This window comes from Alteromonas mediterranea DE, assembly GCF_000020585.3.
Taxonomy (GTDB): Bacteria; Pseudomonadota; Gammaproteobacteria; order Enterobacterales; family Alteromonadaceae; genus Alteromonas; species Alteromonas mediterranea.
On the sequence record NC_011138.3, the window covers coordinates 2,534,728 to 2,592,398 of the forward strand.

Here is a 57,671-nt window from a genome sequence, read left to right on the forward strand (position 1 = left end):
TTTAACAATGTCACTTTCTAAACACCCACCACTTAAAATACCAAGTTGATGGCCCGCATCGCTGAAAAGCATCATGGCGCCCGCTTTTCGATAGCAAGACCCCTCAGTCTTAAAAATGAAACCAAGCACCCACTTGTGCTTATCTTTTAGCGGTAGCCACTGCGACAGCAGATGATTAACGTGATTGCTCATAATTACCCTAGCGCTTGTTTAAACTGCTTATTACTGCGATGCTGCTTCTTTGATAAATGACGCAAGTGTGGCTGGCTCTTGTGCCCCCGCTACGCCCTGATTGCCAATCACAAAGGTAGGAACACTTTGAATTCCTCGCTGCATCCACAGTGTTTCTTCTTCACGCACAACAGACGCGTATTTACCGCTTTCTAGCACTTCGCTGGCCTGTGACTTATCAAGCCCTGCCCCTGCGGCAAGCTTTACTAGCACGGCATTATCATTTATGTCTTTGCCATCGGTAAAATAAGCGCTAAACAAACTTAGCTTCATCTGTTCTTCAAGCCCCTTCTCGGCTGCAAAGTGAATAAGTTGATGGGCTTTAAAGGTATTTTGCATGCGAGAGTCGTCGTCGAAATTAAACGCAAAGCCCACGTCTTTGCCTGCTTCTACAAGACGTGCTCTATTCTGCGCGCTTTGTTCTGCACCAATGCCATATTTCTCCATTATATGCTCACGTAAGTTCTGTCCTTCTTCAGGCATGTTTGGGTTTAGCTCGAAGGGGTGAAACTTAATGTCGACTTCAATATCGTCAAGCGTTTTAATGGCTTCTTGTAAACGCTGGTACCCTACGATACACCACGGACAAACCACATCGGACACCATATTTACGGTCACTTTCTGCATATTTGCTCTCTTTTATTGAAATCGTTATTACTTAGTTAAGGTTAGTAACTAGATAAGGTTGGTAACAAAATGAGGTTACTAAAAGAAACTTCAACCCCAAGGGATGCTTTATTTAGAGCTGCCGTAGAAAAATAAATTATCGTTTTAATCGCTCTAGCGCATGCTGTGCCCACAGTTGATATCCCTCTGCAGACGGGTGAAAGCCGTCTTCTGCCATTAGCCCACTTTGCTGAACACCTTGAACCGAACCCGTTACCTTAAGCGCTGGTACATAAAGCACTTCAGTGTTAGCCCAATTTACAACACACTGCTCAAGCACTTGATTTAGCAGAAGCGCCCTTAACCCAAGTAGCGCCCGCAAAGGCTGGGGTAGTGCGGGAAAACTGTGGATTGGTGGCAGCGCGGTAAACACGATTCGTTGGCAGTCGAATTTTTGGGTTAAGAGCTTATGCACAATTTCTATATTTTTTCGCCAGCGGGCTATCGAAACAAACTTAGTGACATCGTTTACACCAATAGAAACCAATGCTGATGCGAAGCTTTCAGCAGGTAGTCCATGTAGAAGCGCTATCACATCTTCACTTTTATAACCCGTTTTGGCATGTAGCGATACGTGGGTGGGGCTATGCTTAGACAAGCCAGCATACAGCAGCCCTGATAGCGCACGGTGCTGTGTATCAGCCCCAACGCCCGCGGCCGCTGAGTCGCCCACAACTAAAACACGATTTGATGTTGCCTTAATGTTTTTAAAAGCGGCAAATACCCGCTCCCCCCTAGGCTCAGGCAGCACTTGCGTTTTTTTTGCGAACCCAAAGCCCCTGTACCAGAATTAAGGGCATAAGCAAAACTGTAACTATATTTAACGCAAAAACCTTGAAGTAGATCAAAACAAGCCCCTGCCTTATTCATTATGCTAAATCTATATTGGTGAATAACCACCAAGATGGTTCAACATAAGTGTAGATAAAAAATGAACACCATTGCTATAAAACAACTTCGCGATAATTCCACTATAACCAAATATGCGCAACATGCACCTCGTTATACCTCGTACCCTACTGCACTTAAGTTCGAATCGCTAAAAGAAGATTTATCCCCTCACGCGCTAACCGTGTCTAAAGCGAAAGCCGTGAGTTTGTATGTGCACATTCCTTTTTGTAAAACGCTTTGCTATTACTGCGGCTGCAACAAACTTGTGACTCGGCACAACGAAAAGGCAGACGACTATTTAGACTACTTAGAAAAAGAGATAGTTTCTAAGCGTTATTTAGCAGACGATAAGCCTGTAGTTTCGCTGCATTTAGGCGGTGGGTCGCCCAGTTTTTTAAATAAAGTTCAGCACACTTTTTTAATGTACCTTTTGAAAAAACATTTCACGTTTGAAGTAGGCGCTGAATTATCTATTGAATTAGACCCAAGAAACGTTGATAAAACCTATTTACAAAATCTGAGGGGCTTGGGCTATACCCGTATCAGCTTTGGCCTTCAAGACACTGACTACAACGTGCAAAAAACAATAAACCGTGTTCAAAGTACTTCGCATATCGCAGATTTAGTGTCCGAAGCCCGTACTTTAGGTTTCGAATCGGTGAATTTGGATTTAATTTACGGCCTGCCTAACCAATCAGAAGAGACTTTTGCATCTACCATAGCTGCAACTAAAGCAATGATGCCAGACCGTATCTCGCTCTTTAGCTACGCTCATCTGCCAGAGCGCTTTGCCGCACAGCGAAAGTTTGCGCCAGGAACTCTTCCTAGTAGCGAAGAGAAAGCAGCCTTGTACAACCTTGCTGTAAATGGCTTTAAAAGAGTGGGGTATGAAATGATTGGGCTGGATCATTTTGCGTTACGCAGCGATTCACTCGCCATCGCTAAGCACAAAGGTAAGCTTCACCGAAACTTCCAAGGCTATACTTTGCGCGGAGATACCGACCTAATTGGCGTCGGCGTGTCTGCTATTAGCACAATAGGTAATGCTTTTACTCAAAACGCCAAAGATTTGAAAGAGTACTATAAACGTATAGACAGACAATTACCCTCAGCCAAAGTTGGGCTTTCGTTAACACCAGACGACCTCGTTCGTCGTGATGTAATATCAAGCTTGATGTGCAACCTGTCTGTAGATAAACAGAGTATTTCCAGCAAGCATCATATTATTTTTGACGAGTACTTTTCAGAAGCATTAAGTAATTTAGAGCGTCTTGCAGACGATGGAATCATTGAAATTTCGGCGCACCACATACGGGTACCAGAACATGCTCGGATATTTATTAGAGCGGTATGTGCCCGTTTTGATGCCTACCTAAATGCGACTGAAACGCTTAGTAATTACTCTAAGGCAATTTAAACCGGGCAATAACTTTATCGCCAACATTTAAGTTAAGGCGCGATAAAGAAATATGACTAATACTTGCGTAAAGTGCTTGGCTGTCATTCTCTAAAATAAGCTTCAAAAGCACTTTACCGCCCCATGTAACTTGCTGATGCGACTTTTTGTTTTGGCTAGAAGTGAGCCGTACAGGCTCAATACTTGTTATCGTGCAAGGTAGCGCATTTAAAATGCTAACCGTGCTCGCGCTGTTAAACCCTCCCACATTAATATCTATGCTCACATCGCAGGCTTTTACCGCAAAACGTACTGGCGCAGGCCCGTTATCCTGCTCTGGGTTACTCACCTCTGTAATGCTGTGTGCCCTGTAAGCGCTCTTAATATTTTCCGTGTATGATATTGCTTCTTCTGTAACAAATACCTCATGACCTGCAACCATAACTCGGGCTATGCCGTGCATATTTTCAACTTGCGTAACGCTTTCAGAGCACTTATGCCCCTCTAATACGGCTGAAGGTATTGCAACCCCTTCTTTTTCGAATACTTGAGAAAGCACATCTGTTGTCGCACCGCAAAGCGATACCTTACCTTGCTCTACATAAACCAGTTCATCACTAAAGAGTGCTAAATCATCTAAATCATGAGAGATAACAAAGCAAGTAAGCTGGCCAGACACACACAGAGTATTTAAGAACTGATAAATTTTGCGCCGGGTAAAAATATCGATGGCGCTTAGTGACTCATCTAGCAATAAAACGGAAGGGCCATTCACCAAAGCCCGCGCTATCGCCACACGCTGTGCCTCCCCCCCTGATAGTGAATCAATAGGCTTTTCTAAAAGGTGCTCGCAGTAACACCCTTTTACACACGCCTCTACTGATAAGGCGTTGGGGCTAGCATGACGCTGCGCCAAGGCTAAATTACCCCGCACGTTAGTATGCGGAAACAACATGGGCTGCTGAAACACGATGCCTATCTTTTCAAAAGACCATGATTTAGCCACCTTGGCGCGTTTTTCTACGCAGGCTAAAGCCCGAAAAAGGCTACTTTTACCCGCCCCGGAAGGGCCGGTAACGCCAATGAAACGGCTTGCGGGATGAAGCGTTATTTGGGCATCAATTCTGTTAGGCAAGAAAGCGTGAATTTCCATATCAACCCTCGCCCTTGCTTGGGGCGGAACGAGGTATTTGTGACCTGCTGCCGAAATGGCTCGCAATGCCATTAAAACGGTATAGGGCAGCTAGCAGCACAAACGAGAATACCAAAAGTGCTATGGCAAGATTATGCGCTTTTTCGTACTCCAACGCTTCGACTTGCTCGTAAAGGGCTATGGAGAGCACTTGAGTTTCGCCAGGAATATTTCCGCCTATCATAAGCACCACGCCAAACTCACCGATGGTGTGGGCAAAGCTTAACCCCAAGGCAACGATAATGGGCGCTTTGCTTAAGGGTAATACAATTCTCACAAATGCTTCGGTTGCCGAAAAGCCCAACGTTTTAGCCACATCTAAATAACGAGAGTCTAATTGAGAAAAGCCACCATAAAGGGGCTGAAGCGCAAACGGTAAAGAATAGAGAACCGAACCTAACACCAAACCTTCAAAGCTAAAGGCCAAATTACTTCCCGTTAAGGTATGCCACCCCTGACCCAAAGCACTTTGCGGTGAGAATGCAATGAGTAAGTAAAACCCCAGTACCGTAGGTGGAAGCACTAACGGCAGTGCCAACACCGACATAACAAACGGCTTGGCTTTACTATGCCAGTTCGCTAAAAACCATGCTAAAGGTAAGGTAACAAGCAACAGCAAGCCACTGGTGATTAGCGCCAGCTTAAGCGTAAGCCAAATGGCGTCAAAAGCATATACTCCAAAGAATTCGCTAAGCGCGTTCATCCATGCGCACCGTTAAGTTCAAAGCGATTACGCCCATGGGCATCTAAACTGCCGGCTTTACCAGTTAGGCTGCCTATTTCAGAAGCAGCCTTTACCGGTGTGTTAGCGCTATTTTTTATTTGCCTTTCTGCATGGGTTTGTATGTCGAGCAACGCAGGCTGGTAACCCCACTCGGCTAACCCGTGCTGTACCCTTTGCGACAGCAAATACTGCACGAACAAACTCGGCGATGATACGCCTTCGGCCTTCGTCATATCAAACCGAGTTAGCCCACTTGTTTTGGCTTGATTTGGGGTTCGGGTTTCAGTTTGCACATCAAACGCGTTTGGCGAAAGTGTTGCTGCCGTTTTAGCATTAATTACAAGCGACTGAACAATCGGTTGGTATAAGTTTTCTGGTACAGGAATAATAACCGTTGTAGCGCCCTTGCCGTCAGCGAAGCTTTTATCCGAGGTTGGCGAATTCAAATTCGGTAAATCAAGCGCCAGCGAATATGCCACAAACGCTCCTCTAACACTGCCGGTGGAATAGAACTGCAGGGTTTGCAGTACATTTTTACCCATCACTCTGTGCGGTAAAACGTGCTGCCATAGCGATAAGTTTTGTAGGGTTTGTTGCGCTGCTTCGCCGTAAGGCGCCAGTTTAGGGTTAGCAATGGCAATTTTGCTACCTGGGGTATCAGTTAACTGAATAAGCTGTTGACTAAGCTGTTTTGAAAGTTGTGCGTTTATCTTACCCTCAAGCGGCTTACTTTGCCCGCCAGCCTGCGTTTTCTGCTCTCCGCCTTGCTGATTTTCAGCCGTGCGCCGAGCTTCTCTGGGAACGCTTTCGTAGCCATTAGCGTTAGCGTTAGCGTTAGCGTTAGCTGGCAGCTTACCGGTATATACAAACGCCAGCTTGCCTTTAGCATAATCTACCACATTACTTTCGTGTACTAGATTATTGTTAACCAGTGCCTGTGGCCTGGCACGGTCTGCCGATAAAAACACATCGAACGCGGCTCCATGCTGAATTTGAGCGTACAGCGTACCGCTAGAGGACACGGTTACCGCCACGTCTATGCCCGTAAGCTGCGTAAACTGCTGGGCAATGCGTTTTAAAGGTTTAGCGAAGTTTGCCGCTACGGCAACGTTAATTTTATCGTGCCGTTTAACCGGTAATGAAGGGTTTTGCTTATCGGCACTAGTGAAGAGTTTCGCACTTTTTGTGTAGCTGGCCGTTTCTGTAGCGCTAGCAACGGCGCTAGCGCTTGTTAAAACTACCACGTTTATGAAAACAGACACGCTTATAAATCGCATAGAGCAAGCGCGGAATATACTACTCACGAAACTAAAAACGAAAGGATAGCGCCTTGTTAATAAGCGCTTAAAACCTACAGCCGCCATTATTTTTTAAGCATCCACTTAAGCGCCGCTTTATCGTCAGACGCTTTTGCAGCAACCCACTCAGAGTTATCGCCTTTAAACTCTTTTTTCCAAAGCGGGACAGACTGCTTAAGCATATCCATTAAAAAGCTGGCGGCATCAAACGCCGCTTGGCGATGTTGGGCAGCAGCACCTACCCATACAATTTGCTCGTTATTATAAATGCGCCCCACTCTGTGTAGCGCGCCAGCACTGTTCAGTGAAAAACGTACTACCGCTTGTTCAACCAGCTTCATCAGCGCTTTTTCTGTCATACCTGGGTAGTGCTCTAGCTCAATGCCGTCTATATCGCCTGCGTTATTGAAATCTCGCACTAGCCCAGTAAAGGTAACAATAGCGCCTGTATTGCCGCTTGCTCTTTCGTCTGCCGACTGCTTTAGACGAGCATACAATTCGCCATGATCGAAATCTGCATCTTGAACAAGTGCGAACATAACTACCCCCCAGTTACAGGTGGAAATAGCGCCAGCTCGTCACCATCGCTAAGTACGGTATCGGTATCGCAAAGCTCTTGATTACGGGCAGTCAGCACACTGCCTTCTAAGGCTAATGTCCACTTGTCGCTGCGAGTTTTAAGCTGCGATATCACGGCTTCAATGGTGCTACTATCACTTAGGTTAAGCGCAATATTATCTTCACCCGTGATCTCTCGGGTTTGCGCAAATGTTTTAACCGTTATCTGCATGGTTCGCCTTTTGGTATATTCCGTTAACGTCATTGTACACGTCTACGTGCAAGCGCTAGCTTTGTTCCAACGTTTTTACTGGGTAACTAAGCCTGTTGCCGATCAGATTGCCAGTGGCCGGTTTTACCGCCTTTTTTCTCTAGCACCCGGACCCCTTCCATGTGCATGCCAGGGTCGATGGCTTTGCACATATCAAACAAGGTTAACAGCGCCACATTTACGCCCGTGAGCGCTTCCATTTCAACACCGGTTTTACCGCTTAGTTTACAATAGCAAGTGGCTTTAATACGGTTTTTATCAGCTTGAACGTCAAAGTTAATATCCACTTTCGATAGCGCTAAAGGATGACAAAGTGGAATAAGATCTGCGCAACGTTTCGCCCCTTGAATACCCGCTACTCGAGCAACAGCGAATACATCACCTTTTGCGATTTTTGCTTCAGAGATTTGGCGAATAACGTCTTCGCTTACGTATAAAAAACCTTCTGCTGTAGCTTCGCGTTTAGTAACGTCTTTGTCGCTAACGTCTACCATGTTGGCCTCGCCACCAGCATTTAAATGACTAAAGGTACTCATGCTTCCACCAAGTGCTTTACAAAGTTACACGGCCTAAAGTCGGCATCTAGCTGGCTAGCAATGATTTTTTCCCACGCCGTGCGACACGCGCCGGTTGAACCTGGCAAGCAGAAAACAACGGTATTGTTTGCAAAGCCAGCTACCGCACGAGACTGAATCGTAGACGTGCCAATTTCTTCATAGCTAATTTGGCGGAATAGCTCACCAAAGCCGTCGACTTCTTTGTCGAACAATACGCTAATGGCTTCTGGCGTTGAGTCGCGGTGGGTAAAGCCTGTACCGCCGGTAATTAATACTGTGTGAATGTTTTTATCAGCAATCCACTTCGACACCACGGCGCGCTGCTGATAAATATCGTCCTTTACTAAGTCGCGGTCGTAAAGGTTATGGCCAACCGAGGTAAGCGCCTCTTTCAGGTAATCTCCTGACTTGTCGTTTTCGAGGGTGCGCGTATCTGAAATAGTAAGAACGGCAATGTTAAGGGGTTGGCTGACAGCTGACATATGAAATCCTAATTTGATATGCGACATTTTGGCGGTTTTTGATAAAGTACCAGCCAAAATACTATTTGGTAATCACTTTATAAGGGTGCATGCCATGAATTCAACAACTAAGTTGGCATAAACTATGTCTAAAAGCCTAACTAATCAGCAGGCTATGCGCTATAACCGCCATATTGTGCTTCCCAAAATAGACCTAGACGGTCAAGAAGCGTTACTAAACGCCAATATCTGTATCATTGGTATTGGCGGGCTTGGCACCGCGGCCGCCACTAGCCTTTGCGCAAGCGGCGTGGGCTCGCTTACGCTTATAGACCACGACACGGTTGAGGCCACCAACCTTCCAAGGCAAATCTTGTTCAGCGAACAAGATGTCGGGGTAAATAAAGTAGAAGCTGCAAAAGCACGACTTCACGCAATAAATAGCGACTGTGACATTACCGCAATAGCAGAACCGTTTTCAGCGCCTAACGCAGCTGAGCTATCCCCAACGTCAAAACAGGCTATAGAAGGTGCCGACGTGGTATTAGATTGCACCGACAATACCGACTCGCGAGATTTAATAAACGTATTGTGTTTTGAATTAAATACTCCGCTTGTATCGGGCGCAGCCATTCGCTTTGAAGGCCAGCTTTTCGTAGCTATACCCGGTGAAAGCCGTTGCTATGCATGCTTACGAACGCTATTTGCATCGCCCGATTTAAGCTGTGTTGAAGCAGGTATATTCTCGCCAGTAGTAAATATTATTGGTACTTACCAAGCAATGCTTGCCATGCAAGTACTGATGGATTTCGATAATATTCCTAAAAATACGTTAATGACGTTTGATGCTTTGTCGCACGAGTGGCGAAACTGGAAGCTACCTAAAGGCGTGAACTGCGAGCTATGTGCTTGCTAACTATACGTACTTCCGCAGCATTAATGATAAAAGCTGTGTTTAAAAGCAGCATCTTTAAACAAAGAATAAAACAGAAAATAGGTTGATTTAAATGACAACCCAAGTAGTAAAAAAACACATGGTAGTGGCGCAAAACGCGTCTGGCCGTAACATGAACGTGCCAATTTATCGAATGAAGGGCGCGCGCCCTGGCCCCACCGTGTACATTCAAAGTTCTATTCACGGTGCTGAAGTGCAAGGTAACGTGGTTATTTACCATCTTATTCAGCGCTTAAAAGACATGGATATTTGCGGTGAAATTATCCTAGTACCCAACTGTAATCCCATTGGTACTAACATTAAAGCCGGTGAGTACACGTTAGGCCGCTTCGACCCTGTAAACGGTACAAACTGGAACCGGGGTTACTTCTTCGACAAAGGTGCAGTAGAACATTTCGCCAAAACCGTCACACGCGAAGAGTCGATAGATGGTATTAAGCAGCGTTTTCGCGCGCACTTGTCGAACGCTATCGACAACAAATTGGCCGAGCCGTGGGGTTTGGGCCTAGCGCAGCAGCTAAACCTTAAGCTTCAGCAAATGGCGGTAAACGCCGATTTAGTGTTAGACCTTCACAACGGGCCGGTGTCTACCCGCCACGTTTATATACCTGAATACGCCAAAGACAGCGCCAAGCTGTTTAACATCCCCCATTGTATTTTTATACCTAACGTATTTGCAGGTGCATTAGACGAAGCCACCTTCTGCCCATGGTGGACACTGCAGGAAAGTATCAAGAGCAATTTAGAGCGTGAAGTTAGCTTTAACGTTGAAGCCTTTACCTTGGAAATGGGTAGCCAAGAGGTTATCGACTTTAACGAGGGTAATATAGATGCCACCAGTATTCTTAGCTACCTAAACGCCAAAGGTGTATTACACGAATGTGATATTAAACCCAAAGAGATGCAGCGTTTAAGCGTGTATTTAAAAGACTATAAAACCCTGTTCACCAACTGGGGTGGCATGGTGGAATACATGGCAAAACCCGGCCAAAGCGTTAAAAAAGGCGAACCGCTGGCGCAAATTTTAAATATAGATGACCTAGACAATGATAACGGCAGCAGGACGCTAGAAGCGCCTTGCGATTTGATCCCTATTCTGCACTTCCCGTCGGCTTCAGTATTGAGCGGAACGCAGCTTTACAAGGTGTTTACTAATTATAAGGAGTTGTAGGTTTTTATAGGCAAGTTGATGGAGTAAAACGTTAATTACAACATGGTTGATTAGAGTACGTAGAAACGTCTCGCGCAAGTTACTGGTTTATTTTTCGAATTCTGTCATGCCGTTCAATTTATTGTATTGAACGGCGGCGTTGTGCCTATCGATTGAACTCAAGGCGTAAAGCAGACATCTCATTTTCTTTCCTATGAACACGCCGAATATAGTTTTTAAGGGAAAGCGGGTGTTACTATGAAGTATAAGTAATAAGCTGTTAGCTGCCATGGCGCCGTAATGCACAACATCCTGTACATGTGCTCATTTCCGATCTAAACTTGTCCCATATAATGTACAAGTGAGATGCAAAATGAGGATAGTCTCTTTTACCGAAGCAAGAAATGGTCTAAAGGCCGTTTTGGACAATGTAATCAACGATGCAGATACAACAGTAATCACTCGTCGTGACTCTGAAGATGCTGTTGTAATGTCATTAGATTACTACAACAGCCTTATGGAAACCGTTCATCTACTTCGTTCTCCAGCGAACGCTGAACACTTAAATCGTTCAATAGCACAGTTTAAAGCGGCAAAAACGGCCCAGCGAGAACTTATTGATGAGTAACAGGTTGTTATCATGGACTGATGAAGCTTGGAATAGCTACGTTTATTGGCAGACTCAAGACAAGAAAACCTTGAAACGTATCAATAAGTTAATTTCCGATGTTAAGCGCTCTCCATTTGATGGAATAGGAAAGCCGGAACCTCTTAAAGAAAATCTTTCAGGTTTCTGGTCCCGCAGAATAGATGACACCAACCGTTTGGTATATACCGTGGACGATACCGCAATTACAGTTATCTCGTGTCGTTACCATTACTAATAGGTGGCGGCTGACAATCAATTAAAGTCGCTCGCGGTAATTGAGAGAGGGTAGCTCAGTAACCCAAACAGGCTCATTTAGTATCACTCAATGATTACCACACAAGGTTTCACTTACTCAACGTAAATTTACAAGGTAACTAGCCACACCCTACTCCACCTAAACTAACTCGATACCCAAACTCATCACGCTGGTTAAACACATCAAAGCCGTCATCAGAATCTTTAAGCTCTACATCCCCTACCCACTTTGCTTTATCGATAAGCTCCAGCTTATAGCGGTTTAAAGGAAGTGGACATTTTAAATAAAAATAATGGTAGGCCGTACCCATGGCACCTGGATCTGCGGTAAACACGTAAATAGTATTATTTTCTATTGCAAATTCTTTATGAAAGTAGTCTCGGTTAGTTCCTAGTGTTGCATCAATCAGTACACCTATTAAACCTATCGCAATCTGAATGAGTGCCACTATTGCTAAAACACTGCTCAAAACAATAGATAACCATTTACTTTTAACAAGAAGCCTAAATATACCGTGCTGCGTAAAAAGCAGGTACACACCTGCGCAAAGCGCTATGAGCTTGACTAAGGCTAACGCGTCGCCGACCTGTGACATGAACTTGGGGGAATGGTAGTTTAAGCCCCACAGCACACCGCCATGCAGACTTTCTACTAATGGAACAGTTACTAGAAGTAGCACAGCGAGTAAGGGAGTGATCAAAGCCGCAAAGGTTCTTTGCGGCACTTGCTTGTTACTCGGGCTATGGTTTTGCTCTAATTGCGTTGTCCCTAACATTAATTATCAGCTTTTCTAAATCGGCGAACCTGGCGGCAGCGGTTCTACTTCAAAGGTACTTGGCCATGTTTTGCTGGCCCAATAAGTATCAAACTGCTGTTTCAGTATTTCATACTGATTGTCGTCAGCCTTATCGTCTAGCCATTCGCTAAATTCAAGTAAAGCAAGTTCAGCTTCCATTCTTACTTCGGGCGCCAACTTATCGCTAGTTACCGCTTTCATCACTGCATTTAACGCTACTAGCTGTAAGCGTTTTGCTAATGGGCTTTGCGACTTATTTTTATACCAGTGTACGCTAAGTATCTGCTTCACAAGCATGGAAACACCTACTTTTTTGCGTCGGTCTTTAGTGCTTCTTGTTTGCCACTCTAAACGGTTTAAGCGTTCTGGGTGTAATAACAACTCAAAAGCAAAGTTGGATGCCGAAGCAGCGGCAGAAACAGGGTCCAACATTAAGCCCATTTTGCCCTTAAAATGCTCGCGAGTAATGTCGTCACCGTAGGCTGTAGGTGGAATAAGCGTGAGTACCGATTCAGGTATAGTGAGATAGTCTGCGGTAGTAGCGGTCAGTAACTGTTGCATTGCACGTTGCTGCACCGCGGGTGCTACAAACTGCTGGCCCTGCGCCTGGGTATAGTCGCCTTTGCGCTCGTACTCATAAACTAAACCGCCTACTTGCTTTGCTACGGCTTCTAACTGGTAACGGTGAAGTAAGTAAATAGGCACTAAAGCATTTTCAAGGGACGACAAACTGCTGCTTGGGCTTAAGGTGTCCAAACCTAAGTTGGCTAATGCCTGTTCGCGCACTTGTGAAATTTCATCGAAAGCATCTAGTGGGTTGCTGCCATTTTCCCACATATGGCCGTTTGCTGATGCATGTCGGCTGCTGCGGGTATCTGGGTCTGACTTAAAGCTTAAACCTTCGTTGCGACCTTTTACGATAATCTTTGCCAAGGCTTCGGCTTCTTCTACGTCGCTGGTAAAGTCTTGATAACCATATGCTACGGCGTGTATATCCCATGCGCCTATACCTTTGTCATAAGCGCTTTCCAGGCTTATTTTGCCATTTTTAATGCTAATTTTGGGGTGGGGATAATCCATCACAGACGCACGGTTGTTTTCACTTGCTGCAAAATTATGTGCTATGCCTAACGTATGCCCTACTTCATGAGCAGACAACTGCCTAATACGATCTAGCGCCATTTCTTGCTGCACAGTGGTGTCGGTATTACCCTCTTTAAACGGGCTGGTTAGGCCAAGGGCGATTAAATAGTCTTGTCTTACACGCAGCGAACCTAAAGTAACGTGACCTTTGATAATTTCGCCCGTACGTGGGTCGACAACCGACGAACCATAAGACCAGCCGCGGGTTGCGCGATGTACCCAGTTAATCACGTTGTAGCGCACGTCCATAGGGTCGGCACCTTCAGGCAGTACTTTGACCTGAAACGCATCTTTATAGCCTGCGGCTTCATAGGCTTGGTTCCACCAGCTTGCGCCTTCTTTAAGCGCGGTCATTACCGGCTCTGGAATACCTGGGTCAAGATAATACACAATAGGCTCAACTGCTTCGCTCTTCGCCGCATGAGGTGTTTTCTTGTGTAAACGGTGGCGGGTAATAAAACGCTGTTCAGTAGGCTCGTTGATAGGTGTTGAGTAATCGAAATAACTGAACTTCCAGTAGCCTGAGTATGGGTGATACTCTCTGGGTGTGTAGTTATCGTCTGGCAGTGCCACAAACGAGTGATGCAAGTGAACCGTCACACTTTCTGGATCGGGCGTAACTTGCTGCACGTATTCGCCCGGCTTTTTACCAGCAAAAGTGACTAAAGCCTCTAATTCAGTATTCTTTTCGAAGCCTTTGGTTTTAGGTAAGTATACGCCACTGCGCATTTTATCTACGCTGAAACTACCTTGGTTGGTGCGCGCCATACGGTTGCCAATGCCGTGAATATCACTTAACAAGAAAGGCGTATAATCAATAAGGCTGGCGCTGTCGTTTTTAGCCACCAGCGTAAAGCCAGCTATGACCGAGTCTGCAAAAGCCTCATCAATACTCTGCTTTTCAGCGTCGCTGCCGTGGGCCGCGCGGTATTTGGTGTTGTGCTGCTTTAATAAAACCTTATTGCCAAATTTTTCAAAGCTGACTAAGCGCGTATCACCCAACTGCCCGCGATCAAGGCCTATATCGTTTGAACCTACGCCATAAGGCAAACTGCTTTGGAACAAATATTCGGCATCGCTTGTAGGCACGGCCAAGTAAACTTTGTCGCTTTCATCGTCATAGTAAACGGGGATTAAACCATCTTTTTTGGTCATATCGCTGGTGAATTCACCAATGCTTGGTAACGCTGCCCAAGCTGAAGACGTAGACACGACAAACAATAGCGTAATCGCAATGGCAAATTTGCCAGAAGCTTTTACTTGTCGCGCCGCTTTATGAAAAATGTTCAATTGCAGCATGCAGTTAGTCCTTATTATTGTGAGTTTCTAGCCTACCCTATGTGGTGACGTTTGCCCATGGTAATTCATCGTTTTAACGCGCCTGGCATACTAAGCGAGTTTCTTTTTCTCTAAAGAATTTACTTGAATCACAACCAAGAGTAAGCCCTAATTGCGTTATCGATTTAACAGCTCAAACTATGAAGGGTTTAATTTTGAAGTTTACTTCTCGCGCTACCGCTATTTCTCCGTTTCTCGCCATGGCCTACGGTGAAAAAGCCACAGTACTTGAACAGCAAGGTAAAGACGTTATTCGACTAAATCTTGGTGAGCCTGATTTCGGCGCACCCGCACCCGTACTTGCGGCAATGAAAGAAAGCATGGACACCCCTGATTTTCCCTATACCTCTGCATTGGGTATTCCTGAACTACGCCAAGCAGTTGCTAGCTTTTACGAAACTAAACACGGCGTAAAGATAAGCCCTTCACGCGTGGTCGTAACCGCTGGCGCGTCTGGTGCGTTACTTTTGGCAAGCGCAGCATTGGTTGAGCCAGGCGACAACGTGATTTTGGGCGACCCGTCTTACCCGTGTAATCGACGCTTTTTAAACGCATTTGGCGCAGAGGTAACGCTAGTACCAACACGCAGTGAGGATAATTTTCAGCTAACCGCAGCAAGTGTTGCAGACAATTGGAAGCAGAACACCAAAGGTGTACTTATCGCCACACCAGCCAATCCAACAGGCACGGCGATAGATAAAGACGAACTGTATAAGATTGGACAATACTGCAAAGCCAAGGGTGGCTTTTTAATTGTTGATGAAATTTACTTAGATCTTTCGCTTTCTGCCGATGTTGATTCTACAGATTCCCAAGCAACCCACAACACCGACACTAAACTTCAAACCGTGCTTGCCAGCGCAGACTTGCAAGATACCGTGGTAGTCATTAACAGTTTCTCTAAGTACTTTGGTATGACGGGTTGGCGTCTTGGTTGGTGCGTAGTGCCTGAAGCAATGACACCCGTCATTGAAAAGCTCGCGCAGAATTTGTTTATCTGCCCCTCTACCCTTTCTCAAAAAGCCGCACTTGCGTGCTTTACCCCTGAAGCGTTGGCGCAGTGCGAGCAAAACCGCAATACGCTGATAGAGCGTGCAACTCTTGTTTTTGATGCACTTCAAAATATGGGGCTTAGTTTAGATGCAAAGCCTGACGGCGCGTTTTACGCTTACATCAATATCAAACATACAGGCATAAGTGCTATCGAATTCTGTGATGCCCTGCTCTCGCAATATTATGTGGCGCTTACGCCGGGTAATGATTTTGGCGAACACAATGCTGATCAGTACGTAAGGCTGTCTTTCGCTACCAGCATTGAACGTTTGAATGAAGGCCTGTCGCGGCTAGCAAAGTTCGTTGAATCATTAGGCTAATGGCTTTATGCCCCTCGTTTAATTTCGTGAATAGACAAATATTACCTAAAAAAATGATAGGTATCGGCACTAGTGCGTATATTGGGATAATAGATTGGCGAGAACTGCCGAAGCGAAATAAAACAGGATAAAACAATGAGTAACGAACGCGAATTTGATGTAGTTATTTTTGGTGCTACAGGTTTTACAGGCCAGTTAGTGGCGGAGTACTTTCAAGCTCAGTATGGTAGCGACAGCAGTGTGAAATGGGCAGTGGCAGGTCGTAACGAAGCCAAGCTTAACAAACTAAAACAAGAATTAGGCATTAGCGATAGCGTTGCTAGCATTGTAGCAGACGGCGACGACGCTGAAGCACTTGATGCCATGACCAAGCGCACAGCGGTGGTACTTACCACTGTAGGCCCGTATCAAATTTATGGCGAAAAATTGCTTTCTGCGTGTGTAGACAATGGCACAGGCTATACAGACTTATGCGGTGAGCCAGCGTGGATGCACCAAATGATCAAGAAGTACGAAGCGAAGGCCAAAGAAACTGGCGCAAACATTGTATTTTCTTGCGGCTTCGACTCAGTACCGTTTGACTTAGGTGTTCACTACTTACAAGCGCATGCTAAAAAGCAAACTGGCGACGTGATTGAATACGTTAAAGGTCGCGTTCGCAAGATGCAGGGAACCTTCTCTGGTGGCACGGCTGCCAGCTTAAAAGCGACCATGGCGGCAGCGCACAAAGATAAGTCGGTAATGGCGGCGCTTGTTAACCCGCATTCGTTAACCGACGGCGCTTCAAATCAGCCACAGCCAGACGGCAACAAGCCTTATTTCGATGAACAATTAGGTACATGGGTTGCGCCATTTATTATGGCGGCTATCAATACTAAGAACGTTCACCGCTCTAACTACCTAGCAGAATACGCTTACGGTAAAAACTTCCAGTACGATGAAATGATGATGACGGGGCCTGGCGAGAAAGGCGAAGCCATGGCGAATCACGTAGCAAAAGATAAGTCGCTTGCCAGCGATGATGGCCCTAAACCTGGTGAAGGTCCAAGCAAAGAAGAGCGTGAAAACGGATTTTACGATGTAATGTTTGTGGGCACAGCCACCAATGGCGATATGCTTGCGATATCGGTAAAAGGCGACAAAGACCCAGGCTATGGCTCTACCAGCAAGATGATTTCAGAATCGGCCCTTTGCTTGTGTAAAGACGTTAACCTGCAAGGCGGCTTTTTTACACCAGCGGCAGCCTTTGGCGATAAGCTAATTAGCCGCTTGGAGGAAAAAGCGGGCTTAACCTTTGCTATCGAGAAATGAGGTTTAAGAACGAAATTAAAAGCAGCGGCGGCCAGTTTAAGCGTGGATAAGCTTTTAACTAAAACCTGGGCTGCTGCATAACCGCTAGAGATAGCGCTTTGTTCGTGTGATAAGCGCGATGCTATAATTCGAAAAGCTGCGTTGGTTAGCGCTTTGGAGATTTTAAAAAAAGGCTGAACACAATTTGTGCTCAGCCTTTTTTCTGCGCTAGGTGTTATTATTTTTTTTAAGCAAGTACTGCTTTTAATGCTTTAACGCAAGCATCTGTTTCTGCGGGCGTGCCTACGCTGATGCGCGACCATGAGTCATAACCGGGCCATGTGCGCCCTACAACCTTTATGCCTTGGGCTTTCATTTTTTCCGCGAATTTATCGTGCGGCATGCCCGTATCCATGTAAATGAAATTACCTTGAGGGTTCGGCGCATAAGGCTGCTTCAATTCTTTAGCTACGTTTACTAATTTGTCACGCTCGGTTTTAATCCGTGAACGCATGGTATTTAGGTTTGCATGGTCGTCCATACTTGCCATACCTGCCACGAGTGCCAAGTAGTTCACACCGCCCATTCGCAACATACCGCCCATGGTTTTAGCTTGCTCAGACGGCATTATGGCATAACCTAAGCGCTGGCCTGCCATGGCGTGAATTTTCGAAAACGTACGGCAAATTACCACGTTGTGCCCCTCTGCGACTAGCTTCGATTGCACATTAGCCGGGTAAGCATCAGACATTTCAATGTAGGCTTCATCAATAAATACCTGTGCTTTTTTCGACACGCGTTTTGCAAAAGCGGTAAGTTTGGCTGCATCTACCACGCTACCCGTCGGGTTGTTCGGGTTGCACACGTAAACCGCAGTGGTATCTTCAGTTACCGCTGCTTCAATTGCATCTAAATCGAAAGTCATATCGGCAGCAAGGGGTACGTAAGTAACATCGGCGCCCATAAATTCAGCGCCTCGCGGTACACCTTCGTAAGTGGCCATAGACGTTACCAGCTTATTACCGTTTTTCGTGATCCAGTCGGCATAACCAAATAATATAGGTGAAGAACCGTTCGTGATAACGATTTGATCGGCAGAGACACCCTCTTGTTTGGCAATTTTCTGCGCTAACACTTCAACCGTAGCATCGGTATAGCGAGCAAGATTCAAAAGCTCACTTTGCATGGCTTTTGCCGCTTTTTTAGACGGGCCAAACGCATTTTCATTCGACGATAAACGAACAAGACCGTCATTTACATTAGGGGTTGCAGATGGAAAGTGTTCGGTTGGCATACCGGCCGCTCGTAGGTCGCCCATAATACTGTCGACACTCGTCGTTAGCGCTACCGCACCTGCTCCTAAGCCCACTGATTTTAACCAATTACGACGTGAAGAATTCACCGAGGTTTGTTGTACGTTTTTATTCATATTTCGCTCTGCCTTCCATCTAGATTCTCTTTAGACTAAAGGCTTAATTTTGGGTGCGCAATAGCGGAAAACACCTAACCCATTGAGCCAAATGCACTTTTTGCGTGCATGAAACGCACTAAAATTGACAACATAAGAAGTTTTAACGTGTTAAGCCGGTACATAACGGTGCAGTGTTCTCGGAACCAGTTTACTGTTTGCGATGAATGACATTTTTTACAGTCCCAGCTGCCGCCTCAAGCTACTCTCATTTGGTGGTATCTCCAATACTCAGTATTGGATAACTAAACGTAAACCATCTGCTCAAATACCGAGTAAGAATCACTACAACACATGATTTATTCACTTACTTTGTACAACAGGAGTTAAACATGGCTAAGGATCACGGTAATCAAATTAAGAACGATGACACGTATGAGGCACTTCGTGACGAGGGCTACAGTAAAGAAAAGTCTGCACGTATCGCTAATGCACAGGCAAATAGTCAGCAAACGCCGTCTAAAGATGGTGGTAAAGCCAATAAATACGAAGAACGCACCAAAGATGAGCTGTATCAAAAAGCCAAAGAAGTAGGTATCGAAGGTCGCTCTACGATGAGCAAAGACGAGTTAATCGATGCACTGCGCAATCATTGATGCGCTTAGCACAACATTTCCAGCGAAGGCCGCACGCAGGAATTATAGCTTCCTGATAGCTTAGCGAAGAACAACCTCTGCCTGGTGCATTATTGTTTAAATTGCTGAGCTTAGGGAAATGCCCCATCGCTTCAACAAACTCATGAAATTCGTTCATGCAAAAATGAAATTAAGTCATTTTTATTCATAAATAAAACAGCGTATAACGTACTCATTGCTTTTACAGCATTGACGATACTCAGTTTAACTTTAGGAATAGAAGCGCATTCTCATGAACAAAAACGTGAACACTGAATTTTCATTTACCATTAACAGCGTTAAGTTTAATGAAGATTATCGCCCTTCAGATAACACGCGTATTACCACTAACTTTGCAAACCTAGCCCGCGGAGAGCGCCGTAAGGAGAACCTACGGGACGCCCTAAGCATGATTAATAATCGCTTCAATGCATTAGCTAGCTGGGATAATTTAAGTGGCGATCGGTATTCTGTTGAACTGGAAATTATATCTGTAGATATTGATGTAGAAGGTAATGGCAACACCTTTCCTACTATCGAAATATTGCAAACCAACATTATTGACACCGAGACCGGCAAGCGCACACAAGGTATTGTCGGTAACAACTTTTCTTCCTATGTTCGTGACTATGACTTCAGCGTACGCCTGTCTAATCACAACCGCGGCCAGTCTTCGTTCAGTGTGCCTAACGATTTCGGCGACCTACACGGTAAGCTATTTAAATACTTCGTGAATTCTGACGCGTATAAAGCACACTTTTCTAAGCTGCCAGTTATTTGCTTAAGCGTTTCAGACAACAAAACCTACCGTAGAACCGAAAACCAGCACCCTGTATTGGGGTTTGAATATCAGCCTAATGAGTCGTCGCTAACGGAACAGTACTTTAAAAAAATGGGCTTAAATGTGCGTTACTTTATGCCGCCTAACAGTGCAGCTCCTTTTGCATTTTATTTCTTTGGTGACTTGTTAAACGATTACACCAACTTAGAGCTTATTAGCACTATCGCGACGATGGAAACGTTTCAGAAAATCTATCGCCCTGAGATTTACAACGCGAATGCGCAAGCAGGCCTTTACTATAAGCCTAACTTAAAAAACAGCGATCACTCGCTAACACGCATCGTCTACGACCGCGAAGAACGTTCTCATTTAGCTGTAGAACAGGGTAAATTTGTTGAAGAGAACTTTTTAAAGCCCTATCAGCACAAGCTGGAGCAATTTACGGCAAGTTACGCCAGATAAATTCTCTGACAATGGCAATTCGCAACTTACGAATTGCAATGTTCAACGCGTTCAGTTTGAACCATCAAATTTTGATGGGGCGGCACGGTTCGCCCCAGATGCACTAATACAAATTGTCGACTAAAAGAAAATAAATCACATGAAAAAGCTACTACCAACATCTATATCAGGCAGTCTTCCAAAGCCTTCATGGCTCGCACAGCCCGAGACCCTATGGTCGCCGTGGAAATTAGAAGGTGAAGCACTTGAAGAAGGCAAAAAAGACGCCTTACGCGTTACGCTACAAGAGCAAACTACGTCGGGCATTGATATTGTTTGTGACGGTGAGCAAACCCGTCAACACTTTGTGACCACCTTTATAGAGCATCTTGACGGTGTTGATTTTGAGAGCCGAAAAACGGTAAGAATTAGAAACCGCTATGATGCTAGCGTACCGGTTGTAACACAAGCGGTCACACGGCCAAAATCGGTGTTTGTAGAACATGCTAAGTTTCTTAGAAGCCAAACCGACCAGCCAATTAAGTGGGCGCTACCTGGCCCTATGACTATGGTTGATACCTTGTATGACAACCACTACAAAAGCCGCGAAAAGCTCGCGTGGGAATTTGCCAAAATTCTAAACCAAGAGGCGAAAGAGCTAGAGGCTGTGGGTGTAAATATAATCCAGTTCGACGAACCTTCGTTTAACGTGTTTTTCGACGAAGTAAATGAATGGGGTATAGCCGCCCTTGAGCGCGCCATTGAAGGGCTAAAATGTGAAACCGCAGTTCATATTTGCTATGGATATGGCATTAAGGCCAATACAGATTGGAAAAAGACGCTGGGCGCTGAGTGGCGTCAATACGAAGAAAGCTTCCCAAAACTTGCAAAGTCGAATATCGATATGGTGTCGTTAGAATGCCATAACTCCCACGTGCCTATTGAGCTTATTTCATTGCTCAAGGGCAAAAAGGTGATGGTTGGCGCTATTGATGTAGCCACCAACACAATAGAAACGCCAGAAGAAGTCGCCGCTACATTACGTGAAGCCCTTAAATACGTGGATGCCGATAAGCTTTACCCTTGTACTAACTGCGGTATGGCGCCACTGCCCCGTTCTGTCGCAAGAGGTAAGCTTGAAGCGCTTAGCGCTGGTGCTGAAATAGTAAGGCAAGAATTAGCGCAAAAGCTAAGTGCCTAATCTAATAGACGATAAATAGACGATAAATATGCCTAACACGCGTCTTGCTTAAGCTGCTTGCTGAGGCTCATTTATTATTTACGCAACTTGCCCACTTTACGTGGGCATTTATTTAGTTGTGACGCACAGCAGAATAAAGGTTTAAAAAATACACTAATTCTATTTTTCTTTATTTAATTTAGAGCGAAAATACAGCACCTCCCAACCGCAAAAACAAAATATTTTTAACAAACCGGTTAACAATTTAAAGCAAAGAGGTGAATGAACAAATAATTAAGTTAAACTGCGAAACAAATTACATGGTGCTTTATTATTAAGCTACTTGTACTAATGCTTTCTAAAAACATTGCAAAAACCCATTGACGATACTTTCTCAAAATGAATCAACCCTGCATAAAATAAGCGCAATAGAGATACAAATTGACCGCCTGGTCAACATTAAAACAATGCTCGTATAGTTTTAAAACAACGCCAAGAAATATAACTAAAAACTACTATTTATAAATACTTTAACAGTACGTTAAAAGGTAAGGCTTACTTCTTTTATTCATCGCAAAAAATTGATTTGGGCTAATTCAGCTCACTAAAATGCGCGCCCACCTAAACATAAGTAAAAAATTTACGTAATGCATTTTGGACAGCCCTTGCCTAAAAAAGGGGGGCATTTACCAAACAACAAGCATGTAAATAAAATTCACTAGGAACAAACCATGAAAAAAGTAGCAACTGCTGTTCAGTTAGCGCTGGCAGGAAGCGTGGCATTAACGTCTGCTAACGTTATCGCTCAAGACGCTGCGACAGAAAGCGCCGATGTTGAAAAAATTCAAGTTACCGGTTCACGTATTTCTCGTCAGGGCGCAATTGCACCTTCACCAGTAACCGCAATTTCTGGCGAGTCACTGCTCAACTCAGGCGCGATGAACATTGGTGAGGTTCTAAACGAACTGCCGTCATTAGCAAATACGTTCTCGCTAGGTAACTCAGGGCAATTCATTGGTACTGCAGGTCTAAACATCCTGGATCTTCGCGGCATGGGTACAGACCGCACACTTGTATTGGTTGACGGTAAGCGTCATGTGTCTTCATCAGCAGGCACAGCTGCCGTTGATACGAATACCATTCCAACTACATGGATTGAGCGTGTAGAAATCGTAACTGGCGGCGCATCTGCTGTATACGGTGCCGACGCGGTGACCGGTGTGGTTAACTTCATTCTTAAAAAGAATATTGAAGGGTTCGACATTAGCGCAACGCAAGGTTTCGCGCAGGAAAACGGCTACAAAAACGATAAGTACCAAGCGTCTTACGGTTTTAACTTTGACAACGACCGCGGTAACATCGCCTTCGCAGCTGAATATAGCTCACAAGAATCGCTAGATGCCTTAGACAACCCGTGGACTGCTACGGCGTACCGCAACATGAGCTTCGAAAGCATCATGGGTTATGAGCGCGAGGAAGACCAGCTTAATTCAACGGCGTTCCCTGACAACTTCTACACGCCTAATGCAGGTTACTACGTACTAAATAACGCAGGTGTATTTGGCGGCGGAACAAAAACCTTTAACGCTGACGGCTCAATTAAAGACATCTATATTGGCGATCAGGTAGATGGCGTTTTCTGCGCTAACTGTGACCTTTTCAACCTTCGTCAGTTCACGCAGTTACAGCCTGAGTTTGATCGTACTAACCTAAACGTTAAAGGTAACTACGAACTTAACGACGATACTACGGTTTACGCACAGGCAAAATACGCCCGCACGCGCGCTATCTCAATGGCGCAGCCAGCGTTTTTCTTCTATAGCGATGAAACAACTATAACACGCAACAACGCATTTTTAGACGACAGCGTTGCTGAGTACATGGACGCAAACGGCCTTGAAAGCATCGAGCTAAACCGCATGATGACCGACCTAGGTCGCCGAACTGAAGCTGATGAACGCGAAACTTATCGCTACGTTTTAGGTGTAGAAGGTTACATCAATGATGAGTGGAACTACGAGGCGTTCGTAAACTACGGTAAAACTGAGCTAGAGCGTGAGAACCGCAACAACCTTATTCTTCAGAACTTCTATAATGCAATAGACGCTATTGAAGATGACAATGGCAACATTGTTTGTGCATCAGGCAGCGAAGATGGCTGTGTGCCGCTTAACATCATGGGTTACGGACAGCCTTCACAAGACGCTATTGACTATGTGAATACCACCTCTGTGGGTACAAGCAAAATCGAGCAATACAATGCGGGCGCAACGATTGCTAACTCTGGTATTTACGAGTTGCCAGCGGGCTACGTAGGTTTTGCCGCAGGTGTAGAATACCGCAAAGAAAAAAGCGCAATTGAAGAGCCAGACAACGCAGCAGGTACGTTTTTCAATGCACTAGGCGAAGACAAGGGTGAGTACGATGTCTCTGAAGTATTTACCGAAGTAACGGTTCCGCTTCTTGAAGGCTTACCGGGCGTGGATATGCTAACCTTCGACACCGCTGCCCGTATTGCTAATTACTCATCTATTGGCAACGCGAAAAGCTGGAAACTTGGTCTAGATTGGCAAGTTTTCGAAGACTTGCGTGTTAGAGCGACTAAGTCATCGGCCCTTCGTGCACCGAACATCAGCGAACTTTACGGTGAAGCAAGCCAAACGTTCTTTAGCGTCAGCGACCCTTGTCGTACAGACGAGCTAGAAGACCTTGCTAATGCCGACCAGCGCATTGCAAACTGCGCAGCGTTAGGCGTTCCTGCAGATTTTAATTCTGACTATGACTCGGCAACGCTGGAAGGCGTAAACGGCGGTAACATCGACCTTCAGGCAGAACAGTCTATCTCTAAAACCCTAGGTTTGGTTTACACACCTGCTTGGTTTGAAGGCTTCACTGCAACAGTCGACTACTGGGAAATTGAACTTACCGACGCTATTACCAATATTGACGGTCAAACGATCCTTGATCGCTGCGTAGACTCTGAAACGGGCATCAATAACCCTTACTGCGGTCTTATCGACCGTGATTCAGAAACCGGCGAAATTACGCAAATTCGCAGCTACGCATTGAACATTGCGGGTCAAGAAGCGAAAGGTGTCGATTTCGAGCTAGGCTACGACTTCGATGCACTTGAAGGTGCATTCCGTACAAGCCTAATTGCAACTTACCTTAAAGACCGTAAAGAATTCCCATTCCAGGACAACCCAGAGCTATTTTATCAAAACGCCGGCACTGCTGGTGAGTCTGACTGGCAAGGTGTCTTCACGGTTAACTACAGCCGTGGCGATTGGGAAGCAAGCTGGAAAACGCGCTACATTGAGCGCGCGAGCCTTTACGACAACCAAGAGCTAGCACGTAACCCTAACCCAAGTAACCGTATGGAGCTTGCATCATACGCAGTAACCGATGTAACTGCGGGTTACAACTTTAAAAATGGTGTAAGCCTAACCGTGGGTATTGATAACCTGTTTAACCGTGCGCTACCTAAAGGTACAACGGGTACGGGTGAAATCGACGGCGCATACGACAACATTGGCCGCTTTGGCTATGTAACCGTAGCATACAAAATGTAATTTACGGTTTAGTACGTAACCTGAAAAAACCGGCGTTTTTACGCCGGTTTTTTGTTTGAATAAAGCGAAAACTGGCCGAACAATTCGACCGGGTTAACTGTTTTTATCGAGCATATCTGATAAAGGCATAAGTTTTACTACTAGATTGAGTTCGTCCCCTACTTTCGCCGGGTTAACGAAAGTAAACTCATAAACTGAATATTGTCTTTGCTCAATGGCAGATGCACTTTGATTTATCTGGGCTTCTACATAAAGACCAAGTTGAAACCCCAGCGCGATGGTGCCTCGAAACGGGTTACATGATATGCGCTGCCAACGCATAGGATCGTGAAATAAATTAAAATCGTCCGTGGCGTTTCGAGCGATGTCTATATGTAATTGAGTAAGCGTATGCAATTGCTTTCCTTAAAAGAGGAAACATCAACTGATTATTTAGTACTTACACACAAACCTCGTGTATTTAAAATCATTGAAATTAAATGGATATCGACGACTTCACGCCATAATCTACATTTTAGTATAGAGCATGCGAGCAATAGCAACTAGTTTTCAAATTTACGTTTATGCAGATTAATGCAAATTTGCTGAAAAGCGTTATTTTATTCCTATGTATACATCAATGTGATTACCGTTAACATAGTGTTCGAAATCTACCGCGGATGCCCTTTCATAGTTAAAATACACCCCATACACACGGTCACCAACCAAGTGCTTATTGCTCTGCTTTTAGGCGGAATGTTTCGGAATGTGGCAGAATATCACATGACTATTGAACGGGTTCCCGATCGGTTCGATCCAACGCTACGAAGCCTAATGGCCCATTTCAAATTGTAGTGATGTGAAATAATGATACGAGTACATAATCAACTAGTGTCAGTAGGCACTCGTTGTTAACGTTAATTTTCAATATTTTCTCTTATCAACGAGCATTTCACTTTCAGAACAAATATAATTCAGCTTTATCTCTTTCAAGCTGTAATATATTGTGAATCAACGTTTTTTACTTGCCATCGTTGCCGTGCTTTTGGCAATGGTAACCATTCAATCGGGTGCATCGTTTGCTAAACAACTTTTCCCTGTTGTAGGGCCAGAAGGTACCAGTGCTTTACGTGCTTTTTTCGCAGCATTGATTTTGACTGTTATTTTTAGGCCTTGGCGAGCACGCTTAAGCGCAAAAGGTTGGCGAAACGTCTTTTTTTACGGCGCTTGCTTAGGGGCAATGAATATCATCTTCTACCTTGCCATTGAGCGAATTCCGTTAGGTATAGGCGTGGCGCTTGAGTTCACAGGCCCCCTGGCTGTTGCGTTTTTCAGCGCCAGAAAGAAGCGAGACTTCGCTTGGGCGCTGTTAGCCGTAGCTGGCGTTTGCTTATTACTTCCTGATATTGGCGGGGCTTCTGCTGAAAGCTTGGACCCACTCGGCGTGCTTTTGGCGCTTACGGCAGGCGCTTTTTGGGCAGGCTACATTGTATTTGGCAATAAAACAGGCAACGAAGGGTCAGGCGGAATTACGGTAACCTTAGGCATGTTGGTAGCCGCTATGTGTGTAGTACCTGTGGGTGTAATCACTCAAGGGAGTGCTTTGCTTGCCCCAGAAGCGGTGTTGATTGGCTGTGCCGTAGGCATATTTTCATCTGCTATACCCTACACATTAGAAATGAGCGCCATGCGCAATATGCCAAAGCAAACGTTCAGTATCATGATGAGCGTAGAGCCTGCTGTTGCAGCTATAGCAGCGTTTATCATTATTGATGAAAGTCTTACGCTTTCTCAATGGTTTGCAGTGGCTTTAGTGGTCATAGCTACCGCTGGAAGTTCTATAACGCAAAGACAAAAGCAGGTCGAAACCCTCGCTTAGCGCAAAAAGCCTGCTGTGCTTTTGCCCTGCCCTATGAACTCAATCCCTATCGTTTTCGTTAAACATCTATATCGGTAGCAATATTAAACGTACAGGGAATAGTTATGCCCAATTGCCTTGGCGGTTTACACTAGATAGCGCGCGTAAATAGTGTTGGTGCTATGCAGAAAACGCGTAAGTTAACTTACAGTCGATATACTTAAGCAGTTTATTGACTACTTTTGGTACTGTTATCTCACCGTCAGCGCGCTTCGCTTTTACATGAATATCGCAGGCGTCATAATGAATTTGTTGGCGAATGAGGTAGTCATTTAACTCATCAAACAAGGTTTCTTTCAAAGGCACCATACCAACAAAAATGTCAGAACCTTCGTGTTTAACAAAGTATGCTCCTTCAATTTCTCTTTTTAGCGTATACGCCTGCATGGCATCTAATTTTGTTAAGCGAAAATGCACGCTAATTTGGGATTCTGTCACTATTACTCTCAGTATTTATTTCTTTATTTCCACTTTCCAAGGCGGGTTCATTCTATTTTCGCCCGGCCAATACAGCATTCAACTCTGCTTGATCCACATCAACGCAACATTGCCTTATGTCCGCCACAATAAACCATCAGTACTACCATGCGAAACTTTGTATGCTTACGTTAGTGAATAATACAGATGCAAACGACGACCTTGTGCCCGAAGCACACGGGCTATACCGATTGTATTTAAAGCCTAACACGCAAATGGCGATTGAAACTAAACCCGTTTTCGGTGCCAATATCACGCTTCACAGCAATGTGCTGAAGCACAATAACTTTGTGGCCACACCAGACAATATATTGGGCTGGCTAGATCATGGCGGCTTGTCATACTTTGACGTAAAAGTTGAAACATCTAACTCCGAAAGCGGCGAAGCACCCGTGCTGCTACCATCTCAGTTTTTAAAAGCAGAAGGCGGTATACTGCGGGTTACATCACCAACTCGTATCTATTTAATAAGCAAAACGCCTATTGATATCAACAAGCGCGGCCTTTGTCTATTCACGCCAGTAGAATAATCATCAAGAAAAGTACTCTGCCCTCCCCCGAGTTGGGGGGTCAGAGTACTTTTTCAGCGCATCGGCTTATTGCGCTAGATAAGCCTGAATAGCGTTTATCAACCGTTGCCACCATGCCGCTGAATGTATTGCTATCGGAAATAATTAAGCACCCGTCTTTTGCCCGCGTTAACCCTGTATAGACTAACCCCCGGTGAAACAGGTTAGCGGCTTTTTCGCTTTCGGGTTTGGGCAAAATAAGCACAACGTGATTAAACTCAGAGCCCTGAGACTTGTGAATAGTCATGGCATACACGGTTTCAAACTGCGGTACTCTTGATAGCGATATGCTGCGTAGCGCTTGCTTCTGTTGCCCTAGATTTTGCGCGCTACTGTTATTTGAGCTATCGTTCAAGCTCTTGCCTGCTTGTTGTCCTTCGACATACGTATCCTGGTAGAACCACGCATACAATTTGCCCGTGCTATCCGGCCAAATTACACCTACCTCGCCGTTGGACAAACGCTGTGGATGATGATTTTTTACAATCATAATAGGCTGACCTTGATAGAAGTGTCCCTCACGTCGCCTGATCTTGTGCTTAATGGCATCGAACACCAAGTTATTCAAACCTTCCACCCCCATGGCGCCTTTACGTATAGGGGTTAACCACCTAACGTAATTAAGGCGGTTGAGCGCCTCCTCTGCACTTTGGGCTTCAAATAGGGGTAAGAAGCTCTCTTTCGCTAGCTGCTGTAGCTCACGACCACCAAGTTGACTTTCTGGCCATAAGTGAACACCAGGCTGTAAACGTGAGCGGCTATTAGTATTGATGCTTTTTTCATCAGCGCTTTTCGGCTGTGAAGCATTATCGCCTTGCTTACTGCCACTATTCTTTTGTGCAATAGCAGCAAGCGCACCGTTCGCATCGCCGCGCTGAATTGCCGTTGCCACCCGAGCCACCTGCCCTTTAAAGCGTTGCGGCGCTTGCAACGTTGCTACGTAGCTTTTTGCCTGTTCATTTACAGGTAACAGAGGCAAATGCGGGCAAAGCGTGGCAATATGCTGTCGCATTGAAGAAGGTACACCGCCAAGTGTACGCTCATTACTACTGTTTTCACCGCCGGCTAATGGGTTTTCGTGAGAAAAATCCAGCGCAGTTTCATCGCTAACTAACTGTTCAAGCACATTGCCTAGCTCAACCGCTGGAAGCTGATCAGCATCACCAATGAAATATAACCGCGCGTGGTCAGGTAACGCCCGAACTATGCGCGTCATTAGGGCTAAATCAACCATACTGGCTTCATCAACAATAAGTACGTCGGCAGATAGTTTGTTGTGTTGATTGTACTTTGTCGCAACGCCATGTTCTCTGAGTCCTAACAACCTATGCAGGGTAACGGCCTCTGTAGGCACACTATCAAGCGCGGTATCGCTTACCTTACCGCGAAGCCCTTCTACGCTATTCATGATAGACTCAGTCATACGCTGCTGCGCTTTGCCCGTAGGGGCTGCCAGTACAATTTTTAGCTCTTCATCGCAGGCCTGTAGCGCAAGTAATAAACGCAGCACGGTGTAGGTTTTACCTGTACCCGGCCCGCCGTTTATTACGCAAAATCGCTGCATTAAACTTTTGGCTACCGCTATTTGCTGCCAGTCTTGTTGATCTGTAGTGGTGGTAGGAAATATAGCAGGCCACAAGGCTTTTACGTTGTCGGCTACGTCATCATGTAAAGGGTGAAGTACTGCGCGTTCTACTACGCTTCTCGCCACTTCTTGTTCAAATTCATAGTACCGGCGGCTATAAAGTCTGCCATTGTCGTATACGAAAAGCTTGGCTAATTGCTCGTTGCCAAGGGCGCTTTTCACTATTTTAAGCAAAGGCGTTAACTCTGGTACCTCAAAGCCTGTTTTAGGCGCTTTTTCCCCTTTATTTTGCTGTACCTTAGGCTCCATGACTTGAGTGAGAGCCATATTTTGCTCACTGGCACTGCTTTTTGCTGAAGGCGCTGACGCATTATTTTCTAAGGCAACCGCGTCTTCAAAAAGCGTGGTTCCCGCCACGTCTTTCAAATAGATACAGCTATGTCCATTTCGCTGCATATACGACAGGTATACCAATATTCCCGCCCATATAAACGCGTCCTCTTGAGACAGTTGCTCTATAAAGCCAAATTCTTTTGCCACGAATTTGTCGATGGCTTCAATGCCAAATAAGTTATCGAAAAACGACGACACTGAATGTTGATTGTTATTCATTGCTTCTCCTATTCGTCGTCGAAACTAAATTGCTGCTGACCCGAAGGTTTTTGGCTTTCACTTGAAGAATTAGCATTCGTATCTTTTTGAAGTGGGTCAGCCGAATCTGGTTCACTTAACGGTGCCTCGTTTTCTTCCCCATTATCTAGCGGGTCTGGAGGGGTGTGCGTAGCGCTTTTACTTGCGAAAATAGCGTCCAGTTGATGAAGCAAACTGGATGGAATATGGGTATAAAACACCCCTTCACCTTGCTCGTTCTCTGGGTGCATACCACGTAAATAAAGGTAATAAACGCCGCCAAAGTGGATATCGGGTTCATAATCAGGCAGCGTATTGCTTAAATAGCGGTGTAACGCTAAACAGTATATTAAATACTGAAGATCATAAAGGTGGTGCTGATTATTGTGAAACAGCGCTGAAGGCATGTAGCTTTCAAGGGTATCACCCAACCAAGTTGACTTGTAATCGGCTACAAAGAACTGACCGTCATGTTCAAAAATTAAATCGATAAATCCATGCATCATACCTTTAAGTTTAGCCGTAATGAGCTGGGGAGCCGGTTCAGCCTCACCGCCTAAGGTTTCCGCCACGCTTTGCCGATGGGTATTAAGCACTTCTCGAAGCTGTTTCCACTGGGTATCGTTCATTGGAAAATAAAACTCAGCCTCGCGCAGAGTTTGCTCTAACGTCAAGTCACTCATACACAGTTGCACATTGGGGTACAAAGGCGTTTGTAAAACTTCTTCAAGCCACTCGTAAAGAAAAGGCGTACGCTTTTCCTCTAACCCAAAGCGATTCACTAACTCTTTGCCAGTTTCTTCCCAAACCGGCGCACTAAAATCACTGTGTTCTAAGATATCGTGAAGTAAGTTACCTGCACTTGCGCCCTTTTCTAGCGTAAAGCGCAAGTCATTTTTCGTTACTGCGCTCGTTTGTGTCAACGGGGTGTGAGAGTCTACATCTATAGCACCAAGTATCTCTCCGTCAGTGGAAAGCGTATCGAGCGCGTACACTTCTTCATCGCGTACGGTTCGAAGTACAGGTACGCTTGGAAGGCTTTGACCCGCGCCCTCAACAGTATCTGTACTTTTCACCGAGCCTACGGTAGTTAAACGGCTCATGGCTGAAAATGAATAGAGCCGCCATTCTTCGCTTGCAGTACCCGTAAATTGTAGTGCTGTGAGTTGAGGTATCGCGTCACCTTGTTCAAAACCTGAATAGATTTCTTCAAATTCATCGCCGTCAATATAGCTAGCATGAGACTCATCCTCCTCGGCGACACGGCGTAATACACTCGGCCAGTCTCTGTTCGTACTCTCATCGCCACTCAAGCCCAAGGCGCGGGCCAGCGCGCTTTTTTCGTTATTAGCCAGTGGAATAACCCCCATATAACAACGGTGTGCCGCACGCGTCACCGCAACATAAGCAAGGCGCATGTCTTCTGCTTCGCTTTCGCGTTGAACACGAGCTATAGCTTGAGCGGTCTGTCCTAACTGCATTTGCAAATCTTGCTTGTCTTCATCGTAAAAGGTAAATATTTGTGACGTAGATTTACCATTTTTCGATGCATCCTTATAGCCGGTTGCGTAAGGAACAAACACGATGGGGTATTCAAGGCCCTTTGAACCGTGCTGGGTAATAAGGCGAATTAGCTGGCTGTCACTTTCAAGGCGTAACGTAAGTTCTTCATCACTTTCTGGCTTGTGAATTTGTTTATTTAACCAGTCGAGTAGCTGTTCGGGTCGCTGGTGCGTGGTACTGGCTTTTTCCAGCACTTCGGCAAGATGCTGATAGTTTGTAAGCGCGCGCTCCACGTTATCAGCATGGGGGACGTAGCTGTCTTGCATTAGGTGCAAAAGCACGCTCATACAGCCTTTTTGAAGCCACATGTCGCGTAAAGACAATACTTTGTCCATCGCTTTATCCCACATAGCATCATCTTCGTGGTAAAGCAGTTCAATGAGGGTCTGCGGGCTATAGCCCCAAAGCGGAGATGCTAAGCTAGAGGAAACGTTGCTGGTATCGTTCGCATGCCATATACCGTTAAGAAGCCTGAGGACATCTTTCGCTTCGGCACTGGCAAACAAGTTGCTGCGATCACTTAAATAAACGCAGGCTAACCCTTTTTGCTGTAGAACGTTTTTAATAGCGCCGGCTTCGGTCCTGTCTTTTACCAAGATAGCGATATCTTGCGGCTTTACCGGTTTTGTTTCGCCGTTGTCCAATTGAAATTGAGCCTCGTTTAGCAGGCGATAAATCTCTTGCGCAATCCACTGCGCCATTTTACGACGCATAATGTTGGTATTTTCTTTCTCTTCCAAGCACAGGCTCACGTAATTCATCGCGCTACGCTGCGCTGCAGGGTCTCTCAATGGGGTTTTAGCCGCTGCCGCTTTGGGCGTAAATTCAACGGGGTTGTATTTGATATCAAAGCCAAACACATCAGTTGGGGTATTTGATGCCACAGGTGCACCATAAAATAACCGGTTATAGGCTTTTACCATCCCCTCTACCGAGCGCCAGTTGGTGTTCATTACCCAGCGATAGTCTGCTTGTCTGCCCGCTTTCAAGTAGGTGAAGATATCCCCTCCGCGAAAGCGATATATCGCCTGTTTAGGGTCGCCAATCATTAATAACGCACTGACTCTTGCCGACGCGCTCTCCTCGTTATCGTTTGAAAGATCTGTTTCTGTTTGTGAGGCCGAATTGCTCGATGCATTGGGATAAACCGCGTCCAAAATAGCGTATTGCTTGGCATCGGTATCTTGGAACTCATCAATAAGCGCCACAGGAAATTTTTTACGAAGTTCAGGGACAAGCGTATTGTTAGGCTTAACCACCTCATCGGCTAACATGCGAATAAGATCGTCAAAATCGATAACACCAAGTTGCTTTTTCTGTTTATCAACGCGCCCTTTAATGAACGCAATGGCTTCTATAACCAGCTTAAACACGGGTACTTTAGCCAGTGCCTTATCCTTTTCGCCGAATACTTTTTTCAATGCAGTAGCAAATTCTTTAATCGGCGTTAGTATTTCTTTTACCCCTGAAGAATTTCTCGCGTAGCGAGTGCCTTTAACAAATGCCTCTGCTTCAGGCGGGGGTAAGTAATATTGCCCGCTATCTGCGCATGAACGTAGCCAGCTCTTTAATGCGGCCAATTCCTGCGGCCTTTCTTTCTTATGAGCAGGTGTTTTAATAAGCTGCTCAACTAACAACCCCTCATTATCTTCTACGCTTTGCGATAGCGTTTTTACGTAGGCCACAGAAGTATGCGGCGATTCATCTAGCTGCCTTTGATAGGCAAGCTCAATATCCTGCTCGCTAAGCATTAATGGGGTCAGAGTACTTTTAATGCTGGCATTAAACTCCAGTAACAGCCTTTCAGGTGTATGCCACCCTGACTCTGCCAACAGCCTAAAATCGTCTTCGTTCTTGCTCACCTTTCGAATGTAGTCTTCTGCCGCCTGAAGGTACAAATCGCTAGTGTCATTACCTAAGTTTAACGACATGGCAAAACCACTGTTAAACGCCAATTGGGTAATGACGTGCTGGCAGAAGGCGTGAATAGTGAAAACCGACGCTTCATCAAGTTCTAACTGTGCAGCTTTTAGCAAAGCCATGCTTTCGTCGGTATTACAGCGAGTAAACAAATGCTGATAAACAGGGTCGCAGTTGCTGTCAATTTGATTGTCATTCTCTTTGGCTTGCTGCCAAATCAGAAACGCCTCTCTTAAGGTTTTGGCAATACGCCCTTTTATTTCTTCGGTGGCAGCTTTGGTGAACGTCATTACCAATATTTCTTTTACCGTCAGCTTTTTTTCTAACAGTAAGCGCAAATATAACCGGGTAATGTTAAAGGTTTTACCCGTCCCTGCGCTGGCTTCTATTAGATGCCGCCCTTTTAATGGCATTGCTACCACATCAAGCAGTTGCGCGTCATTGTTGGCCTTTTTATTGGTTTCAAGCTGGGTTTGGGTTGCCATATCGCTTGCAGAGGATGGGGTAATATTGCTCATAACTTCTCCTCTTGAGACGCGTTGTTTACCATGGCGAGTAGTAAAAAGGCACTTAAATGCGGCACATCACTCCAATTGATACCTTGAGGAAATAGCCAGTTAAGATAAGGGTTATTAGCCATGTCAGCGCTATACTGCCCGCTACTTTGCTGCCAATCGGTTAGCGACCGTTGTAATTCTACCGTGTCGAAAAGCCCAGCCGCTTGAGTTATGATTTGCTGTGCTTTTTCGCTTGCTTCATCGACAGTGTCGTTATCTGCAATTGGGCAGACTTCATCAATAGCCTGCTTTACTTGATAAATAACCGCTTTGTCGGTTTCACAGGAATTGTCAGCACTCAATAGCGCCCTAAGTAGGTGTCCAAACATTTCAGGTTTTATACTGTCGACAACTGGTTTACATTCTGAATTTCTCTTACCAGGTATAATGCTACCAAACAAACTTAAATGCACGGGGGTTGGCGCGGTGTAAATAGCCATGTAAAGCTGCTCTATAAACAGGAGTAACTGAACGGCGGTCTCGCGCTCAACTGCAGCAAATTTCTGTTTTTTCAGAATAGTTTCGCCTTTTTCCCAAGAGCAGGCGTAAATTTCTAATGGGTAATGGGTGTAACTAGTTGTTTCATCGCTACTTGAAAATATCAATTGAGAGATGAAAAAGCCTAGCGCCCGATGAGCGTCAACTTTCCCGGCGCAAAGCTCGACTAATGCGTCGCTGCCTTCTAGGGCCGAAGTCGTGAAGGTAATATACTTACCTTGAAACTGTGCCTTTTTGGGCTCGGCATCGTGAGGGCCCATAGCTTGACTTAGCGCTAGCGCTCCCTCTTTCCACATTTCAACTTCATCCATTGCCACTGGGTTATTGGGAATATCCCCTCTAAGCGAAGCAAATGTAATTACTTGCTCGCTGTATGTAAGTTCACTGGCATCAAGTTCTGACGAATTATTGCGCTCAGGCGAGGAAAATATAGCGTCGAGCACCTGATAACGCAGCAATGCATTGGTTTCGAAAGGTTCGCTGTTCTCAAGCAGGGTAAATGATTGCGATAAATTCACGCCAAGCCTTTGTATGGAAAAATGCTCAAGCGGATCTTTAAATGCTCTGGCGATTTGCATATTCGACAAACGTAGCGCTTGTGTTGCAAGTGCGCGGGGCGACTGGCTAATATCAGCTGTCGCCGTATCGAGGGAGGTATCAACAACATCAGCGTTTTCATTCGTATCAGCCGCGTTAGCACCAAATTTGTTGTGCTGAAGCGCATCGGCTAGGCGAAGCCACCCCGTTTCATAACTGGGCAACGCCCCAGCAAAAACCGGTTCACTGAAGGGATGTAACGGCGCATGAACCGCGTATTTCTCTAGTGACAATGCATAGTTATTTTCAAGCATATCCATGAACTCAGCCAAAACGAGACTGGGCTGTCGTTCGCTGTTATTCGTTACATCGTTACCTTGATAGCTTAAATACAGGCTTTCCCGGGTTGAGATAATAGCTTCTAGGAATAAGTACCTGTCTTCCAATCGTCTAGAGCGATCGCCAACCCTGCGACCATCACTTGCCATTAAATCGAGCCCTAACGGGCTTGATTTACGAGGAAACTCACTGTCATTCAGGCCTAAAATACACACTTTTTTAAACGGTATGCTTCGCATTGGAAGCATAGAACATACCGTAACCTGACCGGTCATAAAGTGGTTTCCGGCATCTGGAGATGAAAATCGATTGAGCAAAAGATCTCGAACCTGTCGCAAGGTTAATTCGTGCTCATAGTTAGCTTCTTCACACCGGGCGGCAAGGTCTGCGGCGACTTTGGCGATGAGATCCCAGCTTTGCTGCTGATCTTTTGTAGGCATAAAGCAGGCGTCACGAAGCGCAATCAATGCTTTAGACCACTGTTCTGGCGTTCGGGGTTGGGTTAACTCTTGAGCAAATTCCCCCAGTAACGCCACCACTTCTATGAGCTTACCTAACGTTAACGCGCTTTGCCCTTCCACATCGGGAATGGTAAGTACATCACTCACTATCATTTCGCTATCTGGCGCAAGCATGCCCATAAGTAAACGGCGAATGCCCCACCACCAGCTATAGGTGTCGTCTAGATTTACGCCTTCTGACACCGCAGTTTTATGAGCGCTATTAAGGCCCCAATGAATGTGTGCCTGCTTTAACCAAACGACCATTTGCTCTATATCATCTTGAGACACGGAAAAGCGCTTTTGAACCGAGTCGAGCTGTAAGTAATCCAAAATATCCGATACACCAAAGCGGCTATCCGGTAACTGTAGCAAGGCCATGAATGCTGCAATAAGGGGCTCTGCATCCATGGGGCTTCTGTCAGCAATAGTACAAGGAAGACGTACCTGCCCAGTAGCGCCTAAAGATTTGGTACCCACACGGTGAAATACTGCATCAACAAACGGCGCGTAATTCTCAATCGCCGGGCACATCACCAATATGTCAGAGGGTGTGCGGGTTTTGTCTTGAGACAACCAGTGCAGCAAGTGGTCATGTAACACTTGAACTTCGCGCAGTGCAGAATGGGTGCACATTACGGTGACACTGTCGTCTTTGTTCTTTGATTGGTGAATCAGTGGCTGGGGGTGAGCAGCCTGAAGGATATCATTGTGAATGTAGTCGAGTAGGCCTCTGGAATGACACTGTCCGTGTTCATCCTCTCCCTCACCTGCACTTTCGAAATCTGGCGAGTCGAATGCACTTATTTCAAACGTATCCAGCTCGGTGAGTAAGTTAAACAGTTCTCGGCCCTGCTTTCCTAAGTTGCCAAGCAGTGGGTTGGATTGGTCTTCTTCCATCCACTTTTTAAGTCCTTCTAAACGAAGCAGCTTGGCTTGCTCACTACTACTTTTTGCTTCACCCCAATAGTTAACACTGGGGTTGAGGTGAAAGATATGTATATCGATGTGCTGGGCAAGGGCATCGAAAAACGCAATGAGTTGGGGCGCCATGGTGTTTATGGCAAAAACAATAACGCGCTTGGGCAAATGAGCAGGTACGTTACCCGCTTCTAGCGCTTCTAGCATCATTTGATGTAAGCGTGCGGGATGCAAAGGCTGGTCTTTCGCTAAAATTCGCCAAATTTCACTTTGCCACACTTCCATATCGTCGAATACGGCTCGCTCGTTATTTTCCCATTTAAACAACCAGTCAGGGCGATACAGCAAGTATTGTTCGTATACGTCAGCCAGTGCCGTAGCAAGCTGAAGCCGCTGCAGCCCCTGCTCTTGTTCACTACCTGCACTTTGCCAGTATTTGTTAACCTGCTCGAATGCATCGCTATCCATTAGCGCATTATCTTGAAGAACATTATCTATACGCCACGTGAGTACTTCGCGGCGATAAGGCGATTGTTTCGGTACCTTGTCAGCCCCCAATACAGTACGTGCTGTATTCCACATAAAACGCACGGGCAGTGGGAAGTCGATGTTCATGGCTACGCCTTGTTTGTTAGCCATCTGCATGCTTACCCAATGTTGCATACCTGGGCTTTCAACCAAGATCGTTTCTGGGGTAAATACGTCTAAAGGCTGTTGACGTAAAAGCGTAGTAAGAAGAAAACTTAAGTGTTCTAATTTGTTAGAGGGATATAGCGCAAGCAATCGAAAAATCCTTTGTAGAACGAGCCCTTAGATAATGTATAGATAGCGAACATTCATCTTAGATATTCAAATTAGTGTAGCGCAATCAGCGAAGTAGTTAAGTGATTTCTTTCCAATTTAGCTAAGTAAATTGCTTATGCCGTCTGGACCGGGTAAATCGTGTACTCTTAAACCAAATACAATGCTTTTTGAAAGCGTAAAAATGAAAAATACTGCAGAACGAAACGAGTGGGGTTTTACGAAGGAAAGCAACGATAGAAAATCGAGACCGTTGTAAAAAAACCCATACAGACCTCAGGACACGAAAAATCTGTATGGGTAAGGTTTACGGTCTACTCAGTAACAACGTGAATAAGCGTTGCCTGGCACTCATTCACGTTAGCGCTACTGCGCAGCACTGTTAACAATGATTGTTTTGCAGATAGAGTGCCAGTTTTTTACCTTATATAATTCAATAACTTAGAAGAAGCAAAAAAAACATGACCAATAGGTCACAGTTGCACCGTGGTGCAGGTGCACCAAGAGCAAGCAGTCCGTAAAGAAAATGCTAAGCCATTACCGACTAAAATTTATCAGTTTCTCAGTAAGCGTCATTCAAGTACAATTTGCCCTTTACAAGAATCACTGCAATTTCGCGTGCCACTTCACGGTCAGGAGCAATAATGTTAACCGCCCAACAACTCGCCACTATGCTTTCTCTTCAAGACAAAATGAACGCCAAAGTAAACCCCGATTGGCTGAATGCGGGCTATGGATACTTGCGTGCCGCCATGGTTGAGTCGGTTGAAGCTATTGAGCACCACGGTTGGAAATGGTGGAAGGCGCAACAAAAAGACTTACCGCAACTGCAAATGGAATTAGTTGATATATGGCACTTTGCCCTAAGCGCCTGCATCATTGAATATAACGGTGACATTGAAGCGTCAGCTAAAAGCATTGCTGCTGAGCTAGCAAGTGGCGATACATTAGTAACGTTTGACGGAAAAGATTACGACGCAGCAAACCAGTCACTGCTGGACAACCTAGAGTTGATGACTGGCTTATGTGCAGCAAAACGCTTTAGCGTGCCGTTGTTTATGTTTATTGTGAACCAATGTGAAATGAGCGCAGACGAGCTCTACCGACAATATGTGGGTAAAAACGTACTGAACTTCTTCCGCCAAGACAACGGCTATAAAGAAGGTACCTACGTTAAAGTATGGGAAGGCCGCGAAGATAACGAGCACTTAGTTGAAGTAATGGATGCCCTTGATTTAACTAAGCCCGAATTTAGCGACTTAGTTTATGAAGGTCTGCGCAATCGCTACCCTTCATAAGGTAGGCTTTTCACGAAATCACGGGGTGTTAGAAAGCGCCCCTGCCTACTATCACCCGCCTACAAGCGGCGAAAGCACCGAACGCCACCAGCTTAAAGGGGTATGATTTCAAAACACAGTCCCTTATATGTAAAAAAGCTCTGCAAGTTGCAGAGCTTTTTACTATGAACTTAGCTAAATAGCGCGGGTCTCTACGCGTTTACCCACACAAGTTTTTCGGAGTAATCGCCTTGAATAATACCTTCGAAACGCTCTTCTAAAACGTGTCGTTTCACTTTCAACGTGGGTGTAAGTAAGTCGTTTTCAATACTCCACTCTTTTTTCATGACCACAACACGATCCATCACTTGATGGCTTTCCAACTTAGCATTTATGGCATCAAAGGTTTTCTTAAGGCTCGATTCAATGCTTGCCTTATCTTTCTTGTGCGCCTCTTCGCTAAGCACTAGCAGAGCCACAGGTTGAGGAAGGTTTGTACCTGTTACACATACCTGCTCTACGATAGGGTTTTCCATAAACTTCGCTTCAATTGGCGCTGGCGTCACGTACTTGCCTTTAGCCGTTTTGAAGATGTCTTTTAAGCGGCCTGTGATTTTTACGTAACCATCAGCGTCGATCACCCCTTTATCGCCAGTACGCAAGTACCCATCTTCGGTAAACACTTCAGCGGTTTTTTCCGGCTCTAAGTAATATTCCAGCATATTACATGGCGACTTAACCTGTATCTCACCCTCTTCAGACGTTCGGATATCTACGCCATCATAAGGCTTCCCAATGCAACCTATTTTATCGTGGCGGAACGGAACACTACCTGTGCCATAAGCACTGTTTTCGGTCATGCCCCACCCTTCAGAAATATTAATACCTATTTTAGCAAACCACTCGATTACGGCAGGCGCTAACGGTGCAGAACCACTGGCCCACAAACGCGCGTTGTTTATGCCTAAACCATTGCGAATTTTTTTCGCTACAATTTTGTTGAGAATTGGAATTTTCAACAAGGTATCGAGTTTCTTTTGCGGCATTTTCGCTAGCACGCCCATTTGGAACTTCGTCCATAAACGGGGAACAGAAATAAATAGTGTTGGCTGACAATGCCCCACATCTCGCTGAAATGTAGCCAGGTCTTCGACAAAGTGAATCTTTCCACCGCTGTAATAGCTGGAAAGCTCTACAAGCACTCGTTCCGTGATATGCGCCAGAGGCAAGTAACTCATTGTACGGTCGTTTTCATTAATGCCGAGCTGGTCCAACGAGCGGCGAGCAGCCCAACAAGCAGTATTGTAGCTGTGTACTACGCCTTTTGGCTGACCTGTACTACCTGATGTATAGATAATGGTCATGATGTCGTCCATATCTGGTACAGGCGAATCTTTAATAGGCGCAATATCCATAAACTCAGCCCATTGTTGCTTGGTAGCAATGTTGGGGTAAGGAAACGCCACCGTTAGGTATTCAGTTGGAATAGACGCTACCTGCTCCGCGGTATTATCTAGCTTGCCCACAAAAAGTAACTGTACATCAGCGTGCTTTAATACGTATTGAACAGTGTCTGGCCCCGCCGTAGAGAAAATAGGCACCGAGACATGACCTGCCATCATTATGCCTAGGTCGGTAATAAACCATTCGGCGCAGTTTTTTGAAAAAATTCCAATTCGGCTACCTTGTGGAAAATTGAATTCACGCAGGCGGGCCGCTACCTTTCTGGCTTGTTCGGCGACTTGCTTCCACGTGTAATCGTGATATTCACCTTTAATAGGCTGGGTAAGGAATACATCGTTCCCACGGTTCTGTTCCCAGTGGTACAACATACTTAATGGCGATGTTATTACTTCCGTGGTATTTGCGTTTGCTGTCATGTCTAGCGGCATAGGTCACTCATATGTTGTTATAATGTAGCTCATTTTTACAATGATTTCACAGACTTCTAATAAGCCTTATTTTTTATTGAAAAACAAGCTTTTTAAACAAGCGTTTACATTCTATGCGACGAATGACGGGGCTTGAGCCCCTTAATTTAGTTTTCTTATAGATTGGGCTTTTGCATTTTTATGGGCTTATTAGCTTAAAATCCCTGCCCATAAATGCCTTTATGACCAAGATTTAAACAGCAGCGGAGCCACCTCACTCGCCGTGCAGGGTTTGGCATAAAAATAACCTTGGTGGAAAAAACAGGCTTTATCGATTAACTCTTTTACCTGCTCTTGTGTCTCTACGCCTTCCGCTACGCAACTCATATTTAGATTACTAGCTAGCGTGATTGTTGTGGTTACTAAGGCTTCATTAGCATTTCCCGCCGCCATTTCGTTAACAAAACTTTTGTCTATTTTGAGTACGGATAGCGGATAGCGCTGCAAATAGCTTAACGATGAATAGCCCGTTCCAAAGTCATCTAACGCAAGGATAAACCCTTCCTTAACAAAGCGCTTTATCTGCCTTAACGCATTATCACTGTCGTCCATAAGTACTCCTTCCGTAATTTCAAATCGGAAGGCCGATTTAGGAAGCTTAAACTCTTCAAGCACGCTCAGCACACCACCAAGATCAAACTCGGTTTTAAAGTGTAATGCAGATAGGTTAATGGAGACGTATCCGTTAAACCCTTGCTCGTACCACTGTGATAAGTCTTCGGCTGCTCTGCGCATCGCTTGCCGCGTCACTTCTATAATGTACTTAAGCTCTTCGAGAACAGGAATAAACTGATCTGGGTAGAGCGGTTCATCGTTTAGCTTTCCACGTAATAGTAGCTCTACGCCTATTGTCGTGTTGGTACGGGCATCAATGATTGGCTGGTAGTGATTAAAGAAGCAATCATCTGAGTAGGCACGTTTTACCTTATTCTCTAGCAACAGACGCGTTTTCGCCCGTTCGTTCATATCACGGGTAAAGTAAGTAAAGCCGCTAAGGGCATCTTTTTTCGCGCTATACATGGCAACGTCGGCCTGCTTTATCAATTCAGCAGGTTCAGAGGCATCCTCTGGATAAAATGCCACGCCAATGCTACAAGAAACACGAAGTACTTCTTCTGCTAACGAGATGGGTGTTTCAACCGATTCAATTATTTGCCCTACAAAAGAGCTTAAATCGTCGTCATTTAGCACTTCTTCAATAACAATGACAAATTCATCTCCACCTAACCGCGCAACCGTACCCGACTCGGCCACCAAATTTCTCATTCGATTGGCAACGATGCGCAATAGCTTATCGCCGTAGTCATGACCTAGCGAGTCGTTAATGCCTTTAAACCTGTCTAGGTCTACAAACATCACGGCTACGCGATGCTTATTGTGACGAGCAAGCCCAATAGCATGCTCTAGCCTATCGAGTAACAAAGTACGGTTAACCAACCCGGTTAAGCTGTCGTAGGTGGCTATTTTCAGTAATTTACGTTCAGCATTTTTTTGTTCAGTGATATCTGAGATAACAATTAGGTAATGGTCGGCTGCATTGCTTTCGCCGCTTACTGCTGTGATATCAATTAGTACATCGTAACGTTTACCGTCAGCGCCATCGATAACCGCCTCGTCTTTCCAAAAGTCACCGCCTTGCATCTCAGGAAGTTTTCCAGACAGCTGGCGATTTAAGTTCGGATAGCGCATATACAACTTAGCGAGTTGCTTGGGTAAGGGCTCTTTATTGTTAAAACCAAATACTTGTTCGAAAGCAGGGTTAGCTGCGACTAAGCGCTTTTCTTTATCGAAAATTAATACCCAATCGCGGGTTTGTCTGAAGGCATCGCTAAATAGCGTAACCTGTTGTTTCGCCTTTTGTAATTTGAACAACTGACGCTGTCTGGAGAGTAAATAAGCGACGAATAAGCCAATAACAAGCGTTGCATAAATAGTGTAAGCCAACGGTGAGCGCAGCGGCGCATAGGGCATAGAAAGAGTTATCTCGGCCGGTAACACGTTAAAATCGAAGCTGCCCGGGGTGGGTACCACAGAGAAGACGTAATCGCCGGGCGATATGTTGGTAAACGTAATTTTCGCGTCTTCCGTAACCCCTTCGGTCGCCACTTTGTCGCCATTTAATAACTTGTAATAGTATTTAACTTTCCCGACGCCCGACATAGTCAACGAAGAAAAGTGGATAGTTAAACCATAATCTTCGTAGTTTAAGTCGAAGTGGTGCCCATTTAAGTTCCTTAAGGGTTGATTCAATACTCGATTGTCTACCGCCACTTCAGTAATCGCGGTTTGCTTACCAAGTAAACTCCCTTCAGGCTCTAAACTTTCTAATTGTGACGGAGAAAAAACCACAGCCCCGCTTGTAGAGCCGTAGGCGAGTCGCCCGTCTTTCAACTTAATTGAAGCACCTTGATTAAACTCGGACACGCTAAGTTCGCGGCCATAAATAAAGTTTTTAATTTGGCCTGTTGATGGGTCGTATTTATGTAGCCCCTTATGCGAGCTGAACCAAATATTGCCAGACTCATCTTTTTGCAGCCCATAAACAATGTTTGAAAGTAATATGTTGCTGTCATTTAAGTTGTAAAGGGGTTCAAAGGTATCAGCGTCTACGCCAATTAACCCCACGCCGCTATAAGCAAGCCACAACACACCTAAATCGTCGATTACCCAAGAACCAATAGAGCGGTCCCTTCCTCGATGAACCTCAGAGAAACGGTATACGATTTCGTGCTGGCTCGTCTCTGGATTAATTAACCACAACCCACCCTCTGTTGCGAAAAACAACCTTTTTTGGTGATACTCAGACTCGCCTAAAAACCCGTAGGAGAAATTAATATCGAAAACACGAGGGTCGAGCTGTAACGACGAAATTGATTTTTCGGCGATGTCATATTTCCAATAACCTTCATTGCCAATAAAATACAGTTGGCCGTTGCTAGAGAGCGTCGCGCCCGGACCATAAGCATCGAAAACGCTGCTATCACCACCGTTTGCTATCTCTGGCCGTTTTGCTTCACCGCTATTTGGGTTAAAAATACGTATACCATCATAGGTCTCAAGAAATATTGTTCCGTCCGGGCCAGGTATAATACCATCGACTGCGCCATCGCCTGCTATCGCATATTCACTGTTTGAATACAGGTATTTTTCAGCGCTTTTGGCCAAAAAGTCGTAATGATTTAGCCCGTTTTCTGTGCCTAGCCAAAGTTTATTTGGCTCTGTCTCTGCGAACGTCCATATAACATGGCTAGTAAGAACGTCGTTACCGACAGAGCGCTCGTTTTGTATCGCAAAGATATTTGCGCTTTTAGTGCCGAAATACAACGCGCCTGCGTAGACCGAACTTAGCCACAAGTTATCAGATTCGTCTTTGGCAATTGCCGCAATCTTTTTGTTTGATATTTCTGTTAAGCCGTTATTAGGCTCAAGAATATGTTCGTATTGCCAGCCATCATTTGCTGACCAGGTTAATTGATAAAGCCCCTTGTTAGTGCCCATCCAAAAAGCATCATCTTTATGCTGTACTAGCGTCCAAACGTTTCTATCTGCGACTACTTGCGTAAATACATGTTCTTTTTCGCCACGTACCTGCTGAAGGAAATCCTGTTTATTCGCTACAAAGACACCCAAAACAGTGGAAATCCACACTCTACCGCTATCGTCTTCCAACAAAAACTTGGCATTTAAGTTATCCAAGTTGGCGGGAATATCGCCAAGATAGTCTAACTCTTTAAGCGGCTGCCCGATGTCGTTAACATTTTTGGTGTAGACGCCGTCAGTGGTTGCTACCACTAAGATATCTTCAACCGTTATCGCTGCCCGAATGGCTTGCTTATTGTCGAGCAACGTTTCGGGTAATTTAGCTAAGGTTTCAAGGGTGTCTGTCTGTGTATTGAACCGCTGTACTTCTTCGCTCAGCGCAATAATTAACTGCGTATCGCTCTGCCAATGGAAGGTTTCACCGTGCTGCACAAAACCTTCTAAATCGCGAAAGTCAGTAGGTTCGATTTGTACGACTTCTTGTGATTCTAAATCGAGGTAATACACACCTCGGCCGTAAACACTAAACCAAAGCGCCTCTTCACCCTGTAGTGCTAAACGGTAGATTGAAGCGTCGAAAAGTAGGTTGTCCGGCCCAGCAACACGCTTCGTTCTAATGCCATCCCAACGAACCAACCCACCGTCTGTCGCTATCCAAACAAATCCGTCGCTATTGATGACAATATCGTTGACGATATCCTGGGGAAGTCCGTTCTTTGTCGACAGTGATTGGAATACAGGGTTAGACAGCCGAGGCGCCGCCACCGCTTGCGTCGCGGTGATTGCCATCAGCAAAAATAAGTAAGCAAAACGTCTCATTGGGAATGGGTCGCACGTTTGAAATTGTTATTATAAGTCTAAGTGTAACAGAATGTTTGAAACTTGGGCAGTTTCATAACTAAGGTTTAACACAGAAGTTATTAGCGACTATCGTATTGATAATAATGGGCTATTTTTGCAATTTACGGGTGGTGCTATGTACTAAAGATCTGCAGCTCTACGCCTTGCGCTATCTTTTAACTTCGATGTGGTTAATCTTGTTGAACGGGGATCCGGCCCACCGGGATAACCTGTCTTCTAATACTTGGCTGCGGCGCTAACCGGTACAAGTCGCCGTTTTGCCCTACATAATGTTTTGAAACACCACTCGCTTTCGCAATATCTGCGTGAGCCTTAAGGTGTGAATGCTCACCATGGACCGGAATAGCAATCTCAGGCTTGACCCAGTGATACATAAGTTTGAGCTCTTCTTCACAAGGGTGACCGCTTGCGTGAATTGGCAATGTGCTATCCTCGCTATGGATAACTGCCACTCCTTTTGCCGCCAACGCTTTGCTTAACCGCTCTACACTTTCTTCATTGCCCGGTATGACTATTGAGGAAAATAATACGGTATCTCCTTTTTCCAGCTGTAAATGCGGATGGCAGTCTTTTGCTAGTCGTGCCAGCGCGGTATTTTTCTCCCCTTGACTACCTGTAGCCACTGCAAGTACTTCGTGAGGAGGTAAGTAGCCTAAATGCTGAGGATCGGTAATTGGCAAGTCATCGGGCCAAATACCCTGTTGCTTCGCAATACCGTACATGTTCATAAGCGAACGGCCATACAGCGCCATGTACCGCTTAGTCTTTTTTGCCACTTTGGCTATTGAAATAAGCCTCGCAATATTACTGCCGAAACAACCTACCACCACCCTACCTTTTATAGGAGCAATTGTGCTCAGCAATCCGTCGTAGCAATTTCTTTCGGAAATAGAAAAGCCAGGTTTGGGGGCATTAGTAGAATCTCCCACCATGGCGAGAATATTTTCTCTACCTAATTGCTTATACAGATTTACATCAAACGGCAAGCCTGTGATGGGGTTAGCATCAATTTTCCAATCTGCGGTATGAAGGACAGTACCTACCGGCGTCGCAATTTTAAGGGCAAATGGTTCAGGCAACGAATGAGTAATGGCAAGCCAGTTAACGCTAAAAGGCCCAATTTGAAGGGTATCACCTGCATCTACTTCTATTATCGGCACCCGGTTTGCCAATTTACTTCTTGCCAGCTTGCGCCTTAGTACCTCAGCGGTAAATGACGTTGTATAAATCGGCGTTTTAAACCTTTCCCACAAGTAAGGAATAGCGCCCACGTGATCTTCGTGAGCATGAGTGATAACAATCCCCGCTAACGCGTCTTTTTGATTTGCAATAAAGGAAGGGTCTGGCGCAACCACACGATGTGTTGCGCCTTCAGATTCAGTGGAACCAATATTGCTGCCCTTTTTATAGGCTGGAACGAGAGGCTCGTCAAACGATACACCGCAGTCCACCATTAACCAACGGCCATTGTGGCCGTACAAGTTGAGATTCATCCCTATTTCGCCAGTGCCCCCTAAGGGAACAAACCACAAGTCGTCAATAGTTGGGTGCAACAAAATTGATATTACCTTTGATTAAAATAAAGCGAAGTAAAGAGATCGAAAACCGGTTTACAGGGCCACCGCTACTCGTGAAGCTCTATGTTAAGTTGATCAATGACTTCGGCCCAAGCGGCATCTTCAACAATGGCGTCTTTTAAGAAAGCAGCTTGGCTCTCATTCCAGTAAGGGGCTTCGTGAAGATGTTGGCTCTTGTTTAGACCGCGATGTGTCTCGAAAAACTCGGCAATTTCTTCATCTGAACTACCTAAGCCAAGTTGACTAAACAAGCTATTCATTGTGGGTTGCTCGGTAAACATAACGCCTCCTTGATACTATAGAGATAGGGAGTACTTATTAAGCGTCGCTGGCGTATTTAAACCGGTGTTCAAATTTCCATAATAAAGCAGCCTTACACTCCCTGCTTAATGTTTACCGAAGCAAAAGCCTCTAAGATCACACGCTATAAATACTCTGCGAACTCTTCAGGTGTAATCACCTCACCTTCTTCTGCAGGTACCGGACATACTATAACCATTAGCTCATCTTGCGTCATTCCTGGTACCCATTTCGTTAAAAATTCCTGTGTGGTTAACTCCATAGCCTCGCAGTGAGCCCAATCTTCAGTGGCCCACAGTAGTGCTAGCTCAGCGTCAGGCCATACAGGTACGCCGTCTTCTTCATCGGTTGTCAGCATCACGCAGCCATGCTCATCTTTTAAAATGAATAATTTTTCTTCGGCTTTTATTGTAGCTAAGCTCGCTTCTAGGCGTTGAAAGGCATTTTTTTCTAATAATGGGTGTAATTGTGACATAAGGTTCTCACTTAAATTCTGTCTTTTGCAGGCGCGATAGGCACATCATGCAAATTTCGTTTACTGGTCGCAGTTAGTACGCGGTAGATACGCTGTCAATAATTTCAGCTAAACCTACGCGTCTCACTTGCTTCATGCTATGTACGTATACTTTTAGCGATACGTTTTCTACTGCCTTTATTTTCGTCACCTTTATATGTTGCGGTAACTGCTTTTCAACGTGGATTGGCAAAACAGCTACGCCCCCCTCGCTTTGCAAATTGTTTAGTGCAAGATTAAGTGAATTTGTTCTCAACTTGGCGTCGCGCAGTTGAGGGTAAGCTGTCAGTAACCAATCTCTTGCTTTGGTTCCCCAATCAATAGCCACAAAGTCTGCCGCATCAATGGTATCGGATGTCTCTCCAATGCGATAAAGCGCTAACTCTTGTTCTAGTAAAACCTCACTGTTTACTTCTTCTGACTTAAGCGGTTCGGTGGAAAAAGAAAGATCGGTTACACGCTCATGAAGTTGTCTGGACAAGCTATCGAGCGTAAGTACTTCGGCTTTCACTGACCAATCGGGAAATGTACTGTGCAAGTGACTTAACATTTGGGGTAATAATAACTCGCTCGCTAGTTGTGTGGCGCCGCACACAACATATTCAGATGACTGAATTTGTAGCTCTTGTTTTGCCTCGTTTAGCGTCGCGCAAAGCTGTCGAGCGTAGGGCAATAATTTTTCGCCCGATTGAGTAAGCTGGATACTATTTCTTTGCCTTATGAACAACGTGGTATGAAAGTACTCTTCAAGTAACTTTATGCGAGCGCTTACGGCAGACTGAGTGAGGTAAAGATTCTCTGCGGCTTTACCAAAGTGACGGGTTTTTGCCACTTCTATAAACGTGGTGAGAAAGCGTATATCCATGCTTGTTGTACAACCAAATCAAAGTAAAACTAAGTTGACACAGATAATACGGCAAGTAAACACAAAAGCACAGAAGCGTACCGTTCGTAACGGTACGCTTTATTAAAATTTCACCAACTCGACGAATTAATACTCTTCTTGGTGCAGGCGACGCTGTTTATCACGACGTTGCAGGTCACGCTTTTGCTTTGCCTTCACATCGCTATGACGTTTAGCATTTGGCTTTTTAGCGTGAAAACCTTCGTCTTCTACCGAGTCCCATTCTTCACGCTGGTAACGATAGTCTTTGCTCATTGCATTCTCTAGGTAGTTAACACGCCCTAATTATTATCCTAAGCCATAAAATGAAAAACGAATTTTAATCATCGTAGCGATAATAATTTTTGATGATTCACGCTTTGATTGGCTTAAAACTATGTTTATGCCTGTTAGCTGTACTATGGTGCACCGTAAGCGCGGAAGTTATAAAACCCTATAAAAATAATTTTTATTGCTATTTTACAAGTAGTTAAAGCAATAACAGCGCCCCTTTCTCTTTGCCGAGCAACTGCTCAAAAAGCAAGCTACATTTTTATTTTTTTGTTACTTTTTAAACCGTTAAAAATTTTTTATTGATAAGAGAAAAATCTTTTGTTTTATCTTCGTTTTTAATTGTCATAAAAGTGCGCTGAACAAAACATTACGNNGGGTACATCATGAAACGTTTAGCTATTCGACCATCAGCAAAACCTTATATTGACCGTCAAAAATTTCCCTATGGATTTCGCAAATCAGGTGACTTTAGCATTGCAGAAGCAGATCTTCTTACTCAATACGGTAAAACGTTACTGCAATTAGAAACGGGTGAACTTACACCACAAAACGACGATGAAGCGCATTTTGTTGACTTCATTAGCGGCAAGGTTGAAGCAAGTAACAACCTAGAAAAGGCGTGGGCGAAGTATGTCCGGTTAGCAAGAGGCAAGAAGCACTTTTATACGCTTCACAGCAGCGCGAGTAATCAATCGGATTATGACGACGACTTTTCCGACGATGAATTCGATGTAGCATAATCATTTGACCCTCTTAAAAAAGCTCGCTCCGGCGAGCTTTTTTGTTTTACGACTCGAAATGATCTCAATCAACTTTTGGCAAGAACAAAATGAAGAAACGTTAAGGACTGTCTACACTTAGACTAATACAAAGCGATGCCAATTTACTTGTTAATATCGCTTTGAATAACGAGCCCAAGCAAAGGAGGCGCAACGATGATCATTAGTTCAAAACAGCTTACTCACTTTTCCATTCACGCCGTGGATGACAAAGTGGGCGGCATCCGCGATATCCTTTTTGATGACGAGACCTTTACCGTACGCTATTTGGTTGCAGATACAAACACCTGGCTTCCACTTAGCCGCAAGGTTGTGATATCTCCTATCTCTGTGACAGGTTTAGAAGCCGAGGAGGAGTCCATTCAAATAAACATGACGGTTGATACTCTTAAAAACAGTCCGTCTATTGATGAGCATAAACCTGTATCTCGTGAATATGAGGAGAATCTCTTCAAATACTTCGGGTATGGCTATTATTGGATAGGACCAGGAGCTTGGGGGGAGTTTGCTCATCCCGATGAGTTAGTTGAATTACAGCACGCTGAGGAATCAGACACGGTCCACCCTAAAAAATCCACGAATCACCTGCGTGCTGTTGCAGAGGTGGGCGGATACGAGGTGGCTACAACCACTGATAATGTCGGCCACATCAGTAACTTTATTATTGATACGCGAAGCTGGGAAATTGTACTGCTGGTTGTAGATACCAATAATTGGCTTCCAGGCGGAAAACACCTTGCTCTTCTACCGACCGATGTAGATAAAATCGACTGGGCTGCACACTGCGTCAGCGTTAAGCTAAGCCATGACGAGCTAATTAATCGACCAGAAGTAGACAGTGATAAAATTACTGAAGAATCTTATATTCCTACATTATGCGCACAAATAAATAGTGAAACGCGTTAAGGACTAACGAGAAAATTTCATGCTGATAGATAATGCAATGTCCGTTTGCTAAGGCGGACATTGCACTTTAGAAAGGAAGAAAAACACTACTCGCAGAAAAATTCGTACATTAACGCAATTAAACGTTTAACACGTTCGTCAGCTAATCGATAATAAATGGTTTGACCTTCCCTTCTCGTGGCCACCATTTTTGATTCTCGCAGTAGGGCAAGATGTTGTGAAATTACAGGTTGTGATACGCTAACGACCTCAAGCAGCTCGGTTACCGATTTCTCCTCCTTTAATAGCGAGCAAAGCACCATAAGGCGCGTTTTGTTCGCAAATTGCTTAAGGAAGATCTCAGCCTCCACCGCATGTTCCATTATATCATCTGAACCTATCACCATATCCTCGGACATAAGCACTCTCTATCTGTAAAGTATTTCAACGTCAATTTATCCATTTACTATACTAAAGTATAAGGCAATTTGCCGACTTGCCATTTTATGCGATGAATTCCCGTATTTTATGAAATTTTGTAGTGCTACCCTATGAATATTGATTTTATCTTATTTATACCTCAGTTTCAGCGAAAGCGATTTTTAAAGGAAATATAATGCTAATTGATATCAAGAAACGGCTAGAAAATATCGACCTGGACATAAGAACAATAACGGCAGAACAAGCCGTCAGTGAGCAAAAAAATAATGGGGGTACGCTTATTGATGTTAGGGAAGCAGCAGAGGTCAGCAAAGAGCCCGTCCCTTGCGCCCTTCATATCCCGCGTGGCGTTTTAGAAATGAAGGCATTGGAACACTTTAGCGATGCTTCCACGCCTCTTTATATTCACTGTGCGTCTGGCGTGCGTGCTACGCTCGCAGCAGAACAGCTATTAAAGATGGGTTATGAGAATGTGTCGGTTATCACGTGTTCTGTACCTACAATTAATCAAGCCAGCACAAATGACTAAGTAAAGCCGTATGTGCTATAAGAGACGCTAAACGAAGTCAAAAGGCGTTTTATGCTTAAATCCACACTAGAACAGTGGCGTATGTTTAAAGCCGTTGTAGATGCAGGCGGCTTTAATCAAGCCGCTGCAGAAGTACATAAAAGTCAATCAAGCGTTCACCACGCAGTACAAAAGCTAGAAAACGCGATTGGGGTTACTTTATTTGAAAATATAGGCCGCAAAGTAAAGCTTTCTCCACAGGGTGAACTTATGTACCGCCGTGCCTCTTTTCTGCTTAGTGAAGCCCATAAGTTGGAAGCGGTGGCTGATAGCCTACAGGCCGGAACAGAAACAACACTACGTATAGCGGTGGACATAATCTTTCCCTCTGAGCTGTTATACAACGTTCTCGCTAAAGTCTCTTCTGAATTTCCCCAGTTGCGCATTGAGATAGAAGAAACCGTATTAAGTGGCGCTAATTCACTGTTAAGTAGTGGAAAAGTAGATTTAGGAATATCCCCTTTCGTGTTGCCCAATGGGTTCAGCGAAGACCTTTGTGAAATTGAGTTTGCCGCTGTTGCTCATGTAGACCACCCGCTACATCAGTTAAACCGAACACTCACCCTTGAAGATTTAAAGGCACATAGGCAAATAGTAGTGCGCGACTCCTCCGCCGAGCGAAAGGCAGATATTGGGTGGCTAGGCGCCGAACAGCGCTGGACAGTAAGCCATGTAAGAACATCACTGGATATCATTGCCCAAGGATTAGGATTTGCATGGTTACCAATTGCTATTATTAAAGAAGAGCTAGAAAGCGGTACTTTGCAACCACTCCCTTTAGACAATAATGCCGCGCTAAGAAAAGCATTACTGTATTTGTCGTTTGAAGATGGTGATACCTTAGGCCCCGCAGCTCGCGCGTTCATCGGAGAGCTCAGGTATCAAACGATGCATCTGCCCTCTTCGGACTTTATTATGGACGAATGCAAAAATTAGAGAACTTACGCGTTCAAATGGTTTAGACGATTAGGGCAGCGAGTCGTTCAAACCCCAAGACAAAGCCAAATAACGAAATTGAAACACCGACAAGTGCCACTGCCCCGTCATCGGTGGCCATTCCTATTGCCATAATAAACACAGCAGAAGCAGGGATTAGCCCCATAAAAGGAATGAGCTCTAAAGGAATCATCACAAGACCGCATGCTACGCAATTCAACGCAATGAATGAGCGAACAACTGGCTGGCGCATGAAAAACCAACGCGGAACTAAAAACCTGTCCACGCGCACTGCGAGCGGTTTGACCTTTTCAACGATGTATCTAAGTTGGTCGGCATCACATGTTAACTCCATTACCCTTTCCGGTAGCCAAGGGTGACGACGACCGAGTAATATTTGCAAAGCGATGAGTAATATCGTCGCACCCGCTAAAGATGGGATGCCTGGAATGGCGCCAATGGGTGTACAGGCGATAAACGACGGCAAAGCTAGCATTGGCCCAAACCCGCGCTTTTCCATTACGGTCCAGAAGTCAGCAAAAAGAAACTCGTCCCGCCTCGCATGGGGTTGCATTTTCCCAAGCAGCTCATACAAGGTCATTGATCTTTCAGCTGTTTTTCCTAACATATTCAATTCCTTTGATTTAACAACTCGAATCGTCCGCCAAGCGGTTAAGCACAATCCTTATCTATAAAACGGCAGCCGAACCCAATTGGCCTATATAAGGTGGGCTGTATGTAAAAAGAAGTTAATAGCCCCTTGTTGTGCGAAAAATATGCCATTGGACGATTAACGGCCCTTTTTGCGCGTGTAGGAATAGTTTTTGCAATTTTTGTAAAAACGACAGAGTTGTTACAGAGTAAATTTGTAATAACAAGGGGAAATATTTACGAACGCTAATGACAAATAAAGTCGTGAAATGGTTATAAAAACCTTGTCATTGATAAGTGCGTTAGCTATTTCGTTTTGAAAAACCAATTAACACACTTTTTGGATATCAAAATAGTCGAAACTTGCGCTTTGATACCCAAAGACTGTTAAATTATGATAAAACTATAACATTGTTTTTATTCCGAATTTTTCCGAATAGGAATCTAAAGAGAGGGACATCCACGTGCTAACCGTACTTTTAGTTGATGACGACGCTGAGTTCACAGAAGTTGCCTGTACCATTATTGAATTCTTGGGTCATGAAGTGCTTACCGCAGGAACATTAAAAGAAGCCCGAGACTGGTTAGAAAAAGAAACCTTCGACCACGTATTACTCGATTTTATGCTACCAGATGGTAGTGGCGCGCATTTATTTAATGAACTAGACGCGCTTCCTAAAAGACCAAGAGTTACCCTTATAACCGGCCACCCTTCTGTCAAAAGCGTTATTAAAGGGCTGTGTGGGCCTACGGTTGACTATCTCGTTAAACCTATACAACGAGAAGAAATTGAGGCGGTTTTAAGTCAGAAAAACAAACAAAAAGCGCCTAAAGAAGAGAAGATAGAAAAACATTTCGATTTGCTTATCGGTGAGTCACCGATAATGAAAGAGCTTTATAAGTTAATTTCTCGTGTAAGTAAAACAAGCGCAAATGTCATGCTGCTCGGTGAAAGTGGCGTGGGTAAAGAGGTGGTCGCCGCCGCCATTCATCGCGCTTCAGAAAGTGAAGGCCCCTACATTGCCACAAACTGTGGTGCCTTTTCTAAAGAACTCATTGGTAGTGAACTGTTCGGTCATGAAAAGGGCGCATTCACTGGCGCTGTGGGTCGAAAAGAAGGGGTATTCGAACAAGCCGAGGGGGGAACACTCTTTCTGGATGAAATTACTGAAATGCCCATAGATATGCAGCCAAACCTGCTTCGCGTTTTAGAAAACAAGGTCGTGCTTCGCGTTGGCGGCACTAAAACTATCCCCGTTAATTGTCGCGTTGTATCTGCAACAAACCGGACAATGGAAGAGATTGCGCAAAGTAAAGTGCTGCGCGAGGATATATATTTTAGGCTTGCCGTTTTTCCTATCACTATCCCCCCACTAAGAGAGCGCAAAGAAGATATTCCTTTGTTAGCTAAAACGTTCATCGCTGAATTTAATAAGGATAATGGCTCTAACTTTAGGTGGGAAGACGCTCAACTTGATACACTTCAAGCCTACGATTGGCCGGGCAATGTTCGTGAATTAAGACACTTTGTGCATCGTGCAGCTATCATGAGTGACCCCGAAAAAAGTGAAATAGAGTTACCAAAAACCATTGAATCGCCTTTCGCTCAAAAGCAAAGTACGACACCGGCACTTCAGGCAGGACGCACCATTGAAGACGTTGAGAAAGAGCTTATTTACGCCACGCTAGAAAAGGTCAACGGCAATAAAACAACGGCTGCTGAAATGCTGGGGATCAGTACTAAGACCCTCTATAACCGCCTTCACGCATATGGTGACTTAAGCAAAGACGAATAAAAACAATGAGGTATTCAGTATGACTAGCGACGAGTTTTCTCAACTTAGTGTTTTTGTTCACGACGCGCGTAAGCCGCTGAACAGGATTTCGATGCAAGCTGAGCTAGTAAAAATGGCATTAAACGGAGACGTTCCGCCTGAAAAGGCGTTAACGGCATTGGATAAAATAATAAGCAGCGCAAAAGACTGCAGCCACACCCTGACTGAAATGACTTCAGAACTGGGCGAAAATGTTTCGGAATAAATAGATGATTTCTAAAGTATTGTCTTCGATATACAGTTGGATTGTTATCGTTGTGCTTGTTATCGTTGTGATAACGGCAAATTCATTTTATGTGGTAAGCACACTAAATGACCTCTCTGCGCTTGAAGCCAGATTGTTTACTACAAACCGTGTTATTAATGCCATAAACAGGCTACACGTAGCGGTTTTGCGCGTAGAGTCTGGACAACGTGGCTATATGTTAACAGACGATGAAAAATACCTGACGGACTACAGCGAATCATTAAGTGTTATTGGCGAACTGATGAGCGAAGTCGAAGTCAGCTCTTTTTCTTCCGATATCGATGACCAATCCGTTAGGATTGAAGAGCTACTCGACCTTACTAAAGCGAAAGTCAATGAGGTGATTCGAGTTGTTGAACTCATAAAAGAAGGCAATGAACAACAAGCCATAGAATCATTAAATAGTGATAAAGGCATTGCCCTTTATCGGCGTTTTGAAACCGTATTTAATGATATTCACAACTCAGAAAGAGATATGCAGGGAACACACCTTGCCAACTTGATGAGTTTAAGACGTGATTCTGTAAATACGCTGATTATTTCATCAGCGACAACGCTTCTTCTCATAATCACCGTATTTTTATTATTAAAAATTAACTCCCGTGAGCATGAAAAGTATCAAGCTGACCTTGAGTCTGTAAATGAAGATTTGGAGTCGCGGATTGTAGAGCGTACTCAGGAACTCAGCGTTTACTCTGACGAACTTGCCAGAAGTAATAGAGAGCTTGAAGACTTCGCTTTTGTCGCCTCTCACGATCTTCAGGAGCCGCTGCGAAAAATCAGGGCGTTCGGCAATAGGTTAGAATCCGGCTACAACGACGTGATTGACGAGAGGGGCAAAGATTACCTTGCTCGCATGCTTAATGCGGCTGAGCGTATGTCTATGCTTATCTCTGATCTTCTGGCTTTTTCTCGAGTATCAACCCGAGGTAGAGAGTTTGAAGAAGTTAACCTAGATCGGGTTATAAAAAGCGTACTTGGAGATTTAGAGATAGCCATTGAAGAAAAGTCGGCGCAGATAAACGTTTGCGAAATGCCAACAATTCGAGGGGACAAGTCCCAACTCGAACAGCTCTTTTTGAACCTCATCTCTAATGCGCTTAAATTTCAAAGCGAAGGCGTGGTGCCCATCGTCAATATAACCGTTACTGATGCGACGGAAGAAGATTTGAAAGATATATTGATGCATGAGGAAAACGAATGGATAAAAATAGCGATATCTGACAACGGTATTGGTTTCGAACAGTCTTTTGCAGAAAAAATATTTGCTCCTTTTCAGCGTCTGCATGGTAGAAGTGAGTACAAAGGTACCGGCATTGGACTTGCCGTTTGCCGACGCATTGTTGAACGACACAATGGCCACATAACCGCGAAAAGCACCCCCGGGGAAGGGGCAACGTTCTTGATGATTATGCCTAAAGATAGCGATCCTTTTTCAAACAATAATAATGGAGATACACACAATGACGCGTAAACAAACCCAACCAATCAATATATTAATGGCAGATGATGACGAGGATGACCGTCTACTCACTGTCGATGCGCTTGCAGAAAGCCGAGTATTAAACAATTTGTTTTGCGTTGAAGACGGTGTTGAGCTTTTAGAATTTTTGCGCCATGAGGGCAAATATACAGACCCAGCTTCTGCGCCACGACCAAGCTTAATTCTGCTCGATTTAAACATGCCTAGAAAAGATGGTCGCGAAGCCCTTCAAGAATTAAAGAACGACCCGAAGCTACGCAGCATTCCTGTTGTTATTTTGACAACGTCGAAAGAAGAAGAGGATATGCTTCGCGGGTATGACCTAGGGTGTGCTTCTTACATTACCAAACCCGTAAACTTCGAAGGTTTGGTGGAATTAATGCGGGCCCTCGGACGCTATTGGATTGAGTTCGTTGAGTTACCAAGCGAATAATTGGAGTACTAGATGACAGAGGTTATAAAAATTCTGTTAGTAGAGGATGATGAAGATGATTACTTCTTAACCTCTGATTATCTAGCACAATGTGAGTCACCTTCGTTTGAACTAACCTGGGTGACTAATAGTCTAGATGCCGTAGAGGCACTCAAAACTAACAATTTTGATTTGTGCTTGCTAGATTATTT

At 44.8% G+C, this 57,671-nt stretch carries 50 protein-coding genes (2 of these 50 only partly in view); 23 read left to right on the forward strand and 27 right to left on the reverse strand.

Translation table 11 applies throughout. The features are described from left to right. The 3 genes from MADE_RS11285 to MADE_RS11295 all read right to left on the reverse strand — a co-directional run. Nucleotides 1–192: the 5' end (the start) of an XdhC family protein gene (locus MADE_RS11285; RefSeq protein ID WP_012519123.1), read on the reverse strand. Its footprint begins 801 nt before the window's first position; the window shows 192 of its 993 coding nt (coding positions 1–192); its start codon is at nucleotides 190–192; its stop codon lies beyond the left edge, outside the window. Nucleotides 193–222: 30 nt separating this feature from the next. Then, nucleotides 223–858, reverse strand: a complete 636-nt coding sequence (locus tag MADE_RS11290) for a DsbA family oxidoreductase (RefSeq protein ID WP_012519124.1) — start codon at nucleotides 856–858, stop codon at nucleotides 223–225. A 136-nt stretch (nucleotides 859–994) separates the two neighbouring features. Then, entirely contained in the window at nucleotides 995–1,648 is a 654-nt protein-coding gene (locus tag MADE_RS11295; protein WP_012519125.1) for an SGNH/GDSL hydrolase family protein, read from the reverse strand. A 180-nt stretch (nucleotides 1,649–1,828) separates the two neighbouring features. Between MADE_RS11295 and hemN the strand changes: the two genes are divergently transcribed. Beyond that, complete coding sequence (hemN, locus tag MADE_RS11300; protein ID WP_012519126.1) at nucleotides 1,829–3,205, forward strand: oxygen-independent coproporphyrinogen III oxidase; 1,377 nt, start codon at nucleotides 1,829–1,831, stop codon at nucleotides 3,203–3,205. Here the strand turns inward: hemN and MADE_RS11305 are convergent. From MADE_RS11305 to moaB, 7 genes are all read right to left on the reverse strand, one after another. Then, nucleotides 3,192–4,337 carry an ATP-binding cassette domain-containing protein gene (locus tag MADE_RS11305; RefSeq protein ID WP_012519127.1) on the reverse strand — a complete coding sequence of 382 codons (1,146 nt, stop codon included), beginning with the start codon at nucleotides 4,335–4,337 and terminating at the stop codon, nucleotides 3,192–3,194. The genes hemN and MADE_RS11305 overlap by 14 nt on opposite strands. 1 nt (nucleotide 4,338) lies before the next feature. Beyond that, nucleotides 4,339–5,079 carry a molybdate ABC transporter permease subunit gene (modB, locus tag MADE_RS11310; RefSeq protein WP_012519128.1) on the reverse strand — a complete coding sequence of 247 codons (741 nt, stop codon included), beginning with the start codon at nucleotides 5,077–5,079 and terminating at the stop codon, nucleotides 4,339–4,341. Continuing rightward, nucleotides 5,076–6,464: a molybdate ABC transporter substrate-binding protein gene (modA, locus tag MADE_RS11315; protein ID WP_012519129.1), complete on the reverse strand. Its 1,389-nt coding sequence runs from the start codon at nucleotides 6,462–6,464 to the stop codon at nucleotides 5,076–5,078. Before modA ends, modB begins: the two co-directional genes overlap by 4 nt. After that, nucleotides 6,464–6,937 (reverse strand): molybdenum cofactor biosynthesis protein MoaE, encoded by a 474-nt coding sequence (locus tag MADE_RS11320; RefSeq protein ID WP_012519130.1) that lies wholly within the window; start codon nucleotides 6,935–6,937, stop codon nucleotides 6,464–6,466. The genes modA and MADE_RS11320 overlap by 1 nt, the downstream gene beginning before the upstream one ends. Nucleotides 6,938–6,939: 2 nt before the next feature. Further along, nucleotides 6,940–7,188, reverse strand: coding sequence for a MoaD/ThiS family protein (locus MADE_RS11325; RefSeq protein ID WP_012519131.1), 249 nt, complete (start codon nucleotides 7,186–7,188; stop codon nucleotides 6,940–6,942). 86 nt (nucleotides 7,189–7,274) lie between these two features. After that, nucleotides 7,275–7,763 (reverse strand): cyclic pyranopterin monophosphate synthase MoaC, encoded by a 489-nt coding sequence (gene moaC / locus MADE_RS11330; RefSeq protein WP_012519132.1) that lies wholly within the window; start codon nucleotides 7,761–7,763, stop codon nucleotides 7,275–7,277. Next, entirely contained in the window at nucleotides 7,760–8,266 is a 507-nt protein-coding gene (gene moaB / locus MADE_RS11335; protein ID WP_012519133.1) for a molybdenum cofactor biosynthesis protein B, read from the reverse strand. Before moaB ends, moaC begins: the two co-directional genes overlap by 4 nt. 124 nt (nucleotides 8,267–8,390) lie before the next feature. Between moaB and MADE_RS11340 the strand changes: the two genes are divergently transcribed. From MADE_RS11340 to MADE_RS11355, 4 genes are all read left to right on the forward strand, one after another. After that, nucleotides 8,391–9,161: a HesA/MoeB/ThiF family protein gene (locus MADE_RS11340; RefSeq protein WP_012519134.1), complete on the forward strand. Its 771-nt coding sequence runs from the start codon at nucleotides 8,391–8,393 to the stop codon at nucleotides 9,159–9,161. Between the two features lie 91 nt (nucleotides 9,162–9,252). Next, nucleotides 9,253–10,371, forward strand: a complete 1,119-nt coding sequence (locus MADE_RS11345) for a M14 family metallopeptidase (RefSeq protein ID WP_012519135.1) — start codon at nucleotides 9,253–9,255, stop codon at nucleotides 10,369–10,371. Between the two features lie 352 nt (nucleotides 10,372–10,723). Further along, a complete protein-coding gene (locus MADE_RS11350) occupies nucleotides 10,724–10,978 on the forward strand; it encodes a type II toxin-antitoxin system Phd/YefM family antitoxin (RefSeq protein ID WP_012519136.1) in 255 nt (84 codons plus the stop codon). After that, nucleotides 10,971–11,234: a Txe/YoeB family addiction module toxin gene (locus tag MADE_RS11355; protein ID WP_012519137.1), complete on the forward strand. Its 264-nt coding sequence runs from the start codon at nucleotides 10,971–10,973 to the stop codon at nucleotides 11,232–11,234. Before MADE_RS11350 ends, MADE_RS11355 begins: the two co-directional genes overlap by 8 nt. 139 nt (nucleotides 11,235–11,373) lie before the next feature. On the opposite strand, the gene MADE_RS11360 is transcribed toward MADE_RS11355, so the two are convergent. Together MADE_RS11360 and MADE_RS11365 are read right to left on the reverse strand one after the other, a co-directional pair. Beyond that, nucleotides 11,374–12,030 carry a hypothetical protein gene (locus tag MADE_RS11360; protein WP_012519138.1) on the reverse strand — a complete coding sequence of 219 codons (657 nt, stop codon included), beginning with the start codon at nucleotides 12,028–12,030 and terminating at the stop codon, nucleotides 11,374–11,376. Between the two features lie 15 nt (nucleotides 12,031–12,045). After that, nucleotides 12,046–14,493 carry a zinc-dependent metalloprotease gene (locus tag MADE_RS11365; RefSeq protein WP_012519139.1) on the reverse strand — a complete coding sequence of 816 codons (2,448 nt, stop codon included), beginning with the start codon at nucleotides 14,491–14,493 and terminating at the stop codon, nucleotides 12,046–12,048. A 194-nt stretch (nucleotides 14,494–14,687) separates the two neighbouring features. On the opposite strand from MADE_RS11365, the gene MADE_RS11370 reads away from it, so the two are divergent. Beyond that, complete coding sequence (locus MADE_RS11370; protein ID WP_041912898.1) at nucleotides 14,688–15,905, forward strand: aminotransferase class I/II-fold pyridoxal phosphate-dependent enzyme; 1,218 nt, start codon at nucleotides 14,688–14,690, stop codon at nucleotides 15,903–15,905. A gap of 135 nt (nucleotides 15,906–16,040) precedes the next feature. Further along, entirely contained in the window at nucleotides 16,041–17,216 is a 1,176-nt protein-coding gene (locus MADE_RS11375) for a saccharopine dehydrogenase family protein (protein ID WP_012519141.1), read from the forward strand. Between the two features lie 226 nt (nucleotides 17,217–17,442). On the opposite strand, the gene MADE_RS11380 is transcribed toward MADE_RS11375, so the two are convergent. Beyond that, the gene (locus tag MADE_RS11380) at nucleotides 17,443–18,624 is read right to left on the reverse strand and encodes a pyridoxal phosphate-dependent aminotransferase (protein WP_012519142.1); all 1,182 of its coding nucleotides are present in this window, start codon (nucleotides 18,622–18,624) and stop codon (nucleotides 17,443–17,445) included. 371 nt (nucleotides 18,625–18,995) lie between these two features. Here MADE_RS11380 and MADE_RS11385 point away from each other — a divergent pair, with 371 nt between their 5' ends. The 4 genes from MADE_RS11385 to MADE_RS11400 all read left to right on the forward strand — a co-directional run bounded on the left by MADE_RS11385 (nucleotide 18,996) and on the right by MADE_RS11400 (nucleotide 25,251). After that, the gene (locus MADE_RS11385; RefSeq protein WP_012519143.1) at nucleotides 18,996–19,259 is read left to right on the forward strand and encodes a DUF7218 family protein; all 264 of its coding nucleotides are present in this window, start codon (nucleotides 18,996–18,998) and stop codon (nucleotides 19,257–19,259) included. Between the two features lie 283 nt (nucleotides 19,260–19,542). Continuing rightward, nucleotides 19,543–20,520, forward strand: coding sequence for a DUF1852 domain-containing protein (locus tag MADE_RS11390; protein ID WP_012519144.1), 978 nt, complete (start codon nucleotides 19,543–19,545; stop codon nucleotides 20,518–20,520). Nucleotides 20,521–20,659: 139 nt separating this feature from the next. Continuing rightward, nucleotides 20,660–21,700: a methionine synthase gene (locus tag MADE_RS11395; protein ID WP_012519145.1), complete on the forward strand. Its 1,041-nt coding sequence runs from the start codon at nucleotides 20,660–20,662 to the stop codon at nucleotides 21,698–21,700. A gap of 710 nt (nucleotides 21,701–22,410) precedes the next feature. After that, a complete protein-coding gene (locus MADE_RS11400) occupies nucleotides 22,411–25,251 on the forward strand; it encodes a TonB-dependent receptor domain-containing protein (RefSeq protein ID WP_012519146.1) in 2,841 nt (946 codons plus the stop codon). Nucleotides 25,252–25,344: 93 nt separating this feature from the next. Here MADE_RS11400 and MADE_RS11405 read toward each other — a convergent pair whose 3' ends face one another. Then, the gene (locus MADE_RS11405; protein WP_012519147.1) at nucleotides 25,345–25,647 is read right to left on the reverse strand and encodes a hypothetical protein; all 303 of its coding nucleotides are present in this window, start codon (nucleotides 25,645–25,647) and stop codon (nucleotides 25,345–25,347) included. Nucleotides 25,648–26,236: 589 nt separating this feature from the next. Between MADE_RS11405 and MADE_RS11410 the strand changes: the two genes are divergently transcribed. Next, nucleotides 26,237–27,109, forward strand: coding sequence for an EamA family transporter (locus MADE_RS11410; protein WP_012519148.1), 873 nt, complete (start codon nucleotides 26,237–26,239; stop codon nucleotides 27,107–27,109). A 159-nt stretch (nucleotides 27,110–27,268) separates the two neighbouring features. On the opposite strand, the gene MADE_RS11415 is transcribed toward MADE_RS11410, so the two are convergent. Beyond that, entirely contained in the window at nucleotides 27,269–27,586 is a 318-nt protein-coding gene (locus MADE_RS11415) for a hypothetical protein (RefSeq protein ID WP_015067432.1), read from the reverse strand. A 161-nt stretch (nucleotides 27,587–27,747) separates the two neighbouring features. Between MADE_RS11415 and MADE_RS11420 the strand changes: the two genes are divergently transcribed. Then, nucleotides 27,748–28,155, forward strand: coding sequence for a hypothetical protein (locus MADE_RS11420; protein ID WP_012519150.1), 408 nt, complete (start codon nucleotides 27,748–27,750; stop codon nucleotides 28,153–28,155). A 40-nt stretch (nucleotides 28,156–28,195) separates the two neighbouring features. On the opposite strand, the gene recD is transcribed toward MADE_RS11420, so the two are convergent. The 3 genes from recD to recC are packed head-to-tail and all read right to left on the reverse strand — an operon-like array spanning nucleotide 28,196 to nucleotide 38,027. Beyond that, nucleotides 28,196–30,391 carry an exodeoxyribonuclease V subunit alpha gene (recD, locus tag MADE_RS11425; protein ID WP_012519151.1) on the reverse strand — a complete coding sequence of 732 codons (2,196 nt, stop codon included), beginning with the start codon at nucleotides 30,389–30,391 and terminating at the stop codon, nucleotides 28,196–28,198. Between the two features lie 8 nt (nucleotides 30,392–30,399). Beyond that, the gene (gene recB / locus MADE_RS11430) at nucleotides 30,400–34,410 is read right to left on the reverse strand and encodes an exodeoxyribonuclease V subunit beta (protein WP_012519152.1); all 4,011 of its coding nucleotides are present in this window, start codon (nucleotides 34,408–34,410) and stop codon (nucleotides 30,400–30,402) included. Continuing rightward, nucleotides 34,407–38,027, reverse strand: a complete 3,621-nt coding sequence (gene recC / locus MADE_RS11435; protein WP_012519153.1) for an exodeoxyribonuclease V subunit gamma — start codon at nucleotides 38,025–38,027, stop codon at nucleotides 34,407–34,409. Before recC ends, recB begins: the two co-directional genes overlap by 4 nt. 662 nt (nucleotides 38,028–38,689) lie before the next feature. Here recC and MADE_RS11440 point away from each other — a divergent pair. Continuing rightward, entirely contained in the window at nucleotides 38,690–39,343 is a 654-nt protein-coding gene (locus MADE_RS11440) for a dUTP diphosphatase (RefSeq protein WP_012519155.1), read from the forward strand. Between the two features lie 191 nt (nucleotides 39,344–39,534). Here MADE_RS11440 and MADE_RS11445 read toward each other — a convergent pair whose 3' ends face one another. From MADE_RS11445 to MADE_RS20690, 7 genes are all read right to left on the reverse strand, one after another. Then, entirely contained in the window at nucleotides 39,535–41,214 is a 1,680-nt protein-coding gene (locus MADE_RS11445) for an AMP-binding protein (RefSeq protein WP_012519156.1), read from the reverse strand. A 219-nt stretch (nucleotides 41,215–41,433) separates the two neighbouring features. Next, nucleotides 41,434–45,612: an EAL domain-containing protein gene (locus MADE_RS11450; protein WP_012519157.1), complete on the reverse strand. Its 4,179-nt coding sequence runs from the start codon at nucleotides 45,610–45,612 to the stop codon at nucleotides 41,434–41,436. A 212-nt stretch (nucleotides 45,613–45,824) separates the two neighbouring features. Continuing rightward, nucleotides 45,825–47,210: a ribonuclease J gene (locus MADE_RS11455; RefSeq protein WP_012519158.1), complete on the reverse strand. Its 1,386-nt coding sequence runs from the start codon at nucleotides 47,208–47,210 to the stop codon at nucleotides 45,825–45,827. A gap of 68 nt (nucleotides 47,211–47,278) precedes the next feature. Then, on the reverse strand, nucleotides 47,279–47,512 hold the full coding sequence (locus MADE_RS11460; protein ID WP_012519159.1) for a DUF2789 domain-containing protein: 234 nt from the start codon (nucleotides 47,510–47,512) through the stop codon (nucleotides 47,279–47,281). A 143-nt stretch (nucleotides 47,513–47,655) separates the two neighbouring features. Continuing rightward, nucleotides 47,656–48,006, reverse strand: a complete 351-nt coding sequence (locus MADE_RS11465; protein ID WP_012519160.1) for a DUF2750 domain-containing protein — start codon at nucleotides 48,004–48,006, stop codon at nucleotides 47,656–47,658. 73 nt (nucleotides 48,007–48,079) lie between these two features. Next, entirely contained in the window at nucleotides 48,080–48,910 is an 831-nt protein-coding gene (locus MADE_RS11470; protein ID WP_020746123.1) for a LysR family transcriptional regulator, read from the reverse strand. Between the two features lie 126 nt (nucleotides 48,911–49,036). Continuing rightward, nucleotides 49,037–49,204 carry a hypothetical protein gene (locus MADE_RS20690; protein ID WP_015067440.1) on the reverse strand — a complete coding sequence of 56 codons (168 nt, stop codon included), beginning with the start codon at nucleotides 49,202–49,204 and terminating at the stop codon, nucleotides 49,037–49,039. Between the two features lie 401 nt (nucleotides 49,205–49,605). Here MADE_RS20690 and MADE_RS11475 point away from each other — a divergent pair, with 401 nt between their 5' ends. Both MADE_RS11475 and MADE_RS11480 read left to right on the forward strand, forming a co-directional pair. Further along, complete coding sequence (locus MADE_RS11475) at nucleotides 49,606–49,962, forward strand: MaoP family protein (RefSeq protein ID WP_015067441.1); 357 nt, start codon at nucleotides 49,606–49,608, stop codon at nucleotides 49,960–49,962. Nucleotides 49,963–50,157: 195 nt separating this feature from the next. Next, nucleotides 50,158–50,907 (forward strand): PRC-barrel domain-containing protein, encoded by a 750-nt coding sequence (locus MADE_RS11480; RefSeq protein WP_012518759.1) that lies wholly within the window; start codon nucleotides 50,158–50,160, stop codon nucleotides 50,905–50,907. Between the two features lie 86 nt (nucleotides 50,908–50,993). On the opposite strand, the gene MADE_RS11485 is transcribed toward MADE_RS11480, so the two are convergent. Further along, entirely contained in the window at nucleotides 50,994–51,305 is a 312-nt protein-coding gene (locus tag MADE_RS11485; RefSeq protein ID WP_015067442.1) for an ArsR/SmtB family transcription factor, read from the reverse strand. Nucleotides 51,306–51,502: 197 nt separating this feature from the next. On the opposite strand from MADE_RS11485, the gene MADE_RS11490 reads away from it, so the two are divergent. Both MADE_RS11490 and MADE_RS11495 read left to right on the forward strand, forming a co-directional pair. Further along, nucleotides 51,503–51,856: a rhodanese-like domain-containing protein gene (locus MADE_RS11490; RefSeq protein WP_012518761.1), complete on the forward strand. Its 354-nt coding sequence runs from the start codon at nucleotides 51,503–51,505 to the stop codon at nucleotides 51,854–51,856. Nucleotides 51,857–51,907: 51 nt separating this feature from the next. Further along, the gene (locus MADE_RS11495; protein WP_012518762.1) at nucleotides 51,908–52,831 is read left to right on the forward strand and encodes a LysR family transcriptional regulator; all 924 of its coding nucleotides are present in this window, start codon (nucleotides 51,908–51,910) and stop codon (nucleotides 52,829–52,831) included. 22 nt (nucleotides 52,832–52,853) lie between these two features. Here MADE_RS11495 and MADE_RS11500 read toward each other — a convergent pair whose 3' ends face one another. Next, entirely contained in the window at nucleotides 52,854–53,459 is a 606-nt protein-coding gene (locus tag MADE_RS11500) for an exopolysaccharide biosynthesis protein (RefSeq protein WP_012518763.1), read from the reverse strand. 487 nt (nucleotides 53,460–53,946) lie between these two features. On the opposite strand from MADE_RS11500, the gene MADE_RS11505 reads away from it, so the two are divergent. The 5 genes in view from MADE_RS11505 to MADE_RS11525 are tightly spaced (at most 19 nt apart) and all read left to right on the forward strand, a layout consistent with a single transcriptional unit that may run on beyond the window. Beyond that, entirely contained in the window at nucleotides 53,947–55,278 is a 1,332-nt protein-coding gene (locus MADE_RS11505) for a sigma-54-dependent transcriptional regulator (RefSeq protein WP_012518764.1), read from the forward strand. 19 nt (nucleotides 55,279–55,297) lie between these two features. After that, a complete protein-coding gene (locus tag MADE_RS11510) occupies nucleotides 55,298–55,522 on the forward strand; it encodes a hypothetical protein (protein WP_012518765.1) in 225 nt (74 codons plus the stop codon). 4 nt (nucleotides 55,523–55,526) lie between these two features. Then, on the forward strand, nucleotides 55,527–57,038 hold the full coding sequence (locus tag MADE_RS11515; protein WP_012518766.1) for a sensor histidine kinase: 1,512 nt from the start codon (nucleotides 55,527–55,529) through the stop codon (nucleotides 57,036–57,038). Further along, complete coding sequence (locus MADE_RS11520; RefSeq protein WP_012518767.1) at nucleotides 57,028–57,480, forward strand: response regulator; 453 nt, start codon at nucleotides 57,028–57,030, stop codon at nucleotides 57,478–57,480. Before MADE_RS11515 ends, MADE_RS11520 begins: the two co-directional genes overlap by 11 nt. A gap of 12 nt (nucleotides 57,481–57,492) precedes the next feature. Then, nucleotides 57,493–57,671, forward strand: the 5' end (the start) of a protein-coding gene (locus tag MADE_RS11525; protein WP_012518768.1) for a response regulator. Its footprint extends 1,930 nt past the window's final position; only the first 179 of its 2,109 coding nucleotides appear in the window; the start codon lies at nucleotides 57,493–57,495; its stop codon lies off the right edge, out of view.

Coding starts and splice junctions, on each gene's coding strand:
- MADE_RS11290 (WP_012519124.1), bottom strand. CDS start 858: ATGCAGAAAGTGACCGTAAATATGGTGTCCGATGTGGTTTGTCCGTGG.
- hemN (WP_012519126.1), top strand. CDS start 1,829: ATGAACACCATTGCTATAAAACAACTTCGCGATAATTCCACTATAACC.
- MADE_RS11305 (WP_012519127.1), bottom strand. CDS start 4,337: ATGGAAATTCACGCTTTCTTGCCTAACAGAATTGATGCCCAAATAACG.
- modB (WP_012519128.1), bottom strand. CDS start 5,079: ATGAACGCGCTTAGCGAATTCTTTGGAGTATATGCTTTTGACGCCATT.
- modA (WP_012519129.1), bottom strand. CDS start 6,464: ATGGCGGCTGTAGGTTTTAAGCGCTTATTAACAAGGCGCTATCCTTTC.
- MADE_RS11320 (WP_012519130.1), bottom strand. CDS start 6,937: ATGTTCGCACTTGTTCAAGATGCAGATTTCGATCATGGCGAATTGTAT.
- MADE_RS11325 (WP_012519131.1), bottom strand. CDS start 7,188: ATGCAGATAACGGTTAAAACATTTGCGCAAACCCGAGAGATCACGGGT.
- moaC (WP_012519132.1), bottom strand. CDS start 7,763: ATGAGTACCTTTAGTCATTTAAATGCTGGTGGCGAGGCCAACATGGTA.
- moaB (WP_012519133.1), bottom strand. CDS start 8,266: ATGTCAGCTGTCAGCCAACCCCTTAACATTGCCGTTCTTACTATTTCA.
- MADE_RS11340 (WP_012519134.1), top strand. CDS start 8,391: ATGTCTAAAAGCCTAACTAATCAGCAGGCTATGCGCTATAACCGCCAT.
- MADE_RS11345 (WP_012519135.1), top strand. CDS start 9,253: ATGACAACCCAAGTAGTAAAAAAACACATGGTAGTGGCGCAAAACGCG.
- MADE_RS11350 (WP_012519136.1), top strand. CDS start 10,724: ATGAGGATAGTCTCTTTTACCGAAGCAAGAAATGGTCTAAAGGCCGTT.
- MADE_RS11355 (WP_012519137.1), top strand. CDS start 10,971: ATGAGTAACAGGTTGTTATCATGGACTGATGAAGCTTGGAATAGCTAC.
- MADE_RS11360 (WP_012519138.1), bottom strand. CDS start 12,030: ATGTTAGGGACAACGCAATTAGAGCAAAACCATAGCCCGAGTAACAAG.
- MADE_RS11365 (WP_012519139.1), bottom strand. CDS start 14,493: ATGCTGCAATTGAACATTTTTCATAAAGCGGCGCGACAAGTAAAAGCT.
- MADE_RS11375 (WP_012519141.1), top strand. CDS start 16,041: ATGAGTAACGAACGCGAATTTGATGTAGTTATTTTTGGTGCTACAGGT.
- MADE_RS11380 (WP_012519142.1), bottom strand. CDS start 18,624: ATGAATAAAAACGTACAACAAACCTCGGTGAATTCTTCACGTCGTAAT.
- MADE_RS11385 (WP_012519143.1), top strand. CDS start 18,996: ATGGCTAAGGATCACGGTAATCAAATTAAGAACGATGACACGTATGAG.
- MADE_RS11395 (WP_012519145.1), top strand. CDS start 20,660: ATGAAAAAGCTACTACCAACATCTATATCAGGCAGTCTTCCAAAGCCT.
- MADE_RS11400 (WP_012519146.1), top strand. CDS start 22,411: ATGAAAAAAGTAGCAACTGCTGTTCAGTTAGCGCTGGCAGGAAGCGTG.
- MADE_RS11420 (WP_012519150.1), top strand. CDS start 27,748: ATGCTTACGTTAGTGAATAATACAGATGCAAACGACGACCTTGTGCCC.
- recD (WP_012519151.1), bottom strand. CDS start 30,391: ATGAATAACAATCAACATTCAGTGTCGTCGTTTTTCGATAACTTATTT.
- recB (WP_012519152.1), bottom strand. CDS start 34,410: ATGAGCAATATTACCCCATCCTCTGCAAGCGATATGGCAACCCAAACC.
- MADE_RS11440 (WP_012519155.1), top strand. CDS start 38,690: ATGTTAACCGCCCAACAACTCGCCACTATGCTTTCTCTTCAAGACAAA.
- MADE_RS11445 (WP_012519156.1), bottom strand. CDS start 41,214: ATGCCGCTAGACATGACAGCAAACGCAAATACCACGGAAGTAATAACA.
- MADE_RS11450 (WP_012519157.1), bottom strand. CDS start 45,612: ATGAGACGTTTTGCTTACTTATTTTTGCTGATGGCAATCACCGCGACG.
- MADE_RS11460 (WP_012519159.1), bottom strand. CDS start 47,512: ATGTTTACCGAGCAACCCACAATGAATAGCTTGTTTAGTCAACTTGGC.
- MADE_RS11465 (WP_012519160.1), bottom strand. CDS start 48,006: ATGTCACAATTACACCCATTATTAGAAAAAAATGCCTTTCAACGCCTA.
- MADE_RS11470 (WP_020746123.1), bottom strand. CDS start 48,910: ATGGATATACGCTTTCTCACCACGTTTATAGAAGTGGCAAAAACCCGT.
- MADE_RS20690 (WP_015067440.1), bottom strand. CDS start 49,204: ATGAGCAAAGACTATCGTTACCAGCGTGAAGAATGGGACTCGGTAGAA.
- MADE_RS11475 (WP_015067441.1), top strand. CDS start 49,606: ATGAAACGTTTAGCTATTCGACCATCAGCAAAACCTTATATTGACCGT.
- MADE_RS11480 (WP_012518759.1), top strand. CDS start 50,158: ATGATCATTAGTTCAAAACAGCTTACTCACTTTTCCATTCACGCCGTG.
- MADE_RS11485 (WP_015067442.1), bottom strand. CDS start 51,305: ATGTCCGAGGATATGGTGATAGGTTCAGATGATATAATGGAACATGCG.
- MADE_RS11490 (WP_012518761.1), top strand. CDS start 51,503: ATGCTAATTGATATCAAGAAACGGCTAGAAAATATCGACCTGGACATA.
- MADE_RS11495 (WP_012518762.1), top strand. CDS start 51,908: ATGCTTAAATCCACACTAGAACAGTGGCGTATGTTTAAAGCCGTTGTA.
- MADE_RS11500 (WP_012518763.1), bottom strand. CDS start 53,459: ATGTTAGGAAAAACAGCTGAAAGATCAATGACCTTGTATGAGCTGCTT.
- MADE_RS11510 (WP_012518765.1), top strand. CDS start 55,298: ATGACTAGCGACGAGTTTTCTCAACTTAGTGTTTTTGTTCACGACGCG.
- MADE_RS11515 (WP_012518766.1), top strand. CDS start 55,527: ATGATTTCTAAAGTATTGTCTTCGATATACAGTTGGATTGTTATCGTT.
- MADE_RS11520 (WP_012518767.1), top strand. CDS start 57,028: ATGACGCGTAAACAAACCCAACCAATCAATATATTAATGGCAGATGAT.